Below are 57,671 nucleotides of genomic sequence, written 5' to 3' on the forward strand. Positions count from 1 at the left end.
GCGCCCCGCTGACCCGACCCATCAACCTGAGACGTCATCAACCTGAGACAGGGGAAACCGTCATGAAGGCGCTTGTCTACCAAGGCCCCGGCCGCAAGGCGCTGGAGCAGCGGCCCAAGCCGGAGATCAAGGACCCCGGCGACGCCATCGTCCGCATCACCAAGACGACCATCTGCGGCACCGACCTGCACATCCTGAAGGGTGACGTGCCCACCTGCGCGCCGGGCCGCATCCTGGGCCATGAGGGCGTGGGCGTGATCGATGCGGTTGGCCCGGGCGTCACGACGTTCAGGCCAGGCGACCGCGTGCTGATTTCCTGCATCACCGCCTGCGGCACCTGCGACTACTGCCGTCGCGGCATGTATTCCCACTGCCGCACCGGCGGCTGGATCCTGGGCAACACCATTGATGGCACCCAGGCGGAATACGTGCGCATCCCCCACGCCGCCACCAGCCTCTATCCCATCCCCGACGGGGCGGATGAGGAGGCGCTGGCCATGCTGAGCGACATCCTGCCCACCGGCTTCGAATGCGGAGTGCTGAACGGCAAGGTGGCGCCAGGGGCCACCGTGGCCATCGTGGGCTCGGGCCCCATCGGTCTGGCCGCGTTGCTGACGGCCCAGTTCTATTCCCCGGCCGAGATCATCATGATCGACGTGGACGACAACCGGCTGGAGGTCGCGCGCCGTTTCGGCGCCACCCGCACCCTGAACAGCGCGCAAACCAACGTGCCGGAGGCGGTCAAGGCCTGGACCGGCGGCCTGGGCGCCGACACGGTGATCGAGGCGGTGGGCATCCCGGCCACGTTCGAGCTGTGCCAGGATCTGGTGGCACCCGGCGGCGTCATCGCCAATGTCGGCGTGCACGGACACAAGGCCGATCTGCACCTGGACCGGCTGTGGGCACAGAACATCGCCATCACCACGCGGCTGGTGGATACCGTCAGTACGCCCATGCTGCTGAAAACCGTGCAGTCGCGGAAACTGGACCCGTCGGTGCTGATCACCCACCGGTTCACGTTGGACGGCATCCTGTCCGCCTATGACACCTTCGGCCATGCCGCCGACAGCCATGCCCTGAAGGTGGTCATCAGCCCTTGATCCCACGCCCGCCGCGACGCGATCGGAGATTGAGGTGGATCATTTTGCCAACCGCCGGGATGGTGAATGGTTGGGTCATGAACGGGTCGGCGCTTCCGGCTGCCGACCGGCGATCGTGACAAGGACACTTCCCATCATGTCGCGCGATGCTTCACGGCCCGATAACCGGGCGCAATTGGCGTCCCCCGCCTATCGCCTGCCGGCGCTGGACCAGAGTTTCCTGCTGAGTGACAGCATGCGGGGGGCCCGCCTGATGCTGGAGTATGAGAAGGCCGAGGAGCGGCTGAGGGCTTGGGGCGTGCGCTCCACCCTGGTCGCCTTCGGCAGCGCGCGGGTTCGCGACCCGGATGGGCCACCGGCCACGGCGGGGGAGGTAGCGCGCGCTGCGGAGTTTCCCAACGCCCACCGGTGGTATGGCGAGGCGGTGGCCTTCGGCCGGCTCGCCTCACAACAGGGCGGGGCGCTGGACGGCATTCCCGGCGGCTATCGCGACAACGTCATCGCCACCGGCGGTGGCGGCGGCCTGATGGCGGCGGTCAACCGCGGCGCATGGGAAGCGGGCGCGCCCAGCATCGGCTTCAACATCGCCCTCCCGCATGAGCAGGAACCCAACCCCTACACCACGCCGGAGCTGACCTTCCAGTTCCATTACTTCGCCATGCGCAAGTTGCACTTCGCCATGCGGGCGGCGGGCCTGGTCATCTTCCCCGGCGGCTTTGGCACCTTGGACGAGATGTTCGAGATCCTGACCCTGCGCCAGGCGGGCAAGTCCCCGGCCATTCCCGTCGTGCTGATGGACAGGGCTTACTGGAAACGGGTGGTGAATTTCGACGTGCTGGCCAAGACCGGCATGATCTCGCCGGCTGATTTGGAACTTTTCAGCTTCGCCGACGACGCCGTGGGCGTGTGGCGCGCCCTGCTGGCCAATGGCCTGAAGGTGCCGACGACCCCCGCTGCACGCCCTTCCGAAGCCTGATCCCACGCCTGACCATTCAAAGGCCTGTCCCCATGATCCCCACCGTCACCTTCCACGGCGCCGCCGGCACCGTCACCGGGTCCTGCACCCTGATCCGCCACGACGGCGGGGCGCTGCTGATCGACTGCGGCTTGTTCCAGGGTCCCAAGACGGTCAAGGAGCTGAACTACCGCGACTTCCCCTTCGACCCCGGCGAGCCGGCGGCACTGGTGCTGACCCACGCCCACATCGATCACAGCGGCCTGGTGCCCAAGCTGTGCCGCCAGGGTTTCAAAGGCCGCATCCACTGCACCGGGGGCACGCGGGACCTGCTGACCTTCATGCTGCCCGACAGCGGCTTCATTCAGGAAAGCGAGGTTCAGCACCTGAACCACCGCAACCGCCAGCGCGGCCGGGCGGAGGTGCAGCCCATCTACACCCGCAAGGACGCGGAGGCCTGCCTGGACCAGCTGGAACCGGGCGAATACGGCGCCTGGATCGACGTCATGCCCGGCGTACGGATCCGCTTCTGGGATGCAGGGCACCTGCTGGGCTCGGCCTCGGTTGAGGTCAAGGTGGCGGGCGACGGCGGGGAACAGACACTGCTGTTCTCCGGCGACCTGGGACCGGGCGACAAACCCTTCCACGGCCTGCCCGAGGGCCCGTCGGACGTGGACTGGGTATTCTGTGAATCGACCTACGGCGGCACGCTGCGCCCGCCCATGGATAATGAGGAACGGCGGCGACACTTGGGCGAGGAGGTGGCCGCGGCGCTGAAGGCGGGCGGCGTGCTGCTGATCCCCGTGTTCGCGGTGGAGCGGACGCAGGAGCTGCTGTACGACCTGGCCCGGCTGATGGACGACGGGGCCCTGCCGCGCACGGACATCTTCCTGGACAGCCCGCTGGCGGTGAATGTGACGGAAGTCTTCCGCCAGCACCTGCCGGACATCAACCACGCCGCCGTGGCCGATCCCTTCGATCGGCCCTATTTCCACCCCATCACGGCGGTGGAGAACAGCAAGCGCCTGAACCGTCTGGCCAGCGGTGCCATCATCATGGCGGCCAGCGGCATGTGCGACGCGGGCCGCATCCGCCATCACCTGAAGAACCATTTGTGGCAACGCAACGCCACGGTCCTGTTCGTCGGCTATCAGGCGCCAGGCACGCTGGGCCGCATCCTGACCCAAGGGACCAGCCACGTCCGCATCCACGGCGAAGAAGTGGAGGTGCACGCCCGCATCCGCACCCTGGACAGTTACTCCGGCCACGCCGACCAGGCGGCCTTATTGGCATGGCTGGCGGCGCGCGGGCCCATCCGCAACGGCATCGCCCTGATGCACGGGGAGACCGCGCCGCGACAGGCCCTGGCGGACGCGCTGGCCACCCGGGGCCTGTCAGTCCCGGTCCATCAGCCCGAATTGGATGAGACCATCGTCCTGCGGCCGGGCCATGCGGAGCGGAAGCCGGCCGACCAGCCGCGTCTGGCCACCGTGCCCGAACAGGATTGGCACAACGTCTATGCCGCCACGATCCTCGACCTGGCGGAAACGCTGCGCCATGCCGATGGCGACGCCCAGCGCCTGGCCCTGCTGGACCGCATCGCCACGCTGTTGAAACCCCAGGCCCCCACCCCGGCGCCCCCGGCCAACCCCTGAAGGAGCACCGGCCCCATGCGTTTCCTCAAGTTCCTGCTGGTGTTGATCCTGCTGGCCGGCGCCGGCGGCGGCGGCTATCTGCTGTGGCTGCGCACGCGCGGCAACGTGCTGCCGGCGGGCTTCGTCTCCGCCGACGGCCGCATCGAGGCGCAGGAGGTGGACATCGCCGCCAAGTACGCGGCCCGCGTCCTGACCATAGAATTCGAGGAGGGTCAGCTGGTGCAGGCCGGCACCGTGCTGGCGCGACTGGACGTGCGGGACGTCCAGGCCCAATACCGTGCCGCCACCGCCGCCCTGGCGCAGGCGCAGAAAACCCGCGACCAGGCCGCCAGCCTGGTGGTGCAGCGGCAAAGCGACCTGGAGTTCGCCACCAAGGAGATGAACCGGGCCAACGAGTTGTTTTCCCGAGGCAACGTCTCGCAGCAGCGGGTGGACACCAACCGCAATCAGCTGAAGAGCGCCTCGGCCGCCCTGCGGTCGGCCAAGAGCGGACTGAGCGCCGCCGAGGAGGCGATCCGCGCGGCGGAGGCCGATGCCGACCGGCTGCGCGACCTGGCGGACGACGGCATCCTCAAGGCGCCGGTGACCGGCCGCATCCTGTACAAGCTGGCGCAACCGGGAGAGATGCTGGGCGCCGGCGGCAAGGTCGCCACCCTGCTGGACCTGTCCGATGTCTACATGACCTTCTTCCTGCCCACCGACTATGCCAACCGCGTGGCGCTGGGCGCCGACGTGCGCCTGCTGCTGGATGCCCTGCCGGGCCTGGCCATCCCGGCCAAGGTCAGCTTCGTGGCGCCCAAGGCCCAATTCACGCCCAAGCAGGTGGAAACCCGGGCGGAGCGTGACCGCATGATGTTCCGCCTGAAGGCCCGGGTGCCGCAGGCCCTGGTGACCAGCCATATCGAGCAGGTGAAGACGGGTGTCAGCGGCACGGCCTATGTCCGCCTGGACGCGAAGGCCGCCTGGCCCGCCTGGCTGCAGTCACGCCTGACCACCACGGCGGCGCAATGACACCGCCCCCCGCCGTCCGCGCCACGGGCATCAGCCACCAGTATGGCCGCATCGCGGCGCTGGATGCCGTGACCCTGGCGGTGCCGGCCGGCGGTACCCTGGCCCTGATCGGCCCGGATGGCGTGGGCAAGTCCACCCTGCTGGGCCTGATCGCCGGCGCCAAGCGGCTACAGCGGGGCGGCTTGGAGGTCTTGGGCGGGGACATGGCGCGCGGGGGGGACCGCCGGCGCTTGCAACCCCGCGTCGCCTTCATGCCCCAGGGCCTGGGCCGCAACCTCTATCCCGACCTGTCGGTGCGGGAAAACCTGGAATTCTTCGGCAAGCTGTTCGGGCAGGGCCCGGGGGAGCGCCGCCAGCGCATCAACCGCTTGCTGGCGGCCACCGGCCTCGCCCCCTTTCCCGACCGGCCGGCGGGCAAGCTGTCGGGCGGCATGCGCCAGAAGCTGGGGCTGTGCTGCGCCCTGATCCACGATCCCGACCTGCTGATCCTGGATGAGCCCACCACCGGCGTCGACCCGCTGTCCCGTCGGCAGTTCTGGGATCTGATCGACGGCATACGGGCAGAGCGGCCGGGCATGACCCTGCTGGTCGCCACCTCCTACATGGACGAAGCCCAGCGCTTCGACCGGGCAGTGATGATGGACGGCGGCCGCATCCTGGCCGACGGCACGCCGGTCGAGCTCATGAGCCGCACCGGCACGGCCACCCTGGAAGCGGCCTTCGTCGCCCTGCTGCCGGCGGACCGGCGGGGGCCGGACGAAGCCGCGGCCACCACCGCCCTGCCGCCCGGCCAGCCCATCGCCATCGAGGCGCGGGCGCTGACCTGCCGTTTCGGCGATTTCGTCGCCGTGGACCGGGTCAGCTTCGCCATTCCCAAGGGGGAGATCTTCGGCTTTCTGGGGTCTAACGGCTGCGGGAAGACCACCACGATGAAGATGCTGACCGGCCTGCTGCCGGCCAGCGCCGGGACCCCTCTGCTGTTCGGCCGGCCGGTCGATCCCGGCGACCTGGCCACCCGCCGCCGGGTAGGCTACATGGCCCAGTCCTTCTCGCTCTACGGTGACCTGTCGGTGGCGCAGAATCTGGATCTGCACGCCACCCTGTTCGGCCTCTTGGGAACGCCGGCGCGCGAACGCATCGCCGAGGTGGTGGCGGACTTCGGCCTGGCCCCCTACCTGACGGCCCTGGCGGACAGCCTGCCGCTGGGCGTGCGCCAGCGCCTGTCGCTGGCCGTCTCGGTGCTGCACAAGCCCGAAGTCCTGATCCTGGACGAACCCACCTCGGGCGTCGACCCGGTGGCCCGCGACGCCTTCTGGCGGCAGCTGATCACCCTGTCGCGCGACCAAGGCGTCACCATCTTCGTCTCCACCCACTACATGAACGAGGCCGCGCGCTGCGACCGCGTCGCCTTCATGCAGGCCGGCCGCGTGCTGGCGGTGGGCGCACCGGATGACCTGCGCCGGGCCAAGGATGCCACCAGCCTGGACGACGCCTTCGTCGCCTACATGCGGGAAAGCGCCCCGGATGAGGCGCCGACACCCGCCCCGGCGACTGCATCGCAAGCGCCCAACGCCTTGGCCGACGCCGGCGCCTTTTCGCCGCGGCGGCTGTCGGCCTATGCCCTGCGCGAGGGGCTGGAGCTGCGCCGCGACCCTGTCCGGCTGACCGTCGCCCTGCTCGGTACCCTGATGCTGATGCTGGTCTTCGGCTTCGGCATCAACTTCGATGTTGAGAACCTGCGTTATACCGTGCTGGACCGCGACCACAGCCCCCTGTCGCGCACGGTGGTGGAGGCGTTCTCCAGTTCCCGCTACTTCCAGGGAACGCCACCCGCCGCCGACGCGGCCCAGGCCTTGAAACGCCTTCAGGCCAATGACGTCGCCCTGGTGGTCGATATCCCGCCGGACTTCGGCCGCGACGTGAAAAAGGGCACGCCGGCGGAGATCGCCGTTCGCATCGATGGGGCCATGCCCTTCCGGGCGGAAACCATCCAGGGCTATGTCGCCGGCCTGTTCGTCCGGCTGCGGCAGGATCTGGCGACGGAGGCCGGTGTCGAGGAAGCGCCCGGACTGAACCTCATTCCGCGCTTCCGCTACAATCAGGCCTTCCGTTCCGCCGACGCCATGGTGCCCTGCGTCATCGGCCTGCTGCTGGTCTTCATCCCCTCCATCCTAACGGCCCTGGGCGTGGTGCGGGAGAAGGAGCTGGGGTCCATCACCAACCTTTACGTCACGCCGGTATCGCGCCTGGAGTTCCTGTTGGGCAAGCAGCTGCCCTACATCGCCATCGCCTTCTTCAACTACGCCATCATGGTCATGATGGCGCTGGTCATCTTCCATGTGCCCCTGAAGGGCAGCCTGGCGGGCCTCAGCCTGGGGGCGCTGGCCTACGTCATGGCCACCACCGCGCTGGGCCTGCTGGTATCCTGCTTCGTCAGCACCCAGACCGCCGCCGTGTTCGGCACCGCCATCGTCACCATGCTGCCGGCCATCCAGTTCTCCGGCATGATGCAGCCCGTCTCCACCCTGTCGGGCATGCCCCATCTGCTGGGCGCCATCTTCCCCACGACATACTTCGTGAAGACGGTGGTGGGCGCCTTCACCAAGGGGCTGTCGCTGGCCGAGCTGACGCCCTTCATCCTGTCCTTGCTGGCCTTCTTCCCGGCGCTGGTGCTGGCGGCGGCCGTGCTGCTGCGCAAGCAGGAGACCTGAGCCCATGGCGGCCTTCCGCAATCTGCTGACCCTGGCGCGCAAGGAACTGGCGGGCCTGCTGCGCGACCGCTTCATGCTGTTCTTCGTGCTCTACGCCTTCACCGGCATGATCTACCTGCAGGCCACGGGCATCAGCCACGAGCTGCGCAACGCCTCCATCGCCATTGTGGACGAGGACCAGTCGCCGCTGGCGCTGCGGTTCCGTTCCGCCTTCCGCGCGCCGGACTTCCAGGCCCCGGTCCTCATCGGCAAGGGCGAGGTCGACCGGGCCATGGCCGAAGCGCGCTACACCTTCGTGCTGGACGTGCCGCCGGACTTCCAGGCCGACCTGCTGGCCGGCCGGGGGGCGGAGCTGCAGATCCTGGTGGACGCCACCGCCATGATGCAGGCCGGCATCGGCGCCGCGCAGATCCAGTCGGTGCTGAGCGATGAGGTCACACGCTTCCTGGCGCGCGACAAGACGACCACCGTCCCCGACGCGGTCAGCGCCCAGCTGCGCTTCGCCTTCAACCAGACGCTGGAAACGACGCGCTTCACCGGCCTGATGGCCATCCTGTTCAACGTTACCATGCTGTCGGTCCTGCTGACCGGCGCCGCCGTCATCCGGGAGCGGGAGCACGGCACGTTGGAGCATCTGCTGGTCATGCCCGTGCGCCCGTTGGAGATCATGGGGGCCAAGGTGCTGGCCAACGGCCTGGTGGTGCTGGGCATGACGGCGCTTTCCCTGGCGCTGATCATCCGCTGGGCCCTGGGCATCCACCTGGCCGGGTCCCTGCCCCTGTTCCTGGCCGGCACTGCCGTCTATCTGTTCTTCACCACCGCCCTGGGAATCTTCCTGGCCACGGTGGCGCGGTCCATGCCGCAGCTGGGCCTGCTGTTCATCCTGATCGTCCTGCCCCTGAACCTGCTGTCGGGCGGCAACACGCCGCTGGAAAGCATGCCCGTCTGGCTGCAGCGGATCATGCAGTTCTCCCCCGCCACCCAGTTCGTGGCCTTCGCCCAGGCCATCCTGTACCGGGGGGCGGACATCACCCTGGTCTGGCGCCATTTCGCCGCCGTCGCCGGCATGGGCGCGCTGTTCTTCTGCCTCAGCCTATGGCGCTTCCGCCGTCATCTGGCGGCGGCGCGCTGACCGTCAGGGCACCAAGACCGCCGCCCCGCGCACCCGCCCGGCCCGCAGATCCTGGATCGCGCGGTTGGCCTGGGACAACGGATAGGACGTCACCGCCGGCCGGATGCCCGCCAGCGGCACGACGCGCAGGAAATCCAGCGCATCGGCCCGCGTCAGATTGGCGACAGAGACCAGCTGGCGTTCCCCCCACAGCAGGCTGTAGGGAAAGGCGGGGATGTCGCTCATGTGGATGCCGGCGCAGACCACCCGCCCGCCCTTGCGCACCGCCGCCAGCGCCGCCGGCACCAGCGCACCCACCGGGGCGTAGAGGATGGCCGCGTCCAGGGGCTCGGGCGGCGGTTCCTCCGACGAGCCGGCCCAGACGGCGCCCAGGGCCAGGGCGAACTCTTGCGCGGCCAGGTCGCCGGGCCGCGTGAAGACGAACACCTCGGCGCCCTGCCAGCGGGCCACCTGCAGGATGATATGGCCGGCGGCGCCGAAGCCATACAGGCCCAACTTGCGATGCGGGCCGGCCATCACCAGTGACCGCCAGCCAATGAGGCCGGCGCACAGCAGCGGGGCCACCATGGTGTCGGCCAGGTCGATGCCGTCCAAGGGATAGACGTAGCGTGCCTCCGCAACGGCCAGCGTGGCGAAGCCGCCGTCACGGGTATAGCCGGTGAAGGCGGGCTGGTCGCAGAGGTTCTCATGACCAGCCAGGCAATAAGGGCAGCGCTGGCAACTGTGGCCCAACCAGCCCACGCCCACGCGCTGGCCCAGGCTGAGGTCAACGACCCCCGGACCCAGCCGATCGACGACGCCCACGATCTCATGGCCTGGAACGCGGGGCAGCCCGCCCGGCGGCAGGTCGCCGTCAATCAGGTGCAGGTCGGTGCGGCAGACGCCGCAGGCCCGGACGGCGAGGCGGACTTCGCCTGGCCCCGGTTCCGGATCGGGCAAACCCCGTTCCTTCAGCGCCCCCGTCCCATCCCAAACCATGGCACGCATGACGTTTCCTCCGTCTGGACGGCTCCCCGGCCGGCCCCTAGTGAACGCCGGTTCCCGGATTCCCGCATTGATCGGCCGCAATCCGGGCCGGAATCGCCGCTGTCTTGACGCATCACAAGGAGGCACTGGCCGTCGCATGGTCCCATGGGCCCGCAACCGACACATAGGGGATGGAGGTTCTGATGGTACGCGTCGCTTTGGTCACAGGCGGGGTCACCGGCATAGGGGCCGCCGTCTGTCTGGCCTTGAAGGCCGCCGGCCACACCGTGGTGGCCACCTGCCCGCCCGCGGACGAGGCGATGGCAGCCACCTTCCGGCAGGCGACGGGCCTGCCGACGGTCTTCTGGGACGTCACCGACTATGCCGCCTGCGCCGACGGCGTGGCGCGGGTCACCGCAGCACACGGCCCCATCGACATCCTGGTCAACAACGCCGGCATCACCCGCGACGCCATGCTGCACAAGATGACGCCCGAGCAATGGCGGGCCGTCATCGATGTCGACCTGGGCGGCTGCTTCAACATGTGCCGCGCCGTCATCGAAAGCATGCGCGAGCGCCGCTATGGCCGCATCATCAACGTCAGTTCGGTCAACGCCTTGTCAGGCCAGGCCGGGCAGACCAATTACGCCGCCGCCAAGGCTGGCCTCATTGGTTTCACCAAGGCGCTGGCGCTGGAGGGGGCGTCGCGCAACATCACCGTCAATGCCGTGGCCCCAGGCTACACCAAGACCGCCATGGTCGAGGCGGTGCCCGCCGACATCCTGCAGACCATCGTCAACGGCATTCCGGCCAAGCGCCTGGCCCAGCCGGAGGAGATCGCCCGCGCCGTGGCCTTCCTGGCCGCCGACGACGCCGGCTTCATCACTGGCGAGACCCTGTCCGTGAACGGCGGCAAATACATGCAATAAGGGCGGGCCAATTAGGGGGGAAGCCCGATAGGATGGGGCGGCGCGGGGGCCGCCCCATCACTTTTCAACCACGGGGATCGCGTGGGGCCTGGGGCCCCAACGCTTCCACCGCCACGTGCAGCAGCCGCCCGACGCCTTCGGCGTAATCCCGGCTGGCCTTGACCGCGAAAGCCTGGCCGAAGCGCTGCAGATCCAGCGGTGTATGGCATGCCGACAGGGCCTTGCACGCCTCGCAGTCCTCGTGGAAGCGCCCCTCCCAAAGCCGCACCAGCTCCTGGACGGTGCCCAGCATGCCTTGGGTCCAGCGTCCATAGACACTGTGGACGTCGTCCAGCCAGGCGACGTTGCCGGTCAAAACCTCTTCCATGACGCCTTTCGCCAAGGTCCCGGCCGGGTTCAGGGGTTGCGTACCATCAGGCATGATGACCTCCATTTCTTCAGGTGTGGATGTCGAGCGGATTGGGCCCTGTGAAATGCGGCGGGCTTGACGCGTCCCGGGCGGATGGTGCCGTGCCGCCGTGCCGGGCCAAGGCCGGCAGGTCGGTGGCCAACGACGCCAGGACCATCAGGTCCCGGGCCGCAAGGACGCCGACCAGGCGGCCGTGGTCCAGGACCCACAGCCGGTGGCGCCCGGCCTCGCCCAGCCGGCGGAGCGCGTCGACCACGCCGGCGTCGGCGGCGATGAAGTCCAGCTCCCCGCACGGCACCATGATGTCGCGGACCGGGGTCGCGGCCCATTCGTCGGGCGTCAGGGTGGCCACCTGCGGGATGCCGACGACGCCCATGACGCGGCCATCCCAGACCACCGGAAAGCTGCGGTGGTGATAGCGGTAGACATAGCGGGTGAGGAAATCACCGACGACGGCCTGCGGACTGACGAAAATGGGATCCGGCGTCATGACGTCGGCCACGCGCATCCCGCCCAGGACCGTACGCACCTGCATGTCCCGGTAGCCGCTGGCGGCGGCGTTCCGAAGGAACATGCCGATGACCACCCCCCACAAGCCGCCCATGACATCGCCGGTCGCGGTGTTCCAGAAGCCCAGCGCGATGAGGAACAAGCCGAACAGGTCACCGCAGGCCGCCGAGACATGGGTGGCCCAGGCATAGTCGCCCCGCAGCCGCCACAGTGCCGCGCGCAGCGCCCGGCCGCCGTCCAGCGGGAAGGCAGGCACCAGGTTGAACAGCGCCAGATAGGCGTTGAGCTGGCCCAGATAGGCGAGGGTGGTGGCCGCCGCCGGCCAGCCGCCCAGAACCGGAAGCGGCTGCGACACCGCCCAGCAGGCGAGAGCGATGACTCCACTGGCGGCGGGGCCCGCGATCGCCACCAGGAACTCGTGCGACGGCTTGCCGGGCTCGTCCGCGATTTCGGCCACGCCGCCGAAGACGAACAGGGTGATGCCGTTGATCCGCATGCCGAAAGCGCGCGCCACCACGCTGTGCGCCAGTTCATGCAACAGGACGCAGACGAACAGGCCCAGCGTCCCCGCCACCGCCATCCACAGATAGACTGGCCTCGGCATGCCGGGAAGCAGCGCGGGGAACACCCCCGCCGCCAGCGACCACCCGATCAGGGCCGCCACGAAGAACCAGGACAGGTCCACAAAAATGGGAATGCCGAGCACATGCGGCAATTTGAGGCGAGCTGAGGCCATGACTCCTCCCCTTCCCGGCCCGCCGATGGGGAAGGCCCCTTGCGGGCCGTGACGGCACTATGCGCCCATGCCGGCACAGGCGCCTTGCGATGCATCAAGGCCGCCGCCGCCACGGCTGCCATGATGGGTATGGCCGGCCCCATGCCGCGGACCGGCGATAGGAGGCACCCCATGACCGCCGCCGTCCCCGCCACCATCCTGCCCCATGCCACGCCCCGGCGCGCGCGCCGTCCGGCACCACAGCCAACCGCGGCCGTGCCGCTGCCGCCATCACCACCCGCAGCGGACGCCGATCCGGATTTTCGCGCCCTCGACCGTGCCCTGCGCGCCACGGCGGCGCGGATGACGCAGGGACTTTCGCCGTCGGTGCTGCTGGAAGCATGGACGGACTGGGCCTCGCATTTGTCGGCCAGCCCCGGACGGCGTCTGGGCTGGGCACTGGCGGCGGCGGATGCCGCCGGGCAATTCGCCGTGTGGCTGGCGGAAGCGTCCGCCGCGGGCGATGCCGCGCCCCTGGTCGATCCGCAACCCGGTGACCATCGCTTCGCCGACCCCGTCTGGCGGCAATGGCCCCACGTGGCCGTGGCCCAGGCCTATCTGCTGGGCGAAAGGCTGCTGCTGGATGCCGCCCGACGCGTGCCCGGCGTGGCGCGCCAGCATGAGAACGAATTGGCCTTTCTCTTCAGCCAGTGGGCCGACGTCCTGTCGCCCACCAACGTGCCCTGGCTGAACCCCGTCATCATGGGGCACACGCTGCAGGAGGGCGGCGCGAACTTGGCGCGCGGCTGGCTGAACTGGATGGAGGATGCCAACCGCCTGATGAAGGGCGCACCACCGGCCGGCGCGGAGGAGTTCCAGGTGGGCCGCGACGTAGCGCTGACGCCGGGCGCGGTCATCTACCGCAACCGGTTGATGGAGGTGATCCAATACGCGCCGGCCACACCCACCGTTCATGCGGAGCCGGTGCTGATCATCCCCGCCTGGATCATGAAATACTACATCCTGGACCTGCGGCCGGAGAATTCGCTGGTGCGCTGGCTGGTGGGGCGCGGCCACACCGTCTTCATGGTGTCATGGAAGAACCCTGATGCCGGCGACCGGGATTTGAGCCTGGATGATTACCGCCGCCTGGGGGTCATGGCGGCCCTGGATGCGGTCACCGCCGCCGTCCCAGGCGAGCGGATTCACGCCTGCGGCTATTGCCTGGGCGGCACCATCCTGTCCATCGCCGCCGCCACCATGGCCCGCGACGGGGACGACAGGCTGGCCAGCCTGTCCCTTCTGGCGGCCCAGACCGATTTCGCCGAGGCCGGCGAGCTGATGCTGTTCCTGGATGAACGCCAGGTCAGCCTGCTGGAGGACCTGATGTGGACGCAGGGTTACCTCAGCGGCGGCCAGATGTCCGGCGCCTTCCAGTTGCTGCGCCCCAACGACCTGATCTGGTCGCGCTTCATCCGCGACTACCTGCTGGGCGACCGCGAGCCCATGACCGACCTGATGGCCTGGAACGCCGACACCACGCGCATGCCGGCGCGCATGCACGGCGAATACCTGCGCGGCCTGTTCCTGGAAAACCGCCTGTCCGCCGGCCGCTTCGCCGTGGAAGGGCGGGTGGTCGCGCTGCGCGACATCAAGGTGCCGATCTTCGCCCTGGGCACCGCGCGCGACCATGTCGCCCCCTGGCGTTCGGTCTACAAGATCAACCTGTTCAGCGACACCGCCGTCACCTTCACCCTGGTATCCGGCGGGCACAACGTGGGCATCGTCAACCCGCCGGTGGCGGAGCGGGGCAGCTATCAGATCCTCACCCGGCAGCATGAGCAGCGATACGTCGATCCCGACACCTGGGCGGCCTCGGCACCCAGCCACGGCGGTTCCTGGTGGCCGGCGTGGGAGGCGTGGTTGCGCGACACGGGAAAGGCGGCCCAGGTGGCGCCGCCGCGGCCATCGACAACGCTGTGTCCGGCACCCGGCGAGTACGTGCACCAGGCGTGAGGCAGGGCAACCCTCCGGACGCCGGGTGGCGCCCGGAGGGTTGCCTGGGCCGGAACTCGTCCGCCCCTTACCATCCGCTCCTCACCATCCGTTGGTCAGGACGATCTTGCCGCGCGCACGTCCGGACGCCTGGTGACGGAACGCCGCCACGGCATCGCGGCCCGGCAACGTCCGGTCAATCAGCACCTCGACCCCGGCGGCGACCTTGTCCATGACGCCAGCCAGCCGGACGGCATCCGACCTGTGGAAGACGAACGCCGCCTCCACGCCATGTGCCTTCGCGAAAGCCTCATCCGGCGGGGCGGCGATGGAGGCCAGGAAACCGCCGGCGCGCAGCACCTCGTAGGACCGGGCCTGCGTGTCGCCGCCGATGGTGTCCAGGACCACGTCCACGTCTGAGACGCGTTTGGTGAAATCCTGGTTACGGTAGTCGATCACGAGATCGGCACCTAAGCGTTCCACGATAGCGATGCCGTCGCCGGACGCGGTGGCCACCACCCGCGCGCCGGCCTGGCGGGCGAACTGGATGGCGAAGCTGCCGACCCCGCCTGCGCCGGCATGGATGAGTATCGTCTGCCCAGCCCCCAGCCGGGCGACCTCGAACAACGCCTGCCAGGCCGTGCCTGCGGCTGTCGGGACACCGGCGGCCTGCTCAAAGGTGAGGGCATCGGCCACACGCACCAGTTGGTCGGCCGGAACCACCGCGAACTCCGCCAAGGCGCCGCCGCTGGTCGGCGCCGTCCGGGCCACGACCTGGTCACCGATGCTCCAGCCCGACACGCCGTCGCCCACGGCCTCGATGGTGCCGCTGAGGTCGCTTCCTAACGTATAGGGGAAGGTCAACGGGAAGAAAGCCTCCATATAGCCGCGCTGCAGCTTCACATCGAGCGGGTTCAGGCTGGCGGCTGCAACGCGCACCAGCACGTCGCCCGCCCCAGGCCGGGGCATATCGACGGTGTCGATGACCGGATCCGCCCCGTAGCCATGAATACGAAACGCCTTCATCGTCACTTCTCCCCAGTGCCCAGGGCGCCCACCTGATGCAGCCAGCCGAACCAGTCCTCCAGGTGCCACGTATGGGTGACGCGCCCGTCCCGCACATAATGGAACTCGTGGATCGGGATGGTGAAACGGCTGCCGGTCGGCGCCACGCCGAACCATTCGCCCTGGTGGGTGCCCGTTATCTCGGCGCGGACAGCCGCCCGGCCCGGCGCGCCGATCAGTTCGTGGATGATGATACGCACGTCGGGGAAGGCGGCGCTGAAGGCGCGGACCAGCGGCTTCATGCCCTCGCGGCCCGGGGCTTGGCCGGGGGCGAGGGGAATGTCCTGCCAGTCCGTGGCCAGCGCCTCCTCCAGAAGGTCGGGATTATGGTCGGAAAAGGCGCGGTAGAGCGTTTCGATCGCGACGCGATCCCGCTCGGCGAGCCCATTGGATGTGACGATAGGGTCCTGCGACATGGACTGTCTCCTTGTTGACGCCTTCCAAAGCTAGGCAATCGACCAACATTCTTGAAATCGATAGTCTATATGTGGAAACATCCATGGCATGGATTTGCATGGCATCGACCTCAACCTGCTGGTCGCCTTCGACGCGCTGATGGCGGAGCGAAGCGTCACGCGGGCGGGCAAGCGGATAGGACGCACCCAGCCGGCGATGAGCGCCGCGCTGGCCCGGCTGCGCGCGCTGTTCGGGGATGAACTGTTCGTCCGCAGCCCGTCGGGGTTGCAACCCACCCAGCGCGCCAGCGACCTGGCGGAGCCCCTGGGCCGGGCGCTGGCCGAGATCAGCCGGACACTGGAGTTTACCCAGCGCTTCAACCCCGCCACGTCGTCGCAGGCGTTCACGCTGGCCCTGTCCGATCATCCGGCCCTGGTGCTGCTGCCGCGGCTGACCGAAGCCCTGCGGCAACGGGCGCCCAATGTGACGCTGCGCATCAACGCCTTCACCCATCGGGACGACGCCGTCGCCATCCTGGACGCCGGCGACGCCGACCTGACGATCAGCGTCCCGCCCCGCCAGCCGGTGGGCGGCCGCATCCTCAGCCAGCCGCTGTTTGAGGAGCGCTTCGTCTGCATCATGCGGCGCGGCCATCCGGCCGCCTCGGAGATGCTGGATCTGCCGACGTTCCTCAGCCTGTCCCATCTTCTCGTCTCGCCGGAGGGGGAGCGGTTCGGCCAGGTCGACGCCGCGCTGGCGGCGATGGGTTTGCGCCGCCGCATCGCCTTGTCGCTGCCGCAGATGTACGCCGCCCCTCCCCTGGTGGCCCGCTCCGACCTTATCGCCACCCTGATGGAGGGTGCGGTCGACGCGTCCGCAGCGCGCGATGATCTGCTGATTCTGCCGCCGCCGGTCGCGCTGGGCACCGTGTCGTTCGCCATGTCCTGGCACCGCCGGAACGACGCCCATCCGGTCCAGCGCTGGCTTCGCGACACCCTGTCGAGCCTTTATGCGATCCAGCCCGCGCAGGGCTGATCATCGAGGCAGCGGCGTTTTCCAAATTTGGAAATCGAACTGCCATTTTCTTGCATTTCTTTCCGAGACCGGCGGAGCCAATCTGGCGTCACGACATAGATGACGCCCGCCCTCTGGTCCTCCCGCGCCCGTCAAGGCGCCGCGTCGCCACGAGGCTGGCCAACAAATCACCACCACCAACCGACATGGCGCCCGCGCCCCCGCGGCCCGCATGCGCCGTCGCGTCTTCAGGAGAGGAAGATGAAATACAAGACATTGGGAAATACCGGCCTTCTGGTCTCGCAACTCTGTCTCGGGACCATGACGTTCAGCGACGGGACCGGAGTCTACGAGCATATCGGCAACGTCGGCCAGTCGGGCGCCGATGAACTGGTCAAGGCCAGCATCGATGCCGGCATCAACTTCTTCGACACGGCGGATGTCTATTCGGCCGGCGCCAGCGAGCGGACGCTGGGCCAGTCGTTCAAGAATCTGGGGATTCCCCGGAACGAGGTCGTGCTGGCGACGAAGGTCTACAGCCGGATGGGCCAGGGCCGGAATGACGTCGGCGCGTCGCGCGGCCACATCATGGACGCCGTCGAGGCCAGTCTGCGCCGGCTCCAGACCGATCACATCGACCTGTATCAGATCCACGCCACCGACACCTTGACGCCGGTGGAGGAGACGCTGCGCGCGCTCGATGATTTGGTCCGCCAGGGCAAGGTCCGTTACCTGGGCGTGTCCAACTGGCAGGCGTGGCGGATCGCGACGGCGCTGGGCGCCTCCGCGCGCCTCAACCTGGAGCGGTTCAACACGCTGCAGGCCTATTACTCCATCGCCGGGCGTGACCTGGAGCGGGAACTCAAGCCGCTGCTGGAGGCGGAGAAGATGGGCCTGCTGGTGTGGAGTCCGCTGGCCGGCGGCCTCCTGTCCGGCAAGTTCAGCCGCGAGAACCAGTCGCCGGAGGGGTCGCGCCGCTCTTCCTTCGACTTCCCGATCGTCGACAAGGAACGGGCCTGGACTGTCATCGACACGCTGAAGCCTATCGCGGCGGCGCACGGCTGCAGCTCGGCCCGCATCGCGCTGGCGTGGCTGCTGGCCAAGCCCGTCGTGACCTCGGTCATCGTCGGCGCCAAGCGGCTCAGCCAGTTGGAGGACAATATCGCCGCGACCGGCATTGTGCTCAGCGACGACGAAATCGCGGCGCTCGACGCCGTCAGCGAGTTGCCGCCGGAATACCCCGGCTGGATGCTCGCCACCCAGGGTTCCGACCGGTTAGGGCCTGTCGACCTGTGGGCCGACAAGATATCCCAGACGTCGTGATCAACGCGCGCCAGGCGCCGGATATGGCGCCTGGCGCCCCGAAAGCTCGGGATTGGCCCGCATCACTTCCTCGGTCAGAAAGTCGCCAACGGCCCGAACCCGGGCGGACGCGACAAGGTCAGCATGGGTCACCAGCCAGACCTCGGCGCTGAACATCTGATCGGGCGGAATGACCCGGATGAAGTCCTCCTTCATGGTCAGGAAATCCGGGATGACGGCCAGGCCCAGGCCGGCGCGCACGGCGGCGATCTGGGCGGGCAGGCTACTGGCGACCAGCGCGATCTTGCAGCCAGGGTATTCCCGCGCCAGCCAGGTCGCGGCCGGCATGAACGCGTGGCCGTCATCCCAGGCGATGAAGTGCCGTCCGCCCAGCGGCTCGCCGGCTATGGGAGGGTGCCGCTCAATGTATTCCCTGCTGCCGTAGACTGAGTAGGTCATGTGGCCCACGCGCCTGACCGTCAGGTTGCCGCGCGTCGGCCGCACAACGCGGAGCGCTATGTCCGCCTCGCGTCTTCCAAGCTCAGCCGTGACGGTGCTGGTGATGATTTCCAGGCAGATACCGGGGTAACGGTCCCGGAACGCCGGCAGGGCGGGGATGATGAGGTCCGTCGCCAGATTCTCGGACGTCGCGAGCCGGACGGTTCCCGCCGGCGTCTTGTCGAGGCCCGCGGCACCGCGTTCCAACGCCAGGATGCCGTCTTCGACCCGCTCGGCGTGCCTCAGCAACTCGCGCCCCTCGTCGGTGAGGAAGTAACCGGTCTGATGCCGCTGGAAGAGAGCCATGCCGACGCTCTGCTCAAATTCGGCGATGCGGCGACCGACGGTGGACTGGCTCACCCCGAGATCGGCGGACGTCCGGGTGAGGCTTCCGGTCCGCGCCACGGCCAGAAAATATTTGAGGTCGTTCCAGTCCATGCCCGTCATGCCCGGCCGCGTTATTGGGAGCCGGCCTTCACCCCTGGAGCAAGGATGGAGGCGAAGATCACCCGCTTGAATTGCTCGATGGGTTGGGGGGACCGGTCCACTTTCATGCGCATCATAGCGCCCTCCCAGGCGGAGAGAAGAAAGGTCGCGACGTCGCCGGCATCGAGATCGTCCCGGATCTCGCCCGATTCCTGGCCGGCACGCACAGCCTCGGCGAACGCGTCCGTGAGGGCGCGGCAAACCTCGACCAGATGGGCGCGCAGCACGTCGCTCTGTTCCGGCACCTCAAGGCTCATGTTGCCGACAAGGCAGCCGTATCGCCAGCCCGCCGCTTCCAGCCGTTCGGTGATGGCATCGAAATAGGCACGCAACCGTTCGATGGCCGGCCGGCCTTTATCACGCAGCGTGCCCTCCATGATCGCCTGTGTGCGCTCATGGTAGCGATCGAGGATGGTGGCGGCGAAAGCCTCCTTCGATCGGAAATGGTTGGTGAAACAGCCCTGGGGGACGCCGGCATCACTGGTGATCTCGCGCACGCCGGCACCGGCGTATCCACGCTCGTGCACCGTACGCACCCCGGACTCGATGATTTTTTCGCGAAGGGACGGTCTGGCCATTGCTAATAAATACAGTTGGACGTATTGCTTGGCAAGCACAGTTCCGCCGACGGCCCCTGAACGCTCACGTGGGATCCCCCGCGTGGAAGTGCCCAGCGCGACAATCCAAGAAGGCGAGAGATATGGCGATCATTGACTATACCCGTGCGGCGCTGGACGCGGCGGGCAGCACGCTGGCCGAAGCGGGCCCCGTCTACATGATCAACCTGGTGCGCTATCGGGACCAGGCCACCTATGAGGCCACCTTTGACGCGGCCTCTGACCTGCCGCCCTGCTCAGGCAGGGAAGCCTATTTCCAGCGGTATGCCCCCGCCTTCCAAGCGATCGCGCGGGGCGAGGACTATTCGGTTTTCTGGGTCGGCAATGTCCGAGGAGTGCTGGTGGGCGTCGCTGGCGAAGCCTGGGACGATATCGTCATCGTCCGTTATGCGAACTTCGCCACGCTGCGCCGGATTCTTGAGAACCCGGCCTACGCGGAGCAGGCCGCACCACACCGGCACGCGGCGTTTGCGGATTGGAAATTCATGGTCACCACCCAGCCCGAGCTGCCACGGTGAACAGACTTCCGCCCCCGCCCGCGCCCAACGGAGCACCGGAAGGACGCCCCTGAGGCCCTGTCAGCCTGCCGCCGTTCCGGCATCCGCGGCGATGGTGGTGATCAGATGGCCATGCGGATCGACCTCCGTCACGCAATCCGGCCCCACCGCGAAAGTCGACTCCCGCTCCTCGAACAGGGCGGCGCCGACGATGCGCATGCCCGGCGCCAGGGCGTAGCGGTCGTAGATCGCCGTGTCGACCAGGCCGAAATCCGGGAAATCGACCCGCCGGCGGCCGCGCAGCGGCTCCGCCCCCTCCTCCCGCGTCCGCGTCAGGCTGATCGGCTGAATGGGCAGCGAGGCGGAGAGGCGCCATCCGACCACCTCGACCGGCATGCCCTGGGCCGCCCGGCCGAACCGGGCGCGATAGGCCGCGCCGAAGGCTTCGTGGAGAGCCCCACCGTCACCGGCGGCGATCGCCTCCGCCGGGATGCCGACCGACACCTCGAAGCCCTGGCCGACATAGCGCATGTCGGCATAGAGCCTGGTCTGCATCGGCACGGTGGCGGCACTGGCCGCGTCCAGCAGACGCCGGGCCTGATCCGCCATGTCGGCGATCAGTCCCCGCACATGGGGCCAGTCCAGCCGAGCCACCGGCGACACGTACCCGCGCACGAAGTCGACCGTGGGCGGCGCCACCAGGAAGCCGAAGGCCGAGATGACTCCCGCGCCCGGCGGCACGATCAGCTGTCTGACCTTCAGCAGCTTGGCCAAGCCGTAGGCATGGACCGGGCCGGCGCCGCCGAAGGCGATCATGGTGTAGTCACGCGGATCTTTGCCGTTCTCGGCGAGGTGCATGCGGGTGGCCCCCGCCATGCTTTCGTTGACGACGGCCTGGATGCCGCGCGCGGCCCCGGATGCGTCGATACCCAGCGGCCGGCCCAGCCGGCTTTCCATCGCGTCGCCGGCCGCCGTGTCGCGCAGGCCCATCTCTCCCCCCAGGAAATAGGCGGGATCAAGATACCCCAGCATCAGGTCGGCGTCGGTTACCGTCGGCTCCGTGCCGCCGCGTCCATAGCAGACCGGGCCGGGCACGGAGCCGGCGCTGCGCGGCCCCACCTTGAGCAGGCCCAGGGTGTCCAGCCCCGCGATGGAGCCGCCGCCGGCGCCAATCTCGATCATGTCGACGACCGTGACCTTCAGCGGCAGCCCCGACCCCTGCTTGAAACGGTGCAGGCGGCCCGCCTCGAAGTCATGCTTGATGTGGGGGGCGTAATCCTCCACCAGGCACATCTTGGCCGTGGTCCCGCCCATGTCGAAAGAGATCACCCGCCGCTGTCCCGTCTCGCGGGCGATGTGCGCAGCCGCCATGGCGCCGGCGGCCGGGCCGGACTCGATGAGGCGCACCGGGAAGTTCTTGGCGTCCTCTATGGTGGTGATGCCGCCGCTGGACAGCATGATATACAGCTCGCCCGCGAAGCCCAGAGCGCGCAAATCATCGACCAGCCGATCCAGATAGCCGTGCACGCGGGGCTGGACATAGGCGTTGACGCAGGTGGTGTTGGTCCGTTCGTACTCGCGGATCTCCGGCGCGACCTCGGCGGACAGGGAGACCAGCAAGTCGGGATAGAGCCCCCGCACCACCTGACGTGCCGCCAGCTCGTGCGCCGGATTGCGGTAGGAATGCAGGAAGGCGATGGCCAGGGCCTCGATGCCCTCTTCCTCCACCAGGTGGCGGAGGGCGTCGCGCACCGCCTGCTCGTCCAGCGGCATGAACTCGCCACCATCGGCCTTCAACCGCCCCGGGATGTCCAGGCGCAGGTGACGCGGCACCAGGACGGGCACGGGTTCCAGCGCCAGATCGTCCACGTCGTACCGGATCTCCCGCCCCATCTCCAGGATGTCGCGGAAGCCCGCCGAGGCCAGCAGGCCGATCTTGGCGCCGGTCCGTTCCAGCACGGTGTTGGTGATCAGGGTCGTCCCGTGAACGATGCTGTGGATTTGATCGATGGTCGAGTTGGTCTCCGCCAGCAGGCGGACGATGCCCTCGACGATGGCCCGGCCCGGCTGGTCGGGGGTGGTCAGGCGCTTGCCGGTGGCGCTGAGGTCGCGGGCCTCGTCATGCAGGACAAAGTCGGTGAACGTGCCGCCGATGTCGACGCCGATGCGGATGGTCTTCTGCTTCATCACTTCAGTCCAAGGGCCAGAGCTTGCGTGGGGTAGTCGCGGCGTACGGCGTCGGTGGTCACCACGCCCCGCTTCAGATCGGTTTCGACGGCCGCGACCGGCCGGTCGGCCGGCGGTCCATAGCCACCGCCCCCGGGGAAGGACAGCGTCACGCTTTCGCCCGGCTGGATGAGGGAGCGTGACTTCATGGGCACGGTGCGCCCATCCCGATGGGCGGCCAGCGCGGGCGCCCCGGGGCCGCCCCCCATGATGCCCAGCGCCGGATGGCGCTCACGATCCCCCAGCAGCACCATCTGGATGGGTGCCGCGGCGGCGTTCAGGATTTCGCAGTCCTGGCCCAGGCCGCCGCGCTGGCGGCCCGCCCCGCCGGAGTCCGGCCGAAACGCCTTGCGCAGGAACAGCAGCGGCGACACCGTCTCCATCGCCTCGACGCTGCCCGCACCGGAATTGGTGGGGAAGGCGGTGGTGGACAGACCATCCCGCTCCGCCGAGGCGCCCATGCCGGCGCTGGCGAACAACAGCTGGCCGAAGCGCCCCCCGTCGGCGGTGCGCCCGCTGAAATGTGCGCGCAAGGCCGGCGCCCCGCCGCTGTCGGCCACCACCCGTTCCGGCATCAGCGGCGACAGCGCCTGGAACAGGGCGCAAGACAGCAGGTGCCCCGTCAGGTGGCGCGCCATGACCGGCGCCGGTGCGGTGGGATTCAGGATGGTCCCGGCCGGCGCCGTCACCCGGATGGGGCGGTAGGAGCCCTCATTGCGCCGCGTGAACGGGTCCAGCAGGCACTTCAACGGATAGATGGTGTAGGCGCGGGTATAGTTGAGCGTCGAATTGATCGCGTACGCCACCTGGGGGGAGGAACCGCCGTAGTCGACGGTGATGTCGTCGCCGGCGATGGTCACGGCGCAGGCGATGCGCGTCGGCTGGTCCCCCACGCCATCGGCCTCGATGGCGCCGCGATAGACGCCATCGGGCAAGCCGGCGATGGCGGCGCGCATCGCCCGCTCCGCCAGGCCGGTCACGGCGCGGCCCAGCCGTTTGAAATCAGGCTCGCCCGTGTCCTCCAGGAACTCCACCGCCCGGCGCCGGCACACCTCGTTCGCGTTGACCTGCGCCTCGATGTCGCCGAACACGATGTCCTTGAGGCGGATGTTGGCCAGCAGCAGCTGCACCAGGTCGTCATTCAGCTCCCCCGCGCGATAAAGCCGGACCGGGGGGATCAGCACACCTTCCTCGATCAGCTCGGTCGGACCCTCCTTGAAGGTGCCGCCAATATCGGGCGCATGGGCGGCGGAACCGGAGAAGCCGACCAGCACGCCGTGGTGGAAGATGGGGGCGACCACGACGATGTCCGGCAGATGGCCCGTACCGATCCAGGGATCGTTGGTCATGACCACGTCGCCCTCGCGCCAGGTCGGTGCCGGGAAACGATCCAGCATGGCGCGGGTGGCGCGTCCGACCAGGGCGGCGAAGGCCGGGATCCCCAGGGTGCACTCGCCGATCGTCTCGCCGCCCGCGTCCATGAGCACGGTGACGTAGTCGTTTGATTCACGGATGACGGTGGAGAAGGAGGTGCGCAGCAGCGTCGCCGCGGCCTCATCGGCGATGGCGATCAGCCGGCTCCACCAGATTTCCAGGGTGATGGGGTTGATCTCGCTGTCGATCATGCTGGGTCCTTCACACGGGAAAGGGTGGGCTGGTCGGATGCAGGCTGTGCCGCCGCGCCATCCGCCGCCACCAAGGACAGGGTCGAACGATAGGATCGCCGGCCGGCGGCGAGGATGAACGCCGCCGCGGCGAAGCCGCCGGGGGCCACGATGGCGATGGACCGGCCGATCATCATCGGGTTATGGAAGACGTGATCGTTCAGCACGCCGACCAGCAGGGGCCCGAAGGTCGCCGCCAGCAGGTTGGAACTGGCGATGTAGCAGGCCGACGCGATGGCCCGCATGCGGTTGGGCACCAGTTCGGCCAGGCAGGCCTGGACCAGGCCGAAGTTGAAACCGACCACGAACTGGATGGAGCCGATGGCGACCAGAGCCACGGCCTGGTCGGTGACCGCCATGACAAGGCTGGCGACCGCGCAGAAGGCCGCCGAGCCGGTGCCGACGATCAGCTTGCCGTCCTTCCGGCCCACCCGGGTCAGGGCGTCGGCCAGCATGGCGCCGACGATGGCGCCGAGCGGGCTCAGCACCAGGGTCATGCCCCCCAGCTTCTGGCCCGTGGGCCCCAGCGCCCAGCCGTGGACGCGGACGAAAAAGGTGGGGGCCCAGGATGCCAGGGTCGAGGCCGCCATGCTGGTGGTAGCGAAGCCGCCGACCGTGGTCAGCAGGGCCGCCTTCTTACGGGCGAATTCCGCCAGCACTTGGCGCAGGCTGGCGGTGGCCTCTGACCGCCGGCCGTCGTCCGTCAGGCGTGCCGGTTCCCGCACCGACAGCAGCAGCGGCACCATCAGGAGCCCGGCGGCACCCAGGATGATGAAGACCATCCGCCACGGCTCCGTCTGGCCGGCACCGTCGCGGCCGAAATATTTCAGCAGCGTGCCGCCAAGGCCGAGCGCCAGCCCGCTGCCGAAGAAGACCCCCATGGAATAGATGCTGAGCGCCCGCGTCCGCGCACCCGGCGAGAAGTAATCGGCGATCAGGGACACGGCGGCCGGCGCCAGGGCCGCCTCGCCGATGGCGACGCAAATCCGCGCGCCGAACAGTTGCGGCATATTTTGCGCCAGGCCGCACGCCGCCGTGGCGGCGCACCAGACGACCAGCCCCACCAGCGTCAGGTTACGGCGGTGCCGTGTATCCGCAACACGCGCCAGGGGAAAGCCGAACAGCGTGTAGAAGACGGCGAAGGCCGCGCCCTGCAACAGACCAAGCTGAGTGTCGTTGAGGTCAAAGCTCTTCTGGATCGGGCCGACCAGAAGCTGCAACAGAGCCCGATCCATGTAACTGAAGGTGAAACATAGGCACATCACAACGGCGACATACCAGGAATACGCGGTGTCCCGGCGATGCAGGGCGGCCTGCCTGCCCATTTGCGTCCTCCCGATTTTATTATTGTATGCTTGAGTGAAATACGGGTACCGCGAGGGCGTCAGGCAAGCTCGACCGACAGCAGGCGGGCGAACTGCTGACCGCCATGCATGTCGCGCTCATGCCGCCAGCCTTGGGGGTGCGGCCGGGGGTAGGAGATCTTGATCATGCGCAGCGCGTCCACCGGCACACGCTTCACGCCGCCCGGGTCCGTGCCGAACAGGCGGGCGAACAGGTCGGGCCCCAGCTCGGGCGCGTCCCGATAGCGCGCGAAACTGTCGTCGTCGGTGAAAAAGAAATCCACGGTGATCCAGAAAGGACCGGCGTTCTTCGACCGGACATGCCGGCACACTTCAGCGATCTTAGGCATTCGGCGTCTCCAGATGCTCAACGGTGCCGGTCGATGACACGTCCACCCACTCCGTCCTGACCAGTTCGAACCCGTCCTCGGTCTCGACGACATGGTTGAGCAGGAATTCATAAACACGCCCGCGCGGAATCTCGGCCGGCGTGAAGGGGAAGGCGTAGCTGGGCAGTTCCATGTCGAAGCGTATCGGCATGTGGAAAAAGTAGGGGTTGCAGGACCGCGCCATGCGGTCGGCCAGATCCTGGGTGCGCGCCGTCACCACAAACAGCACGCCCACGTCGCGCGGTGGCGGGGTATCGGCGGGCACGGGCTGGCCGGACGTACCGTTCCAGCCGTACAGGCGTAACGAGACCTCGAAATTGCCCGCCTCATCGCCGAAGGTGGCGGTGATGCGATCCACCAGCGTCTTGTGCATGCGGTCGTGGAATTCATCGAGGTTGGCCAGGACTTCCGGATCCTCAATGCCGATCAGCATGATGGTCTGGTAGTCGCCGCCACGGGCCCCCTCCAGCTTCATGGTGTAGGGCATGGGCCGCCAGATAGAGCCGACGACCCGGGTGATGCGCGGCTCGACCTGGGTGTAGACCGCCTCCTTGGCGTCCAGGATGCCGCCCGGTTCCACCAGCAGGAAGGGATCGCTGTTCTCATACAGCAGGTGGGCCGAGACGCTTTCGGGCGTGCAGCGGTTGCCGAGATCCAAGGGTTCCATGTCGAAGTGGTCGGTCCCGACATGCATCAGCACACCGCCCCGCCGCAGGTTGGTCGTGCACTGCCCACCGCATTCGGCAATCTTGGCGGCGTGCCAGGTCTGGGCCACGCCGGCGCCCCGCATCAGGGGCACGGCCGACAGCACGGCGGTGTCGGTGGTCCTGCCGCCCAGCACCAGGTTGGCGCCGCGCTGGACGGCATCCATGTAGGGCTCGGGCCCCATCAGGGCCACGATGTGGTCGCAGGCGTCGAACAGCTCATCGGTGGCCTGGCCCAGCGGCGCCAGCGGCCGGATCTTCCCCTGCGCCAGCTTGCGCTTCAGCACCGCCGCCGGCTGTTCGCTATACAGGCAGGCGATGCGCAGGCCTATGCCCAGTTCCCGCGCCACCTCGATGGCAATGTCGCGGGTCCAGTCCACGCTGGCGTCCGCGCCGCAGGTGCCGCAGGTGCCCACCAGCACCGGAATGCCGGCCTCATCGGCCATCTGCAGAAGGACCAGGAGATCCTGCTTGATCGACTCCCTGTTCATCTTGGAGACGCCGCGCGCCAAGTAGGAGGGCCCGCTGTCCGTCGAACCGGCGTCAATGGCGATGGCATGGGCGCCCTGGGCCAGGCCATAGGCGATGTGTTCCCGTTTCACTCCCGCGCCGAGCATTCCACTCGGCACGATGACCTTGGTCACCGTCCGTTCCAACTCCGACATTTCCTCGTGTCCCGTCCGTTTATTCTTAGCAATATGCATAACAAACTTGACCGACGCTACGGAGTAAGGGATAAGTCGTCAATCTTGATTATAAAAGTTTAGAAATGGTCGACGACGACTACATATCGGCTGAAGAGGCCGCGGCGCTGCTGGGTGTCACCATCGACACCTTCTACGTCTATGTGACGCGCAAGAATTTGCGGTCCACGGGCATTCCCAATTCGCGCAAGCGCCGCTACTGGCGCGCCGACGTGGAACAGCTGCGCGGCCGCGGCCGCAAGCCGCCGGCCAGCCCGACGGACCTGGACGCCGAAAGCTCCATCACCCTGCTGACTGAGGACAATCTGTTCTACCGGGGGCAGAGCGTCCGGGAACTGGTGAACCGCCCCACCTTCGAAAGCGTGGCCGCCCTGTTGTGGGACGTGGACGCCGACGCGGTGTTCGGCGAGTCGCTGCCGGCGTTTCCCGATACGGTCAAGGCGGTGCGCCGCGCACTGGCGGATGAATCGCCCCTGGATCAGGCCATCGCCCTTTTCCCTTTGATCGAAAAGGTGAATCCGCGCTCGCAGGATTTCTCGCCGGCCGGCATGGCCCGGACGGGCGGCGACGTGCTGCGCGCCTTCACGGCGCTGATCGCCGGGCATGACCGCCCCGACCGCAGGGCCATCCATGTGAGCATCGCCGAGGCCTTCGGCCTCACCGACCGCCAGGCGGCGCTGTTGCGGCGCGTCATGATCCTGGCCGCCGACCATGGGCTGGAGCCCGCGACCTTCGCCGTGCGGGCGATCGCCAGCACCGGCGTCTCGCCCTGGCGGGCGGTGTCCACGGGCCTGACCATCGCCATCGGCCGCAAGACACGCCCGGTCCAGTTCGCCGCCATCGGCCGGCTGGTCAAGGAAATCGTTGAAACGGAACGGCCTTTCGAGCCCATCACCCGCCGTGTCCAGGAAGGCGACGCCATCGCGGGTTTCTTGCCCGCCACCAGCGGCCGCGACGTGCGTGCCACCGTCCTGCTGGATCTGCTGGAAGCCGACTATGCGCGCGATGCCGACTTCCAGCGGTTGATGGCGGCAATCGGCGCGGCGCGGGACATCGGCGGCTATGAGCCGAGCTTCGCCCTGCTGGGCGGATTCGCCGGACTGAAGCTCGGCTTACGCTCGCGCGAGGCCACCTTTTTCCTGGCCCGCGCCGCCGGCTGGATCGCCCACGCCATCGAGCAGAGCCTGGGCGGCGAGCGCGAGCGCCACGAACCGCACTATCGCGGGCCCCTACCCGGCCTGTGAATGGGACCGCCCGTCCGCGACCACGCAGTCGGCGGGCGGATCGCCGCCATCCAGCACGGCCACGACCGACCGTGCGGCGATCATGTTGGTGCGGTCCAGCCCTTCGCGCGACGAGGCGGCGGCATGCGGCGTCGCCACCACGTCGTCGCGCGCCAGCAGGGCGGCGGTGACCTCGCGGTAATCCTGATCGCTTTCGCTGACGAAGACGTCCAGCCCAGCGCCGGCCAGACGCCCGGCCTCCAGCGCGGCAAGCAGGGCGCGATCGTCCACCAGGCCGCCGCGCGCGGCATTGACCAGGATGGCACCCGGCTTCATCGCCGCCAACGCCGCCCCGTCGATCATGAAGCGTGTCGCGGGCGTCAGCGGCGCATGTACGGACACATAGTCACTGCGCCGCAGCAGTTCCGGTAGCGAAACGAACTCCACACCCTCGGGGGCATCCGGGGGAACAGGCCCCGGTGTGCAGACCAGCACCGTAGCGTCGAAGCCGCTCAGGCGCCTGATCACGCTGCGCCCGATGCGGCCGTATCCGATGATGCCGACGGTCTTGCGGTACAGGTCCGTGCTGATCTGGATGGCCCATTTGCCCGCGGCCATGTCCGCCTGGGACCGCCGGAACCGGCGCCCAACAGCCAGCATCAGACCGATGGTATGGTCGGCCACGGCGGCATCGTTGCCACCGGCGGCGATAGTGACTACCCGGCCCAGCTCCCGCGCCGCGGCCAAATCGACCCGCTCATATCCCACCCCCCGGCGGGACACCACCGCCAGATCCGGCAGGGCCGCCAGCAGCGAGCGGGTGACGCGCGCATGCCCGACGATCCAGCCGGCCGCCCCGGCCAGGCAGGCCCGCAATTCGTCTTCCGTCAAATCGGCATCGGCCCGACCCGGCGGCAGGGCCAACACCTCAGCCTCACAGCCTTGGTCGCGCAGATAATCCAGCGATGCCTGATCGAAAAACTTCTGACTGATAAGGACTCGACGGTTTCCTGCCATGACACCCTCCCGCGCCGCCGCGACGCGCCGTTCATTGACCGATAGGTTCGTTGATTGATGGGCGACGAACATGAGGGGGCACCTCTCGATCTGTCAAGATCAAGGCGCCATCACAGACAGACTACTTAACTATATCAATCAAGATTGACAATATTCAGCCTTGGCTTAGCGTAGCTGGACCATTTTCAGGTTCTGTTAAGCGGCTTAAGCCGCGGGCACCCAACCCGCTGGCGATGTTCCCATCATGGCTGACAAACAAAAACCCGCCGCACGAACGGTCGGGCTCAGGGAGGGTGTAAATTGAAAAAAGGAAGCTATCGTCTTCGTTGTGGCATTGGCGCCGCCGCGTTGGTGCTGGGCCCGGTCTGGGCCGCCGCCGCGCAGGAGGCGGGGCCGGACGTCGGCCAGTTGGATGAAATCATCGTCACCGCGCAAAAGCGGGCGCAGTCGGCCGACAGCGTCGGCATGTCCATCACCACGCTGAGCGGTGCCGATCTGCAGCGGCAGGGGGTCGACAGCGTCGGCGACCTGGCGCGCGTCGATCCCAGCTTCGTCGTTTCCCAAACCAACTACAGCTCGCCGGTCTACAGCATCCGCGGCGTCAGCTATAATGATTTCTCCATCGCCGCGACGCCCACCGTCAGCGTCTATACCGACGAAGTGCCCTACGCCTATCCGGCGCTGTCCAAGGGGGCGACGTTCGACCTGGAGCGGGTGGAGGTGCTGAAGGGACCGCAAGGCACGTTATACGGCCAGAACGCGACCGGTGGCGCCGTCAACTACATCGCCGCCAAGCCCACCAACCAGTTCGAGGCCGGGTTGGACGGCACCTTGGGCCGCTTCGCCGCCGCCGGGCTGGACGGCTTTGTCAGCGGCCCGATCAGCGACACCCTGGCCGGCCGCTTCGCCTTCAGCATCCGCGAGGGCGGTGACTGGCAGCAGAGCAATACGCGCGACGACACCTTGGGCCAGCAGAACAGCGTGAAGCTGCGCGCCCTGCTGGACTGGAACCCCACGGACGCGCTGCAGGTCCAAGCCAACTTCAACGGCTTCATCGACCGGTCCGACCTGCCTGCCGCCAACCTGGTCAAGATCGTGCTGCAGCGGCAGTCCTCGGCCGCCCTGGTCCCGAACACGACCAAGGCCAAACCCGGCCCGGATGATCCGGAGGCGGCGGACTGGCTGGCCGGGACCACGCCCCGGGTGGACGAGTCCACCGAGCAGGCCTCGCTGCGCGCCGACTACGCGCTGCCCCACGGCATGACCCTCACCTATCTCGGCTCCTTCCAGCACTTCACCCAGAACGACCTGAACGAGCCGCAGGGCGCCAACTATCATTTCAGCCAGCTGCAGAGCGGCATCGTCAACGCCACGTCGCAGGAACTGCGCTTGAGCGGCAAGGAGTTCGACGACCGCCTGAACTGGTTGGTGGGCGCCGACTACGCCAAGGCCTACACGCGCGAAACCCAGTTGTACGATCTCGCCGGCTCCTCCTCCTCCTTCGCGCTGACCAACGTGCCGCTGCTGATCGGCAAGCCGGCCATTCCGCCCTTCAGCGGCAACCGCAGCGATTCCGATGACGATTCGATCAGCCGCGCGGCGTTCGGCAACGTCGAATACCACCCGCTGGAAGAGTTGGGCATCACCGCCGGCGCCCGGTACACGACCACGGCCATCAGCCATGGCGGGTGCACGCGCGACACCGACGGCAACACCGCCGCCGGCGCAACGGTGATCGAGACCATCCTGAAGCACGGAGTCGGCGTCGTCCCAGCGGTGCGCGGCGGCTGCACGACGCTGGACGCCAGCTCCACGCCGGCCTACATCAACCAGCGGCTGAGCGAGGACAATGTCTCCTGGCGGGTCGGCCTCAACTGGACCCCGGTGGAACGGACCCTGATCTACGGCACGGTCAGCCGCGGCTTCAAGGCCGGCAGCTTCCCGACACTATCCGCTTCCTCCTATCTGCAATTGCGGCCGGTCACCCAGGAGGAGTTGCTGGCCTATGAACTGGGGGTGAAGACCCGCCTGCTGAACAACCGCCTGGAAATCGACGGTGCCTTGTTCCACTACGACTACACCAACAAGCAGCTGGAGGCTCGCAGCCTGGATCCGAATGGCGTGTTCGGGCTGCTGAGCGTCCTGGTCAACGTGCCCAAGTCGAAGGAAGACGGAGCCGAGCTCAGCCTGCGCGCCAAGCCCCTGGACAATCTGACCGTCACCGCCAAGACGACGTATCTGCATTCCTGGGTCGAGAGCGATTATTTCGGCTACAATGCCTTCACCACCACGCCGGTGAATTTCAAAGGCCAAGCCTTCCCCAATACACCCCGATGGTCTTTCCTGGTGGATGCCCAGTATGACTGGAGCGTCAGCAGCGCCTACACCGCCTTCGTCGGCGCCAGCGCCCGCTATCAGACCAAGACACAAGGGCTGTTCGGCACCCAGAGCGCCATCAGCCAGGGCTATCCCTCAACCTACAACGCCGACTACGGCGTCATCGACCTGCGGGCTGGCCTATCGTCCGTCAGCGGCACCTGGCGCTTCGAGGGCTTCGTCCGGAATCTGACCAACACCTTCTACGCCATCCAGACCACCCGCGTGGGCGATTCCGTCGTCCGCTTCCAGGGTCAGCCGACGACCTATGGGGTCACGGTCTCCTACCGGTACTGAAGCCATCGGGGGCGGATCCATGGTCAGCTCGCTCGGCCATCGCCATCATGATGTGGCGTTGGCTACCCTGGCGGCCCGCCCCGTCCTACCCACCACCGTGCTGGTGGATGCATGATTTAGTCCGACCCTGGACGCGGGCCCGCCTGGCGGATCACCGCCAGCGCCGCCGCCGGCCAGGCACGATCAGGCAGCAGGTGGTCGTCTTCCACCCGCATGCCGATCTCCGCCCGCCAGCGGCCGCCGACACGGGACGAATTGTGCCAATTGCCGGTGGCGGCGTTGTCGGCGGTGACGCCCCAGGCGAAGTTCTTGCCCACGGTATTGGCGTTCAGCCAATAGCCGTCGGTCTCCACCACATTGCCCTTCACCCGCAGGTGCTTGCTGCCCTCGTCCAGGTAGATGCCGATGCGGTCGGCGATGTCGAAGACGTGGTTGTCGCGGATGACCGTGCCGGGGTTGGCCGACAGGTTGTAGATGGCACCGCCGTCGAAGAACCATTTCTTCACACCATGGATGCGGTTGCCCGCCACCGTCATGTTCCGCAGCACGGTGGGCTGGTCGAACACGGGGTTGTGCAGATAGCCCTTCTGGGTTTCCCGGTAGTTCCGGTTGCCGCCCACGTCGTTGTAGCCCCAGCCCCAGCCGATGGCGATGCCGTCGTAATTGGCGTCGGAGATGTCGTTGTGCAGAATGTCGGCCCTGTCGATGTAGGTCGCCAGTACCGCCGCGTTGTCCTTGTAATCGCGGGCCACGTCGGTGATGACGTTGTCGGCGATGGTCAGGTTGCGGTTGACCTGGCGCGGATCGGCGGGGTGGTGCGATTCCACCCTAACGCCGCCGGCCATGATGGCCCCGCCGGCGATGACGGCGAAGCGGTTGCTCAGCACCTTCACCCCATCCGTCCCCAGGCCCACGCCGGTCAGGTGGGCGTCGGCGTCGTTACCTATGCCCAGCGCCACCTGCCCCAGCTGGCTGAAGGTGTTGCCTGTGAAGGTGATGTCGCGCGCAGCCGAGACCTGCACGGCGCCGGGGATCTGGTCCCACTTCTGGCGCATGCTCTCGAATTCCGGGCACCCCCAGCCGCAGGTGGCGTAGGCGTCCGCCGGCCGCAAGGGGGAAACCTCCTTGAGGTAGGCGCCGCTCTGCTGATTGGCGTAGCCGGTGTCCCGCGACGGCCCCATCCAGCTGGTATGGGAAAAGCGCAGTCCCTGGAAGGTCAGGTTGCGGATGGGATGGTCATAGCTGCCGCCGATGGCGACCAGCGCCTCCAGCCGGGGCAGGATAATCGTCATGGTGGCGACGTCGGCGTCGGGCCGGGGCTTCACATACAGTTTGCCGGCGGCGGGATCGATGTACCACTGGTTCTGGTTCATGTGCCACTCGCCGCGCTTTCCGAAGAATTCCGGCGCATTCACCAGGAACAGCCGCGCCTGGTCAGGCATGAAGGGCTTGTTCAGCGTGTCATAGCCCCAGCTGTTGTTGTCCCAGGCCGGCTGCTTCAGCGTGACCTGCATGCCGTCGATCCGCTCCACCGGGGAATAGCGATCGGTGAAGATGCCCGTGGCCTCCACCTCCAGCCGCTGCGGCGCCTTGACGGCGGCGATGGAGGCCAGCGCCGGGTTTTTCAGGATGAAGCCGTGGGCGGTGAACTCCACATCATGGTGGGTGATCTCAATGGCTGGCCGATCGGCGGCTGTGCCGTCGATCCACAGCTGGCGGCTATCCAGGCCCTTGGGCACGTCGGCGACGTAAATGTCGTTCTCTGCGTCCGCCAGCGTCCAGCCGGTGACGCGCATGCCGCCCGAAATTAGGGCCTCAGCCCCTGCCGCCGCCTTCCACACCACGTGGTGGTCCCCCTGTCCGCCGTCGGCGGCGGCGAGGACCAGCGGCTTGTCCAGCGCGTACGTGCCGGCCGCCAGTTCCACCGTGACGTCACGGTCGCGATTGGCCGCGCGCACCGCCGCCTGGGCGCGGACCAGGGTGCGGAAGGGCCGTGCCATCGTTCCGGGTGCGGAATCATCGCCGCCAGGCGCCACGTGAAAGGTCACGGACTCTGCCGCCGCGGCCACGCCGGGCAACAGCAGCAGCACACCCGCCAGCAGCAGGCGGGTCCAGGGCGGCGGGGTGATCATAAGCAAACGCTCCCTAATGTTTATATCCCGCCCAATACCGGCCGCCCCAGTACAGACTGCCCCAGTATAAACCGCTATCAAACCACCTGCCGTGCCGCATCCAGGCGCAAGGTCAGGTCGGCGCGGCCCGGCATTTCGGCCAGGATGTGCCGGGTCAGGCGTTCGTAGAACTGGATGAAGCGGCTGACCTGGTCGTCGGTCATGGTGCCGTCGGTGGGCTTGCCCGCCGCGCGCAGCTTGGCGCGCAGGCCCTCCTCCTGTTGGATGCGCCAGCCGCGCACCACGGCGAAGTCGGGGGCGGCCAGCAGAACCAGGGCGTCCAGACGACCGAACAGGCGCTGATAGTCCCCGGCCAGGGCGGCGTTCACATGCTGACGCCACTCTCCGCCGGCATCGCGGTCCCGCTCCAGCTCATTCACCGGCGGGCCCAGGTCGGCGGCATCCTGCGGCACGGCGCCCACGCACCAGCCTTCGAACAGCACCACGTCGACCGGACCCTCGACCCAGGCGCCCTCGGCGGTGCGGCTGTCCACGGCCTTGTCGAAGCGCGGTAGCAGCGTGCGGCCCGGCGTCCCCAGCCCGTCCAGAACCGCCAGGCCCAAGCCTACGTCATGCGTGCCGGGCACGCCGCGCGTGGCCAGCAGGGGATGGACGTCACGGGCCAGATCCTGCCGCTCTTCCTTGGTCAGATACAGATCGTCCAGCGATAGTACGGCGACCCGCAGGCCCGACGCCGCCAGCCGCTCGGCCAGGCCGTCGGCCAGGGTGGACTTGCCGCTGCCCTGGGCACCGCAAATGCCCAGGATGAAGGGGCGGCGCGGCACATCATCCAGGCGCCGGCGCAGCAGGCCCTCCACCAGGTCAAGCGACGCGGTCATGCGGCACCTCGCCCGCGAAGAAGCGGTCCAGGTTGGCGGCGACCCGCATGCCCATGGCGGTGCGCGTCTCCAGCGTGGCGCTGCCCAGGTGGGGCAGCAGCACGGCGTTGGGCAAGGCGATCAGGCCGGGGTTCACCGCCGGCTCCCCCTCGAACACGTCCAGGCCGGCTGCGGCGATGGCGCCGCTGGACAGGGCCGCGATCAGGTCCGCCTCGTTCACCACGGTGCCGCGCGCAGTGTTGACCAGGATGGCGGTGGGCTTCATGCGCGCCAGCAGGGCGGCGTTCACCAGATGGCGCGTGGCCGGCCCGCCGGGGCAATGCAGGGATAAGACATCCGAGGTGGCGGCCAATTCCTCCAGGCTGTCGATATGGGCGGCGTCCAGGGCCGCCTCCACGGCCGCATCGGCCCGGCGGCGGCTGTAATAGGCGATGGACAAGCCAAAGGCCCGGGCGCGGGCCGCCGTCGCCTGGGCGATACGGCCGAAGCCCACCAGGCCCAGCCGCTTGCCCGCCAGCCCCTGGCCCAGCAGGTGGGTCGGACGCCAGCCGGTCCACTGGCCGGCGCGCAGCTCCCGCTCCCCCTCGCCCGCGCGGCGGCTGGCCATCAGCATCAGCAGGATGGCCAGGTCCGCGGTGGCGTCGGTCAGCACGTCTGGCGTGTTGGTGACGACGATGCCGGCGGCCTTGGCCGCCTCCAGGTCGATATGCTCGAAGCCGGCGCCGAAGTTGCCCAGGATGCGCACCCGGGCATTCGGGGCCGCCAGGATGGCGGCGCCAATCCGGTCGGTGACCGTGGGGCAGATGGCATCATACCGGCCCATGGCCTCGGTCAGTTCAGCGGCGCTCAACGGCCGGTCGCCAGGGTCCACGGTGACGTCGTAGCGCTGGCGCAGGTGCGCCTCCACGGCGTCGGGCCAGCGGCGGGTCAGCAGGATCTTCGGGGCCATGGCGCTTCCTGTTCAGGCGGTGGGCGGGATGGGCGGGCATCATAGCCCTAAATCACCGGGGCGCAGCCACGACAGAGGACCCAGCCCCGTCGGGGCGGAAGACGCGGCCGAACAATGGGGCCTGGGAATTAGCGGGGAGCAGGTCGGTCATCATCGGAGGCCTCAGCGCCGCTGGAACATGGGCGGCCGCTTCTCCTTGAAGGCGGCGCGGCCTTCCGCCGCGTCGGCGGTGGCGAAGCAGATGGTCTGCAGATCGCGCTCATACGCCATGGCCTGTTCCAGAGGCATGGAGAAGGCGGCCCGCAGGTTCAGCTTGGCCGTTTCGGCCGCGATGGGCGCCCGGGCGGCGATGGTGGCGGCCAGCGCCTGGGCGCGGGGCAGCAGGGCCGCCGGCTCCACCACCTCGCTGACCAGGCCCCAAGCCAGCGCCCGGGCGGCATCGACCGGATCGCCCGTCATGATCATCAGGGCGGCGTTGGAGGCCCCGATGGAATGGGCCAGGAAAGCCGCCATGCCGCCGCCGCCGATCCAGCCCAGCTTGATCTCCGGCGCCGCGAACTGGGCGTTGGTGGCGGCGATGCGGATGTCGCAGGACAGCGCCGTCTCCAGCCCGCCGCCGAAGGCATAGCCGTTGACGGCGGCGATGGTGGGTTTCAGGCAATGGTGGATGGCGTCGCAATAGTCGGCGCGGTTGCGGAAATCCCAGGGTGTCGCATAACCGTCCAGTTCCCCGATGTCCGACCCGCAGCAGAACGACCGTTCGCCCTCCCCGGTGATGACCACGGCGCGGATGGTGTCGCTGCCGTTGCATTCGGTGACGGCGCCGGTCAGGGCCTTTGCCATCTCCGGCGTGACGGAGTTCAGCTTCTGCGGACGGTTGAGCGTCAGGGTGGCGACGTGGCCATCCACGCTGAACAACACTTCATCGGTCAATTCATCTCTCCATGCCCGGCTGGCGGGACGCGGCGTACAGGCTCTGCAAGTCGTCGATGACGGCGCCGTGCGGCCGCCTGTCGGCCAGGGCGGCGCGGATCAGGGCCGAAGCCGCGATCTGGAAGGGGATGGCGCCGGGATGGCGGGGCCGGACGAAGGCGGCCTCCAGCGTGGCGACGGTGTCGCGGTAGAAGCCGCCCCAATGGTCGTTGACGCGCGCGTCGGCCCAGGCGGAGCGCAGGCTGGGCTGACCGTCATGGTCGGGTATGAAGCCGGCCTGGGCGCCGGCCGACATCAGCCAGCGCAGATGGTCCAGCAAGGCCGGAGTGACCTGGGCTCGGGTGGTGATGCCGATGCCCGTGCCGCCCAGGGTCGATCCCGGCCGGCCACCCGGCGCCTGCCGGGGGGCATCGGCATAGCGCAGCGGACGGCCGCCCGCCTCAGCGCGGGTGTAATTGACATAGCCGTAGATCAGCGGGCACAGCGCCACATCGTCCGCCGCTGCCATGCGGCCCAGGATGCCGATGGGGTTCAGGTCGGCCAGCGCCGCCGGGCTGGCCGCCGCCAGCCGCGCCATCAGGTCCAGCGCCGCCACGCCCGTCGCCCGCCCGACGAAGCACTCGGGATCGGCCTCCGCCGGTGGTTCGCCCAGGGCCACGCAGATGGACTGAAACGACAGGACCGCGTGCGGCCCGGCCAGGGACAGCGCTACGGGTCGCCGCCCGGCCAGGGCCGCCACCTCATCCCAGGTCGCCGGCGGGGGCCCGTCGACCAAGTCGGGGCGATAGGCCATCACCTGGGTGGCGGCATCCAGCGGCAGGGCCCAGTGCCGGCCACCGTAGCGATAACTGGACAGGCAAGGGCCGATGACGTCCCGGCCCCAGGCCGTGATCTCATCGGTGCCGAACAGCGCCTCCAGCGGCACCAGGCATTGGCCGGCCACGGCGTCGCCCACATGGGGATGGTCCAGCACGATCAGATCATAGCGCCGGCACAGTTCCGCGATGGGGTGCTTCTCGAAGTCCTCCAGCGAGTGGCGATCCCAGGACAGGGCCAGCCCGTCGCGCGCCGGGTCCAGCGCGCCGCCCGCCGCCGCCAGGGCGTTGTAACCGCGTGGATGGTCCCAGGTCAGGGCGCGGTAATGGGGCACATCATTCGACATGGGCAGGCTCACGGCACCCCCACGACACCGGCGGCCAGCAGCCGCTCGATATCCACCTGCGACAGGGACAGACCCTCCAGCACCTCGCGCGTGTGTTCGCCTACCAGGGGGGCGCCACGGTCCAGCACCGCCGGCGTCTTCGAGAAGCGGATGGGGAAGCCGGGCGTTTTCACCCGGCCTTCGGTCGGGTGGTCATAGGTGATGAAGGTGCCGTTGTGGGCGATCTGCGGGTCGGCCACCAGGTCGGCATAGCCGTAGACCGGCCCGCACCAGATGTCATGGGCGCGGAACAGCTCCAGCCACTCGGCGGAACTACGGCCCAGCAGCCGGATGCGGACACAGGCGACAATCTCGTCCCGGAACGTCCAACTGTCCGCCTCGTCGTTCAAGCCCTGCAAAAACGGCTCGTCGATCAGCTTGCCCAGCTTGTCCAGCCCGGCCATGGCGACGACGATATAGCTGTCGGCCGTCTTGAACACGCCGTAGGGGGCGCGGATGTAGCAATGGGCGTGTGCCTCGGCCGAGCGGGTCTGCGGCTTGCTGCCCACGGTGAAGACGGACAGTTCCTGCATCTGGAGGGTGGTGATGGCGTCCAGCATGTTGACCTGGACCAGTTGCCCCTCCCCCGTCCGCTCCCGGTGCAGCAGGGCGGCCAGCGCACCCTCGAACGCCGTGTAGGCGGTGATGGCGTCCACCAGGTACTGGCCGGCCGGCTGCGGCGGCTGGTCGGCGCTGCCGGCCGACAGCATGGCGCCGGACAGCGCCTGCAACAGCAGGTCCTGCCCCGGGTAGTTCACATAAGGGCCGTCCTCGCCATAGCCGGACATGGAGACATAGACCAGGCCCGGGTTGATGGCCGACAGCGCCTCATAATCCACGCCTAGGCGCTTTGCCACGCCAGGGCGGTAGTTCTGCAGGAAGACGTCGGCGTCCTTCACCAGGTCCAGCAGGATCTGCCGGCCCTCCGGCGCCTTCAGGTCCACGGCCAGGGAGCGCTTGTTGCGGTTCAGCGACAGGAAGGAGACGTTGATCTTGTTGCCGCGGGCGCCGCCGGCCGAGGCGTGGCGCTGCCATTCGCCGCTGGTCGGTTCCACCTTGATGACATCGGCGCCGAGATCGCCCAGGCGCTGCGCCGCGAAGGGGCCGGCCATGGCGATGGAACAGTCGAGAACGCGGTATCCGCTGAGGATGCCCATGATGGTGTCGTCCTAGGACAAATTGGAATGGAAGGAAGGGAGGCGGCCATGGCGGAGGGGTCAGTGCATGACCCAGCCGCCATCGACGTTCAGGGTCTGGCCGCTGATGAAGCCGGCGGCGTCCGACGCCAGGAAAGACAGGGCGGCCGCGATGTCGCCGGGGTGGCCGCGCCGCTTTACCGACTGGTGGTCCAGCACGAAGCGGGTATAGCCCTCCGGATCCGGGTGGATCTTCTCCGCGTCCGTGGGGAAGGCGCCGGGGGACAGCGCGTTGACGGTGACGCCGTAGGCGCCGAATTCCCGCGCCCAGGCCCGCGTCAGGCCGACCAGGGCGCCCTTGGATGCAACGTAGGGCGACAGGTTGGCCCAGCCGCCGTAGAAGGTGATGCTGGCGATGTTGATGATGCGGCCCCAGCCCCGGGCTCGCATGTGGGGCAGCGCCACCTGCACCGCCACGATGCCGGCATCGACGTTCACGCGCTGGACCGCCTGGTGATCCTCCACGCTGTAGTCCTCGAACGGCTTCGCCGGATAGATCGCGGCGTTGTTGATAACGACGTCCAGCCCGCCCAGCGCCGCCGCCTGGTCCGCCAGCAGGGCACGGAAACCCGCCAGGTCCGACAGGTCGGCCTTGAGGGTGACCAGCCGGCCGGCGCCGATGCCGGCGGCGGCATCCGCCAGGGCCGCGAGCTTGGTGGCGTCATGATCGACGGCCAGCACGGTGGCGCCCTCGCGCAGGAAATGCAGGGTGGCGGGCAGGCCCAGGCCGCCGGCGGCACCGGTGTACAGGATGGTCTTGGCCCCGATGGACATCGGCTGCTTCCTCACGCGCGGATGATGGGGCGGAACTCGCCCGAGGGTGGGGGATAGTCGGCGTCCGGCTGGCGGGCGATGGCCTGGATGCGCGCCACGGACGCGGCCACGGACGCGGCGTCCGGCAGAATGCGGAAGACGCTGTCGTAGTGCCGCTCCTCCCCATGCTCCAGCCAGATCAGTTCATCGCGCCGCTTGGCGAAGGGCTTGCCGAAGACGTGGTTGGTGGAGGGCTCGATGCCCAGGGCGTAGTGGCCCTGCTGCAGATTCTGCCATTCATACATGGCCGGGAACTGGCGCTTGTCCGTCTCCACCTCCAGGCCGAAGCCGATGGCTTCGTTCACCAGGGCGACGGGCACGCGATTGTCCGCATTGGCCGCCATCTCGTGCTGCCAGACCTGTTCATGGAAATCGCGCCGCGGCGCCGGCAGGGTACGGTAGCCCACCCCCTGCTTGCGGTAATCGTCCCCCGCGTGGGAGGCCCAGACCACGTCACGGATGGGCGCCACATAGCGCGACCCTTCCGCCAGCACCGGATGCCCGACGTTGATGTGGTAACAGTACATGTGCGGTGTGCGGTAGAAGCCATGGTTGACCACCCGGTCATGCAGGCGGATTTCGTCCGTACCCACCTTGGCCTCGACGCGGCGGATCAGGTGCAGGTCCTCCCCGAACACGGTGGATTGCTGCACCACGCCCTCCGCCCACAGCCAGCAGTCCTCCCCTTCCCAGCGCTCGCCATAGCCGGTGAGGCGCGCGGGAATGGTGCCGATGCGGCCATGGAGGGAGGATTTGACGCCCCTGCGCGGGCCATAAACGTAATGGTCGGCCGCATCCTCATCCATGAACAGGATGTGGTCCAAGCCGCAGGTGACCAGCAGGCCGGAGAAGGAGCGGAACCAGCCCAGGCCGCCCTCCCCCTCATACTCATGCAGGCCGGGATGGCGGAAGCCGGACGGGGAGTGCCATCCGACGGCGCGGCCGTTATGTTCGCAATCCGCGATGTCCATGGCCCGGTCGACCAGGACGGTGAAGCGCAGCCCCGTGCCCGTGCGGAATTCCAGCAGGCGCACGCCGCGCTCGACACCATCGCCCAGGGTCATCAGCCGCACGCCGGCGAATTGGGAGAGGGAACCCGTGTGGGCCGCGACATCGCGGCGGGACCGGACCTGTCCGTAAAGGCTGACCATCCCGTATCCTCCGTCAGTCTGGTCTTGGGGCTTGCTGGCCTTGGGGGCTTGCTTTTTTGGCGCCTGGATTTCGGGGATTAAGGCCTCCAAACGCGGCCTTGTCAATTCAGAAGCGCCATGTGATATCTCAGATATCAAAATAAAAACTTCAGAAGGTGCGAAATGAGCGACACACACCGGCTGTGCTTCACCGTGGACTTGCGGGACGACGCAGAGCTGATGGCCCGCTACAAGGCCTGGCATGGGCCGGGCGCCGTGCCGAAGCCAGTGGTCGATGCCATCCGGAAAGATGGCATCCGCGACCTGGAAATTTGGCTGTACGGCACGCGCATGGTGCTGATCATGGAGGTCGGCCCCGACTTCGACCCCGTGGCCAAGGCGGCCAGCGACGCAGCCAACCCCGAGGTCCAGGAATGGGAGCGGCTGATGGGCACGTTCCAGCAGCCCCTGCCCGGCACACCGGCCGGCCAGACTTGGGTCGCCATGGAATGCATCCACTCCCTGAAGGAGCAGGCGTGACGAGAGGGAGCGCCGTGAACCCGGCCGCCATCAACGCCGCGGCGCCTCGTCCTGCTGGATGCCGGAGCGTTCCATCACCGCCCGCGCGCCGGCCGGCCAGGCGTCGCCCTTGACCTCGACATTGTCGGCCAGATGGTTGTTGAGATAGTCGGTCAGCGTTCCCCGCGCCCGCCCGTCGCGGAACCAGTTGCCCGAGGCCAGATCGTCCATGGCCGTGCGACGGGGAAGGTTGAAGTCCAGGGTGTTGACGTTCAGCCAGACGTCGACCTTGTCGACGACGTTGTTGCGCACGGTCAGGTACCGCGACCCCTCATCCAGGTAGAGACCGATGCCGCCGGGGACGTCGTAAATGTAATTCTCGGCGATCAGGCCGCCGGGATCGGCCGAAAGATGGTAGATGGCGCCGCCGTCCCCATACCATTGCTTCACGGAATGCACGCGGTTCCCGACGATGACGGCGTCACGCAGGATGGTGGGCGTGTCGTAGACCAAATTGCCCGGCTGGTCGTAATAACCGCGCTCCCGCGTCCGATAGGCAGAGCTTCCGCCCGGGTCGTTGACGCCCCAGCCCCAGCCAACATCGATCCCGTCATAGGGCGTGTCCGACACGTCGTTATGCAGGATCACCGGCGCCGTCGCATAGGTGACCAGGATGGCCGCCTGTTCCCGATAGTCTTGCGACACGGTCCTGATCCGGTTGTTGCGGATCAGGATGTCGCGGACACCCATTTCGGGACGCGGCGGATGGTGGGCATCCGGCGTGACACCGCCCACCATGATGGCGCCGCCCGACAGGTCGGTGAACAGGTTGCGCGACACCTCGACAGCGATGGCGCCCAGCCCGATGCCGCTGTCATTGGCATCGGCATTGTTGCCGATGCCCAGCGCCACCTGCCCCAGGTGCGCGAACTCGCCCCCCTCGAACAGGATGCGGGTCGCGGCGGCCACCTGGATCGCCGCCGGCTGCTGGCGCCAGTGGTTGCGGGCGGCCTCGAACGCCCAGCAGCCCCACGAGCAGTCCCGTATCGGCTCCTGGGGATAGTCGGGAAGCTGGCCGGCCAGGAAGGCGCCGCTCTGCTGGCTGGCATAGCCCTGCGGGCCGGATGGTTCCAGCCAGCTGGTATGCTGGAAGCTCACTCCCTTGAACTGCAGATCCTTGACCGGCACGTCATAGGTGCCGGCGATGGAGACCAGCATCGACAGGCGCGGCAGAACCACCGACGCCGTGCCCAAGTCCTCCCCGGCGCGGGGCTTGTAATAGAGACGGCCGGCGGCCGGATCGGCATACCACTGGCCGGGGTCACGCAGGAAGGCCAGGGCGTTGACCAGGAAAAGCCGGGCGGAGGCCTCGGAAACCGGCCGGGCGATGGTGTCATAGCCGATGATGTTGTTCCGCCAACCCGGCTGCTGCATGACGATGCGGTCGCCCTCGATCCGTTCCACCATCGCGTGCCGGTCGGTGAACCAGCCCGTACCCTCGACCTCGATCCGCTTCTGGTCCGGCACGTCGGCCAAGGCCCGCCAGGCCGGGTCGACGATCTCCATCCCCCAGTCGTGGAAGCGGAAGGCCTGGCGCCCCACCTCCAGCGTCGCCCGACGGGCCAGCCGGTCATTGACCCAGATCTGGCGCGGGTCGACGCCGCGCGGGATGTCGGCCGCCCATATCCCCTTGGCCGGATCGGCCAACCGCCAGCCGGTCACCGTGTCGCCGCCGGAAATCACCGGCTTGGCCCCGTCCGCCGCCTCCCAGCGCACCAGGTGCCCCGCCTGCCCGCCATCGGCCGCGGAGAAGCGCAGCGGCTCCGCCAGGCGATAAACCCCGTCGGCCAGCCGCACGATGACGTCCCGGTCGCGGTTCAGGTCCCGCACGGCGGCCTGGGCACGGGCCAGCGTGGCGAAGGGGTGGGCCGGCGACCCGTCGCCCGTGTCGGACCCGGTGGGCGATACCGACAGGACCACGGGCGGCGGCGTGGGCCGTTGCGGGATCTTGATGGTCGCTAGCAGCTTTTCCCCGTACAGCCGTTCCGGCTGATGGCCGGGGGGCAGGTCGGGGGTGGGCAAATCGGGGGCGGTTGCTGTCTGCGACCACCCCGGCGCCGATGTCAAAAGCAGAGCCAACAGGCTGAGACGCGCCGCATATGATCCCATCGCTCATCCCCTTACAGGCTTTGTTTTCAAGACGCCGGCCGCCTCAGCGTACCGACCGGATCGGCAACACGAAGAACGAGGAGGCGAAGACGAAGAGGATGGCCGCGATGAACAGCACGCTGTAATCGCCACCGGACAAGCCCAGCAACCAAGCCGACATGACGGGACTGATGGCCTGCGGAATATTGATGGCCGTGGTCAGGATGCCCAGATCCTTGCCGGTGGACCCGGTGTCGCGGGGCAGCACCTGCGTCATCAGCGCCATGTCCACCGCCGTGAACGCGCCGTAGCCCAGCCCGACGATGCCGGCATAGAGGTACATCCCCTCCACCGTCGGGATGACCAGCGGGACCACGCAGGCCGCCGCCATGATGACGGAGGAGAAGAAGACGAAGGGCTTGCGCCGCCCCACCCTGTCCGACAGGAAGCCGGAAACCAGGCCGGAGAACAGCAGCATGACGAAGGTGATGGCGGAGATGTTGCCGATGACGACGTTGGCCTGATCCACCGACAGCTGGATGTAGTCCCGCAGGATGTAGAGCTGGTAGGTCACCACCCCCTGGTATCCCATGTAGATCGTGAAGCGGCCCAGGAAGGCCCAGCCGAAATCAGGATACTGGCGCGGATTGATCCAGAAGCTGCGCAGGAAGCCCGGCAGGCTGAAGGGCGCGGGCTTGAGGTGTTCGGACGGCACCTCACGGTTCAGGAAAACGAAGGCGACGCAGCAGGCCGCGACGGCCAGGGCGAAGACCAGGTAGCCTAGCACCAACTGGCTGGCCAGTTGCCCCGCCACGATGATGCCCACCGTGCCACCTGCCGTCATGCCCGCCCCGATGAAGCCCGAGGCGGTCCCCCGATTGGCCGGCGCGAAGCGGTCGGCCACTACGGTGGATAATGGCCCCTGCATGGCGTTGTAGGCGATGGCCGCCATCACCCACAGCACGGTGATGGACCACAGGGACGTGACCAGCGACACGCCGAACAGGCACATCGACCCGATGAGGGAGGCCAGCGCGATCCACGGCGACCGCCGGCCCCAGCGCGACCGCGTGCGGTCGGACAGGGCGCCGGCGATGGGGGTGGTCAGCGTCGAGAAGATGGACGTGATGGACATGACGATGGCGAGGTTCGCCGCCTTCGCCGCCGGATCCAGCGCCGCCACCTGGTTGGGCAGCAGCACCGAGATGACCCCGTTGTAGAGGGCCAGCAGCACGAAAAAATTGATCAGCAGCGACCAGAGCAGGACCCAACGCCGCCGACCCGCGACATGCTGGCTGGTGTCTTCCGCCGGGGCGGAAGGAAGGGGGACGTCCATGGGAATGTCGCTCATCTTTGGTTGATCTCTCCCTGACTGCCATCATGACCGGCCCTCTTGGGTGGGGCCGCTGCCGATCAAGTGCCTATCGATGCATTATCCGCCGCCCAGCCGGTAGACCCGCCGCGCCGTCTCCCGGCAGACGGCGTGCCGCTCCGCCTGGGTCCAGTCCGCGGCGATGTCCTGGAACAGCGTCAGCCACGCCGGGTAGCCGCCGGCCAGGTCCACCACCGGCCAGTCGCCGCCGAACAGGCAGCGCCCGGCACCGAAGCAGGCCAGGACATGGTCGATATAGGGCCGCAAATCCTCCACCCGCCAGCCGTCCCACCGCGCCTGGGTGGTCAGGCCGGAGATCTTGCAGGCCAGGTTGGGGAAGCGCGCCAGCCGGGCCACGGCCTCGGCCCAGCCGTCGGCCCGGATGTCACCGCCGTGAGTGGCGATGTCGGGCTTGCCCAGGTGATCCAGCACGGTGACGGCATCCGGCACCGCCGCGTACAGATGATCCAAGGCATGGGCCAGATCCCGCAGCTGCGGCGCGCGGGCGCAGATGTCCAGGCTGAACCCCGCCTTCGCCGCCCGCACCATGCCGTCCAAATGGTCAGGGTCGGTGACGAAGGCCAGCGGTTCGTTCTGCACCGACCGGCGCACGCCCCGCACCAAGGGCCGTGCGGCCAGGGCGTCGATCGCCGCCTGCGCCCCCGCCCCCCGTTCCAAGGGCGCGAAGGCCACGATGCCGCCCACCGGTACCCGGTCCGCCAGGCCGGCGACCCAGTCGACCTCATCCAGCGCCTGGGCCGGATCGCAGTCCGCCTGCACGAACACCGCCTGCTCGACAGGCAATCCCAACGCCGCCCATTCCGCCGGGGTGTGCGGCCCGGCGATGGAGGGAACGTGGGACAGCCAGTCGTAGCGCAGGCGCGCCGGATCCCAGAAATGCAGATGGGCGTCGATCAGCATGGGCTTATCCCGCGCGCGCAAGGCGGACCTGCGGCGGGGCGGCGCCCAGGTCGGCGCGGTCCAGGATGGCCGGCCGGCGCCAGATGCGCCGCGCCTCCTCGCTCAGCACCAGGCCGTGGCCCGGCGCCTCCCGACCGTAAATGTAGCCGTCCTCCAGGCGGTAGCTCTCCTCCACCAGATGGTCGAAGTTCTGGTAGGAGTATTCCAGCCACTCGACCTCCGGCAGGGCCAAGGCCATGTTGACGCCGACCTCCAGGAAGGAGTTGCCCAAAGTCACCGGCACCACCTTCTCCGCCGCCAGCCAACCGATGCGCATGACGTCGGTGACGTGGCCGTGGACGTTCAGCATGTCGGCCCCGCCCGCCTCGATCAGCGCGCGCTTGCCCGACACGTCCAGATATTCGCCGCTGTTGATCAGGGTGCGGCCGGCCGTCTGGCGCAGCAGGCGCAGGCCGTCGAAATCGTTGCGCTGGATGGGATCCTCCAGCCAGAAGATCTCGTGCCCGGCCTTGCGCATCAGCTCCAGGTTCAGGATGGCCTGCTTGGGTGACCAGGCCTCGTTGGCGTCCACCATCACGGTGGCGTCAGGCCCCACGGCCTGCTTCAGCAGATCCAGGCGGTGGATGTCGCGCCCGATCTCAGGATGGCCCACCTTGATCTTGAAGGCGGTGAAGCCCTCGGACGCGGCATGGGCGAACAGGTCCTGGAACGCCCCATCGTCCAGGTGGAAATCCAGGCCGGACGCATAGGCGCGCACCTTCTGCTTGCGGGCACCCAGCAACCGCCACAGCGGCAGGCCCACAGACTTGGCGAACAGATCCCAGACGGCCTGCTGCAACGCTTCCTCGAACGGCAGGGTATAGCGCCGGGCGATGCCGCCGCGCGGCCGGGTCACCCGATGGGCCAGGGCGCCGGACTGCTGCCCCTCCACCCCGGGCCACACCTCCGACTGGAAGACGCGGATGATCTCCGCCTCCTCCGGCAGGGGGAAGAACAGCGACTGAACGAATCCTAGGCCCGTCGACCCGTCGGAACCGACCAGTTCCAGGGCTGCGACATGAACGTCGTCGGTACGGACTTGGCTATCCCCGATGACCCGATCTCGGGCAAACTGGAATCGTGTGATGCGGAAGTCGACGATCTGCATTTTCACCGCTACACTCTATTCAGATATCGATATCTGAAATATCAGGATACGAATTAGATATGGCAGCGGCACGCAAAAAGCAAGCGGCAAACGCGGCGATCGAGGACACCGGCAGCGCCCCGGAGGGCAAGCGCCTGAGTGAGATCGCCTACAGCGCCATCCTGGAAGGGCTGTTCGCCCGCAAGGTGCCGGCCGGCGCCTTCGTGTCGCAGAATGACCTGGTGCAGTTGCTGGGCATCCCGGTGCAGCCCTTGCGCGACGCGCTGCGCGTACTGGAGGCGGAAGGGGTGCTGACCATCCATCCCCGCTCCGGCATCCAGTTCCTGAAGCCGGACTTCGAATTCGCCCGATCCACCTATCAGTTCCGCTCCATCATAGAGCGCGCGGCCGCCCGCACCTATGCGGAAACCGGCGACGCGGCGGAGATCGCGGCCCTGCTGGCCGACCACCAGGCCCTGATCGCCGCCATAGAAAGGGATGGCCTGACCCCCGCCCTGACCCAGACGCTGGAAGGGCTGGAACAGCGTTTCCACGGCGCCATGATCGCCTGCCTGCGCAACCCGCTGATCGAGACGACGGCCCGCCGGCTGAAGAACTACGTCACCCTGATCCGGCTGGAACGGCTGATCACCCAGCCGCTGGCCCTGCGTACCTTGAATGAGCATATCGAGGTGCTGCGGGCCTGCACCGACCGCGACGGCGACCGGGCGGAAGCGGCGCTGACCGTACACTTCCAGGCGGCCCTGCAACGCATCCTGGGCATGTTCTGAGTCTGCGGTCGCGCGCCGTTGACATATGAAATGACGTATCTAATATATCAGTTGCGACTCAACCGTCTCAACCGAATGGATACGTGATGAAACTGGCCCGTTACGGCGCCCCCGGCCATGAACGCCCCGCCCTGCTGGATGCCCAGGGCGCCCCGCGCGACCTGACCGGCATCGTCGATGACATCGCCGGCGACGTGCTGACCAGCGCCGGCCTGGCGCGGCTGGCGGCCATCGACCCCGCCACGCTGCCCGCCCTGCCGGCGGGCCAGCGCATCGGGCCAGCCGTCGGGCGCGTGGGCAAGATGATCTGCGTGGGCCTGAACTTCCGCGACCATGCGGCGGAATCCAACCTGCCCCTGCCCAGCCAGCCCATCATCTTCATGAAGGCCACCACCGCCATCTGCGGCCCCAACGACGACATCGTCATCCCCTACGGCTCGGTGAAGACGGATTGGGAGGTGGAGCTGGGCGTGGTCATCGGCGACACCGCCCGCCATGTGCCGCTGGAAAAGGCGCTGGACCACGTGGCCGGCTATGTCCTGATCAACGACCTGTCGGAGCGTGAATTCCAGCTGGAGCATGGCGGCCAATGGGTGAAGGGCAAGAGCTGCGACACCTTCGGCCCCATCGGCCCCTTCCTGGCGACCAAGGACGACATCCCCGACCCGCAGGCCCTGGGCATGTGGCTGACGGTCAACGGCCATCGCTACCAGAACGGCACCTCGGCGGAGATGGTGTTCGGCGTGGCCCACCTGGTCAGCTACATCAGCCGCTACATGACCCTGATGCCGGGTGACGTCATCAGCACGGGCACCCCCGCCGGCGTGGGCCTGGGCCAGACCCCGCCCACCTATCTCAAGCCCGGCGACGTGATCGAACTGGGCATCGACGGCCTGGGCACGCAGCGCCAGCGCACCGTGGCCTGGAGCACGGCCCAGAACACGGTGGCCCAGAACACGGTAGAATAGCATGGCGCTGGACCCCTCTTCCCTGGGCGCGCTCGGCTTCGGGGCCGCGCCCATCGGCAACCTCTACCGCGCCATGCCGGAGGAGGACGCCGAGGCCACCATCCGGTCGGCCCTGGGGGCCGGCATCCGCTACCTCGACACCGCCCCGCACTATGGCTTCGGCCTGTCGGAGAAGCGCCTGGGCCGCATCCTGTCCGCCTTGGACCCGGAGGGGAAGCTCATCCTCTCCACCAAGGTGGGCCGGCGGCTGGACCCGGTGCCGGACGCCGACTTGACCCGGGTGCGCCAGGGCTTCGTGACGCCGGAACCGTTCGAGAGCCGCTTCGACTATTCCTACGACGCGGTCATGCGCTCCTATGAGGCCAGCCGGCAACGGCTGGGGCGGGAGCGCATCGACATCCTCTACGTCCACGACATCGGCCGTTACGTCCACGGCGACCGCCATGCGGAGACGTTCCGCCAATTCATGGCGGGCGGCTACCGCGCGCTGCGGGAGCTGCGCGACGGCGGGGCCGTGGGCGCCATCGGCCTGGGCGTGAACGAGTGGGAGGTCTGCGTCGAGGCGCTGGCCCACGGCGATTACGACCTGATGCTGCTGGCCGGCCGCTACACCCTGCTGGACCAGTCGTCGCTGGACGTGTTCCTGCCGCTGTGCGCGCAACGGGGCGTCAGCATCGTCATCGGCGGCCCCTACAACTCCGGCATCCTGGCCACCGGCGTGAAGGGCCCCGGCCCCGTCAACTACCAGTACCAACCGGCCCCGCCCGACATTGTGGCCCGCGTGGCCGCCATCGAGGCGGTGTGCGACGCCCACGGCGTGCCCCTCGCAGCGGCGGCCCTGCAATTCCCCCTGGCCCATGGCCAGGTGGTCTCCGTCATCCCCGGCATGGACAGTCCGCGTCAGGTGGAACGGGCCGTCAGCCTGGTCCGCCACCCCATCCCCACCGCCCTGTGGGCGGACCTGAAACACCAGGGTCTGCTGCGCGCCGATGCGCCGGTGCCTGTTTAATCAGGCCGCTCCAGTCCCCTGACGCTCCCCGCAAAACTGCGGCGGATGCGGTCGCATCCTAGGGCGGCATGCCGCTGACATCACCTGAAGGAAACACCATCATGGGACGCCTTGAAGGCAAGACCGCCATCGTCACCGCCGCCGGCCAGGGCATCGGCCGCTCCAGTGCCGAGCTGTTCGCCCGCGAGGGCGCGCGGGTCATCGCGCTGGATATCAACCCCGAAACGCTGGCCAGCATGACGGGCGTGGAGACCCGCACCCTGAACCTGCTGGACGGCGTGGCCATTCAGGCGCTGGCCGAAGACATCGGCGGCATCGACGTGCTGTTCAACTGTGCTGGCTATGTCCACGCCGGCACGCTGGCCACGACGGCGGAAAAGGACCTGGACTTCTCCTACGACCTGAACGTCAAGGCGGCCTTCCGCATGATCCAAGCCTTCCTGCCCGGCATGATCGCGCGCGGCGGCGGCTCCATCGTCAACATGTCGTCGGTGGCGGGCTCGGTCCTGGGCGTGGCCAACCGCTTCGCCTACGGCGTGACCAAGGCCGCCGTCATCGGCCTGACCAAGTCGGTCGCCGTGGACTTCGTGGGCCGGAACATCCGCTGCAACGCCATCTGCCCCGGCACGGTGCAGTCGCCCTCGCTGGATGAGCGGCTGGCCGCGACGGGCGATGCCGACGCCGCCCGCGCCGCCTTCGTCGCCCGCCAGCCCATGGGCCGCATCGGCCGGCCGGAGGAGATCGCGGAACTGGCCCTCTATCTCGCGTCCGACCTTTCCTCCTACACTACCGGCACGATCAACGTCATCGACGGCGGCTGGTCGAACGCCTAATGGGCATGGGGCCTGAAGGGTATGGGGACTTTGGCATGATCATTTCCTCTCCTCGTGATTTCCGGGAGGCGGCCAGGCGCCGCCTCCCCCGCTTCCTGTTCGACTATGCCGACGGCGGTGCGGGGACGGAGCAGACGATGCGCCGCAACGTCGACGACCTTGCCGACCTGGCGCTGCGCCAGCGCGTGCTGAAGAACGTGGCCGACATCATGCTGGGCACCCGCCTGTTCGGGCAGGACGTCGCCATGCCCGTGGCCCTGGGGCCGGTCGGCATCTCCGGCATGTTCCGCCGGCGGGGGGAGGTGCAGGCGGCCCGCGCCGCCAACCGGGCGGGCCTGCCCTTCTGCCTGTCCACCGTCTCCATCTGCTCATTGGCGGAGGTGGCGGCGGGCACGGACGGGCCGCTGTGGTTCCAGCTCTATGTCATCCGCGACCGCGGCTTCATGCGCGAGCTGCTGGCCAACGCCAAGGCGCTGGGAGCCAAGGCCCTGGTGTTCACGGTGGACATGCCGGTACCCGGCACCCGCTACCGCGACGCCCATTCCGGCATGTCCGGCCCCAACGCGCCGCTGCGCCGCATGCTGCAGGCCGTGGGCAAGCCCGCCTGGGCCTGGGACGTGGGCCTGCACGGCCGTCCCCACAGGCTGGGCAACCTGGAACCGGTGCTGGGCGACAAGAGCGGCCTGAACGACTACATGGGCTGGCTGGGTTCCAACTTCGACCCGTCCATCTGCTGGCAGGACCTGGAGTGGATCCGCCAGGGCTGGGACGGCCCCCTGATCATCAAGGGCATCCTGGACCCCGACGACGCCCGCGCGGCCGCCGACATCGGCGCCGACGGCATCGTCGTCTCCAACCATGGCGGCCGGCAGCTGGACGGCGTTCTGTCCTCGGCCAAGGCCCTGCCCGCCATCGCCGACGCGGTGGGCGACCGCCTGACCGTGCTGGCCGACGGCGGCGTCCGCTCCGGCCTGGACGTGGTGCGCATGCTGGCCCTGGGCGCCAAGGGCGTCCTGCTGGGCCGCGCCTGGCTCTACGCCATGGCCGCCCGCGGCGAGGCCGGGGTCACCCAGCTGCTGGAGATCTACGCCAAGGAAATGAAGGTCGCCATGGCGCTGACGGGCGTGCGTGGCGTGGGGGAGATCGACCGGTCGATCCTGGCGTGAGAGGGAACCTCTTTTCATGACAGAACGCGCCGTTGTGCGCCTCTACCCGCTAATCCGCGATGACCCAAAAAGAACCCCACCCCGTTGCCGGGGTAGGGGGTGGGAGGTTGGTGGAAGAAACGCCGGTCTGGGAGAAACCGGGTGAGATGCCGGGAGCCTAAAACTTCACGCGCACGCCGGCGGCGAAGCGGCGGCCGGTGGTGCGGTACTCTTTGGTGCGGTCGGGCGTGGTGGAGTAGATGAACTCGTTCTCGTCCGTCAGGTTCAAGCCTTCCAGGGTGAGGGCGATGTTCTGCGTCAGGTCGTAGGACAGGCTGGCGTCCAGCTGGCCGTAGGCGTCGAAATATTCCGGATCGCCGTTGCGGCCGCTGGCCACCTGCAGGAACTTGTCGCGCCAGGTATAAGCCAGGCGGGCCTGGACGCCGTATTTCTCATAGAAGGCGACCAGGCTGTAGGAGTATTTGGACAGGCCCTGCAGGCCATAGCTGGCGCCGCTGACCACGTTGGCGTACTGGGCGTCGCTTTCCACGTAGGTGAAGCTGGCCTGCCCGCCCAGGCCGTCGAACGGCCCCGGCAGCCTGTCGAATACCTGGCGGTAGCCGACCTCCAGCCCCTTCACCGTGGCGCCCTTGCCGTTGGTGGGCTGGGTCACCTGGAACACCACCTGATCCACCTTCTGCGGCGTCGTGGCCTGGGCCACGAAGCTGTCGATGTTCTTGTAGAACAGGGCGGCCGACAGCATGGACAGGGGCTGGAAGTACCATTCCAGGCCGAATTCCGCCTGTGAGGCGCGGAAAGGGTTCAGGTCGGGGTTGCCCTTGGTGATCTGCTCGTTGCCCGGGTTGGACAGGATGGTCTGGGCCGGCGACAGGTCGGACAGGGTCGGGCGGGTCATGACGCGGGAGGTGGCGAAGCGGGCCACCAGGTCGTCGGTCAGGTCCAGCTTGACGTTCAGCGATGGCAGGACGTCGGTGTAGTGGCCGCTGAAGCTGATGGGTTGGACATCCGACAGCACGATGAGGTTCTGGCCCTGGCCGTTGGGCTTGGCGCTCAGCACGGTCTGCGCGGCACCGGCGCTGGTGTACGTCGTGTCCTCGATACGCACGCCGGTGTTGACGGACAGGGGCAGGCCGCCGATCTCCGTCTTCAGGTCGAACATGAGGTAGCCCAGGTTCACCTTCTCCTTCACGCGGGAGCTGGCGGCCGGGTCGGCCACGGGCCGGGTAAAGATGCCCTCCGGCCGCGATAGCAGGTAGTTGACCATGGCGTGCGGATCGTAGGTGATCCAGTTCCGCACGATGTTGTCGCTCTGGTACTTGGAGAAGAAGTCCATGGTCGTCGGCGTGAACAGCGACGACGGCAGCAGCACCGCGCCGCCGCAATAGGCGCAGGACACGGAACCCGGCTGGCTGATGGCATCCGCCGTCTTGGTGCGTTCCTGGTGCGACGCGCCGGCGGAGATGGAGATGCCGCCGCCGGGGTCCCAGGTGCCGTCCAGCTTCGCCTCGTTGATCTCATCCTTGTAGTCGGTGCCGCCCCACAGGTTGTAGTGGGCCCCGACGTGGTTCACGTCGGTCGCGACGTTGGGAATGGTGGGCGAGGTGAAGTTATAGTCGTAGATCGGGCTGCCGTTGCGCCGGTCGAACGTCATGGTCATGTCGCGGCGGCGGATGGTGGAGAAGATGCTGTCTTCCTTGCCGTTGCGCGTCGCCTGCGAGGTGGAGGCGTCGAACACCAGCTTGAAGGCGTCCTTGTGCCAGGCGGTGTTCAGGCCCACCAGGTAGGTTTCGGTCAGGCGCGGGGTGTAGGTGACGATCTCGTCCACCGTGCCGCCGACGATCTTCTGATAGACGGCGGAGCCGTTCTTGACCACCTGGTCGATCAGCATGCCGGAGGAGAAGTCGTAGGCCAGGCCCTGCGACTGGTCGATCTGGTCCATCTTGGTATAGAAGCCGTCCAGCGTGAACGTCAGGTTGTCGTTCGGCTGGTACTGGACGGTGCCGTTCAGGCCCGTGCGCTTGCGCGACGTCTCATAAAAGAAGGGCGACAGGTTGGACGGCATGTCCACGCCGGTGAAGCTGCCCACGCCGGGGGCGGTGCGGCCGTACCAGTAGTCGGTAGGGTCGACGTTGCCGCGCTTCACATGGCCGGCACCGATGTCGAATTCATCGTCGCGGCTGTCGCGCTTCTCGTAAGAGGCCACCAGCGCCACGCCGAAGGTCGATTCCGGATTGTGCCAGCTGACGACGCCGGACAGCGAGGGGTTGGTGCTGTCCGCCAGCTCGCCATACAGCGCGCGGGCGCTGCCGGCCACCACCAGGTCCTGCTTCTGCTCCAGCGGGCGTACCGTGCGGATGTTCACCGTGGCGCCGATGGAGGCGCCGTTGATGTTGGCGCTGGGGCTCTTGTAGACGTCGGCGCCGGAAATCAGCTCGGAGGGCAGGACGTCGAAGCTGAACTCACGGCCCACGTTTTCCGTGGCCAGGGTGCGGCCGTTCAGGGTGACGGTGTTGAACTGGGGACCCAGGCCGCGGACCGAGATGAACTGACCGTCGCCACGGTTGCGGTCGATGGCGACACCGGTGATGCGCTGCAGGGATTCGGCCACGTTCTGGTCCGGCATCTTGCCCAGGTCTTCACTGGCGATGCTGTCGACGACGTTGACCGAATTGCGCTTGATCTCGGTGGCCACCTGCAGGGAGCGCTTGATGCCCGTGACCACGATCTCTTCCAGGCCCTGGTCGTCGGTGGCCGGTGTCGCCGCCTGCTGAGCGAAGGCCGTGCCTACCGTGGCATGCAGCAGGGCGCAGCACGCCACACCTTGGGCGAGCCCCATCAACGTACGCTTCATTATGAACGTCCTCTCCCTGATCGATGGGCTTATGACAGCGAGATGCCAGTGCCCGTTGTTTGAAATATCAGTGACACGTTATGAAATTCCATGCAACGGCTTTTCTGCACTCAGCCACATCAAAAATGAGATTGGGGAATGGATGGCGCGGGGCGCGATTTCGCTACAGCGTTAGGCAGCCGGCAACGCGCAAGACCGGCGGCATTCGCGCCGCCGGCCTCGTTCCAAACCTGCAATGACCATGACTCTCGGGCAGGCGGCCCAAACGCGCCGGGCCCGCTTCTCCTCCCAGGCGCGGACCTCGTGCCAGCCGGTCGGAAACAGAATTCCTTGAAGTCGGGCCGCCCGCGCAGGTTCTCCCCATCCACTTCAAGCCTAACGGGCCCGATTCCGGCTGTGAGGGAGCCTATGAAGCCATCGCCACGGCACCCCTGTTAGGTCTCCGGCAGCTGGAAGATCAAATGTATAGCGGCAGCCTCGACCTATCAGATCTACGGGCCCTGCTGCCGTGCATAAATTATCCTGAAACCCTGACCGAATGTTCGGAAATAACTATATATTTCAATAACATGGTGCTTAGCGGGACGGGGGTCTGGCCAATTTCAGCGTGATTTGGCCACTTTATGTGTTGGGGGACACTGTGATTAAGAAAAGCAAAAAATAGAAATGATTTGACAACGCTGTCAACGCAACTATTAATAACAGAGCTGACACCCGGCAAGCACCCGGATGCTGCCTGCGATCCAATCGCCGGGCGGCGTATGGGAAGGATTTTGCGGAAGCATACCGCCGGCGCTCAGTAAGGTTGAGCCTAAGTCTCAGTAAAAAATAAATATATCTCGGGAGGATAGAGACATGAGCGCGCAAGCAATCTGCCGACCCTGTCATGGACATACTCACTATAGTTAGAACTGGTTGACCTTTCCCGGTAACGGAGAGGGAGGGGTTCAGCCGACTGTCAGATCGGCATGCCCTTATTCCAGTATCAGGTAGATCCGTCGCGACCGGACAGCAGCGCTGTGCCGTTCCCTGGCGCGCACCCTAAACCATGGGTTGCGGGCGGGAACCGTGGCCAGCGGCCGGGCCCGCGCATCCACGAATACCCCCCAAGGGAGGGACCTCGCATGTACGGAGAGTTGAAGATGTTACGGCGGCTGTTGATGGGTGCCGCCTCCTGCGCCGCCTTGGCTGCCACCCTGGCCGCGCCCACCGCCTTCGCCCAAAGCACGCAGCCGGCAGCACCCGATCCGCAGGCCGCCCCCCAGGCCACGTCCCAGGCCTCCCCGGCCGAGCAGGGCGGTGTTGAGGAAATCATCGTCACCGGGTTCCGCAAGTCGCTGGCCGACGCGCTGGAAAACAAGCGCCAGTCGAACCTGATCATCGAATCCGTCACGGCCGAAGACATGGGCAAGATGCCCGACCAGGACATCGCGGAATCGCTGCAACGCCTGTCGGGCGTGCAGATCGACCGCGACAACGGCCAGGGCACCCGCGTGCGCATCCGCGGCCTGAGCCAGAACGTCACGGTGCTGAACGACGAACCCTTCCTGTCCGGCCTGGAAGCCTACGCCAGCGGTGAAGGGTCCGGCGGCGGCGGCAACACCGCCACCAACTCGCTGGAAGCCATCCCGTCCGACCTGATCGCCGGCGTGGACGTCTACAAGTCGCCGCAAGCCAGCCTGGTCGAAGGCGGCATGGGCGGCATCATCAACCTGAAGACCCGCTCGGCCCTGGACACCCCGCAGGGCTGGACCGTGGGCGGCAACTTCCGCATGACCACGGGCGAGCACGCCCGCATGGAAGACTGGACCCCCATCGGCGCCATCGTCGGCACCTACAACTTCAACAACAAGATCGGCATCACGGCGGCGTTCTCATACTCCGAGACCGACACCCACTCCGACATGATGCAGGGCCAGAACCGCAGCGGCTGGGCCATCGAGCCGGCGGCCGGCACCTCCAGCAACCCGATGGCGACCATCCCGCAGAAGTACATCTCGCCCGAGCTGCTGTACTTCACCGACCGCGACACCGACCGCACCCGCATCAGCGGCCAGCTGGGCATCGACTACGCCGTCACCGACAGCCTGACCCTGAACGCCGACTGGCTGCATTCCACCTACGACATCCTGACCCAGGAAGCGTCGAACAAGCTGTGGTTCAATTCCAACGGCCTGGGCTTGGGCATCGACCCCAGCCAGCCCTACAGCATCGACAGCAACGGCGTCATCAAGTCGGCCACCATCCGCGCCCTGGGTGCTGAAGGCGACAGCGACGTGCAGAACGTCCACCTCACGGCGGACAACTTCCACTTCGGCGGCAAGTGGGACAACGGCGGGCCGTTCCGCGCCAAGTTCAAGGTCGCCTACGCCACCTCGGAATACAATTCCGACAGCGCGCAGCAGGACGTCGAGTATTCGCAGTACAACGCCGCCCAGCCCTGCGCCACCAGCCCCAACGGCTATTGCAACGCCCCGCTGAACCCCTCGGCCCCCGGCGGCAGCAGCCCGGTCAGCCACGGCCCGGCCTATTCCTTCAACTACGTCAACAACGGCACCCTGCCGTCGGTATCGTACAACGCGCCCTACGCCGATCTGATCAGCAACCCCAACAACGCCGTCTTCAAGTCGGCCTGGGCGTGGAACATCCACTCCAAGGACGATTTGTGGTCCGGCCATGCCGACGGCGAGTACGACGCCGATTTCATCAAGGCGATCAAGACCACCTTCACCGCCGGCGTGCGCTACACCGACGACAAGATCAACTACAGCCTGTCGCACTATGAGCTGGACAAGTCCTCGGCCGGCCAGACCGGGTACTGCAGCAACG

At 67.7% G+C, this 57,671-nt stretch carries 46 protein-coding genes (1 of these 46 running past the window's edge); 20 read left to right on the forward strand and 26 right to left on the reverse strand.

Going from position 1 to position 57,671, the window contains the following annotated elements; all coding sequences use genetic code 11:
- Positions 1-62 precede the first annotated feature (62 nt).
- The 6 genes from FBZ87_RS18390 (at position 63) to FBZ87_RS18415 (ending at position 8,564) form a co-directional block, all read left to right on the forward strand.
- A complete protein-coding gene (locus FBZ87_RS18390) occupies positions 63-1,100 on the forward strand; it encodes a zinc-dependent alcohol dehydrogenase family protein (RefSeq protein ID WP_145612014.1) in 1,038 nt (345 codons plus the stop codon).
- Positions 1,101-1,236: 136 nt separating this feature from the next.
- Positions 1,237-2,076 carry an LOG family protein gene (locus tag FBZ87_RS18395; RefSeq protein ID WP_145612016.1) on the forward strand — a complete coding sequence of 280 codons (840 nt, stop codon included), beginning with the start codon at positions 1,237-1,239 and terminating at the stop codon, positions 2,074-2,076.
- Positions 2,077-2,108: 32 nt separating this feature from the next.
- Complete coding sequence (locus FBZ87_RS18400) at positions 2,109-3,710, forward strand: MBL fold metallo-hydrolase (protein ID WP_246134477.1); 1,602 nt, start codon at positions 2,109-2,111, stop codon at positions 3,708-3,710.
- Positions 3,711-3,725: 15 nt separating this feature from the next.
- Positions 3,726-4,721, forward strand: coding sequence for an HlyD family secretion protein (locus FBZ87_RS18405; protein WP_145612017.1), 996 nt, complete (start codon positions 3,726-3,728; stop codon positions 4,719-4,721).
- Entirely contained in the window at positions 4,718-7,432 is a 2,715-nt protein-coding gene (gene rbbA / locus FBZ87_RS18410) for a ribosome-associated ATPase/putative transporter RbbA (protein ID WP_145612018.1), read from the forward strand. The genes FBZ87_RS18405 and rbbA overlap by 4 nt, the downstream gene beginning before the upstream one ends.
- Positions 7,433-7,436: 4 nt before the next feature.
- The gene (locus tag FBZ87_RS18415) at positions 7,437-8,564 is read left to right on the forward strand and encodes an ABC transporter permease (protein ID WP_145612019.1); all 1,128 of its coding nucleotides are present in this window, start codon (positions 7,437-7,439) and stop codon (positions 8,562-8,564) included.
- A gap of 3 nt (positions 8,565-8,567) precedes the next feature.
- Here the strand turns inward: FBZ87_RS18415 and FBZ87_RS18420 are convergent, their stop codons facing one another.
- Positions 8,568-9,551, reverse strand: a complete 984-nt coding sequence (locus FBZ87_RS18420) for a zinc-dependent alcohol dehydrogenase family protein (protein ID WP_145612021.1) — start codon at positions 9,549-9,551, stop codon at positions 8,568-8,570.
- Between the two features lie 182 nt (positions 9,552-9,733).
- Between FBZ87_RS18420 and phbB the strand changes: the two genes are divergently transcribed.
- Positions 9,734-10,459, forward strand: a complete 726-nt coding sequence (gene phbB / locus FBZ87_RS18425; protein ID WP_145612023.1) for an acetoacetyl-CoA reductase — start codon at positions 9,734-9,736, stop codon at positions 10,457-10,459.
- 64 nt (positions 10,460-10,523) lie between these two features.
- Here phbB and FBZ87_RS18430 read toward each other — a convergent pair whose 3' ends face one another.
- Together FBZ87_RS18430 and FBZ87_RS18435 are read right to left on the reverse strand one after the other, a co-directional pair.
- Positions 10,524-10,880, reverse strand: a complete 357-nt coding sequence (locus FBZ87_RS18430; RefSeq protein ID WP_145612025.1) for a hypothetical protein — start codon at positions 10,878-10,880, stop codon at positions 10,524-10,526.
- A gap of 16 nt (positions 10,881-10,896) precedes the next feature.
- Positions 10,897-12,114 (reverse strand): site-2 protease family protein, encoded by a 1,218-nt coding sequence (locus FBZ87_RS18435; protein WP_145612027.1) that lies wholly within the window; start codon positions 12,112-12,114, stop codon positions 10,897-10,899.
- Positions 12,115-12,285: 171 nt separating this feature from the next.
- On the opposite strand from FBZ87_RS18435, the gene FBZ87_RS18440 reads away from it, so the two are divergent.
- The gene (locus FBZ87_RS18440) at positions 12,286-14,109 is read left to right on the forward strand and encodes a PHA/PHB synthase family protein (protein WP_186454836.1); all 1,824 of its coding nucleotides are present in this window, start codon (positions 12,286-12,288) and stop codon (positions 14,107-14,109) included.
- Between the two features lie 81 nt (positions 14,110-14,190).
- Here FBZ87_RS18440 and FBZ87_RS18445 read toward each other — a convergent pair whose 3' ends face one another.
- On the reverse strand, positions 14,191-15,114 hold the full coding sequence (locus tag FBZ87_RS18445; RefSeq protein WP_145612031.1) for an NADP-dependent oxidoreductase: 924 nt from the start codon (positions 15,112-15,114) through the stop codon (positions 14,191-14,193).
- Between the two features lie 2 nt (positions 15,115-15,116).
- A complete protein-coding gene (locus tag FBZ87_RS18450) occupies positions 15,117-15,569 on the reverse strand; it encodes an ester cyclase (RefSeq protein ID WP_145612032.1) in 453 nt (150 codons plus the stop codon).
- A gap of 88 nt (positions 15,570-15,657) precedes the next feature.
- On the opposite strand from FBZ87_RS18450, the gene FBZ87_RS18455 reads away from it, so the two are divergent.
- Positions 15,658-16,584: a LysR family transcriptional regulator gene (locus tag FBZ87_RS18455; RefSeq protein WP_145612034.1), complete on the forward strand. Its 927-nt coding sequence runs from the start codon at positions 15,658-15,660 to the stop codon at positions 16,582-16,584.
- A 240-nt stretch (positions 16,585-16,824) separates the two neighbouring features.
- Positions 16,825-17,886: an aldo/keto reductase gene (locus FBZ87_RS18460; RefSeq protein ID WP_145612037.1), complete on the forward strand. Its 1,062-nt coding sequence runs from the start codon at positions 16,825-16,827 to the stop codon at positions 17,884-17,886.
- Here FBZ87_RS18460 and FBZ87_RS18465 read toward each other — a convergent pair whose 3' ends face one another.
- Complete coding sequence (locus tag FBZ87_RS18465; RefSeq protein WP_145612039.1) at positions 17,887-18,801, reverse strand: LysR family transcriptional regulator; 915 nt, start codon at positions 18,799-18,801, stop codon at positions 17,887-17,889. It abuts the gene before it with no gap.
- 20 nt (positions 18,802-18,821) lie between these two features.
- Positions 18,822-19,466 carry a TetR/AcrR family transcriptional regulator gene (locus FBZ87_RS18470; RefSeq protein WP_211106993.1) on the reverse strand — a complete coding sequence of 215 codons (645 nt, stop codon included), beginning with the start codon at positions 19,464-19,466 and terminating at the stop codon, positions 18,822-18,824.
- 83 nt (positions 19,467-19,549) lie between these two features.
- Here FBZ87_RS18470 and FBZ87_RS18475 point away from each other — a divergent pair, with 83 nt between their 5' ends.
- On the forward strand, positions 19,550-19,984 hold the full coding sequence (locus FBZ87_RS18475) for a DUF1330 domain-containing protein (RefSeq protein WP_145612041.1): 435 nt from the start codon (positions 19,550-19,552) through the stop codon (positions 19,982-19,984).
- Positions 19,985-20,044: 60 nt separating this feature from the next.
- Here the strand turns inward: FBZ87_RS18475 and FBZ87_RS18480 are convergent, their stop codons facing one another.
- Genes FBZ87_RS18480 through FBZ87_RS18500 form a run of 5 tightly spaced genes read right to left on the reverse strand, consistent with a single transcriptional unit; the run spans position 20,045 to position 26,954 of the window.
- Positions 20,045-22,150 (reverse strand): hydantoinase/oxoprolinase family protein, encoded by a 2,106-nt coding sequence (locus FBZ87_RS18480; protein ID WP_145612043.1) that lies wholly within the window; start codon positions 22,148-22,150, stop codon positions 20,045-20,047.
- A complete protein-coding gene (locus tag FBZ87_RS18485; RefSeq protein WP_145612045.1) occupies positions 22,150-23,814 on the reverse strand; it encodes a hydantoinase B/oxoprolinase family protein in 1,665 nt (554 codons plus the stop codon). The genes FBZ87_RS18480 and FBZ87_RS18485 overlap by 1 nt, the downstream gene beginning before the upstream one ends.
- Positions 23,811-25,178: a spinster family MFS transporter gene (locus FBZ87_RS18490; protein WP_145612047.1), complete on the reverse strand. Its 1,368-nt coding sequence runs from the start codon at positions 25,176-25,178 to the stop codon at positions 23,811-23,813. Before FBZ87_RS18490 ends, FBZ87_RS18485 begins: the two co-directional genes overlap by 4 nt.
- A 59-nt stretch (positions 25,179-25,237) precedes the next feature.
- Positions 25,238-25,546: a DUF4387 domain-containing protein gene (locus tag FBZ87_RS18495; protein ID WP_145612049.1), complete on the reverse strand. Its 309-nt coding sequence runs from the start codon at positions 25,544-25,546 to the stop codon at positions 25,238-25,240.
- The gene (locus FBZ87_RS18500; protein ID WP_246134478.1) at positions 25,539-26,954 is read right to left on the reverse strand and encodes an acyclic terpene utilization AtuA family protein; all 1,416 of its coding nucleotides are present in this window, start codon (positions 26,952-26,954) and stop codon (positions 25,539-25,541) included. The genes FBZ87_RS18495 and FBZ87_RS18500 overlap by 8 nt, the downstream gene beginning before the upstream one ends.
- Before the next feature lie 104 nt (positions 26,955-27,058).
- Between FBZ87_RS18500 and FBZ87_RS18505 the strand changes: the two genes are divergently transcribed.
- A complete protein-coding gene (locus FBZ87_RS18505) occupies positions 27,059-28,237 on the forward strand; it encodes a citrate synthase (RefSeq protein ID WP_145612053.1) in 1,179 nt (392 codons plus the stop codon).
- On the opposite strand, the gene FBZ87_RS18510 is transcribed toward FBZ87_RS18505, so the two are convergent.
- A complete protein-coding gene (locus FBZ87_RS18510; RefSeq protein ID WP_145612055.1) occupies positions 28,223-29,233 on the reverse strand; it encodes a phosphoglycerate dehydrogenase in 1,011 nt (336 codons plus the stop codon). The two genes, FBZ87_RS18505 and FBZ87_RS18510, sit on opposite strands and share 15 nt — an antisense overlap.
- 300 nt (positions 29,234-29,533) lie before the next feature.
- Between FBZ87_RS18510 and FBZ87_RS18515 the strand changes: the two genes are divergently transcribed.
- Positions 29,534-31,906 (forward strand): TonB-dependent receptor, encoded by a 2,373-nt coding sequence (locus FBZ87_RS18515; protein WP_145612056.1) that lies wholly within the window; start codon positions 29,534-29,536, stop codon positions 31,904-31,906.
- Positions 31,907-32,022: 116 nt separating this feature from the next.
- Here FBZ87_RS18515 and FBZ87_RS18520 read toward each other — a convergent pair whose 3' ends face one another.
- From FBZ87_RS18520 to FBZ87_RS18555, 8 genes are all read right to left on the reverse strand, one after another.
- On the reverse strand, positions 32,023-34,038 hold the full coding sequence (locus tag FBZ87_RS18520) for a right-handed parallel beta-helix repeat-containing protein (RefSeq protein WP_145612057.1): 2,016 nt from the start codon (positions 34,036-34,038) through the stop codon (positions 32,023-32,025).
- A gap of 77 nt (positions 34,039-34,115) precedes the next feature.
- Positions 34,116-34,916, reverse strand: a complete 801-nt coding sequence (locus FBZ87_RS18525) for a kinase (protein WP_145612058.1) — start codon at positions 34,914-34,916, stop codon at positions 34,116-34,118.
- Entirely contained in the window at positions 34,900-35,865 is a 966-nt protein-coding gene (locus FBZ87_RS18530) for a 2-hydroxyacid dehydrogenase (RefSeq protein ID WP_145612059.1), read from the reverse strand. Before FBZ87_RS18530 ends, FBZ87_RS18525 begins: the two co-directional genes overlap by 17 nt.
- A gap of 162 nt (positions 35,866-36,027) precedes the next feature.
- Positions 36,028-36,798: an enoyl-CoA hydratase/isomerase family protein gene (locus FBZ87_RS18535; protein ID WP_145612060.1), complete on the reverse strand. Its 771-nt coding sequence runs from the start codon at positions 36,796-36,798 to the stop codon at positions 36,028-36,030.
- 1 nt (position 36,799) lies between these two features.
- Positions 36,800-37,960, reverse strand: a complete 1,161-nt coding sequence (locus tag FBZ87_RS30105) for an extracellular solute-binding protein (RefSeq protein WP_145612061.1) — start codon at positions 37,958-37,960, stop codon at positions 36,800-36,802.
- Between the two features lie 8 nt (positions 37,961-37,968).
- Entirely contained in the window at positions 37,969-39,156 is a 1,188-nt protein-coding gene (locus tag FBZ87_RS18545) for a CaiB/BaiF CoA transferase family protein (RefSeq protein ID WP_145612062.1), read from the reverse strand.
- A 60-nt stretch (positions 39,157-39,216) separates the two neighbouring features.
- Positions 39,217-39,969, reverse strand: a complete 753-nt coding sequence (locus FBZ87_RS18550) for an SDR family NAD(P)-dependent oxidoreductase (RefSeq protein ID WP_145612063.1) — start codon at positions 39,967-39,969, stop codon at positions 39,217-39,219.
- Positions 39,970-39,980: 11 nt separating this feature from the next.
- The gene (locus tag FBZ87_RS18555; protein WP_145612064.1) at positions 39,981-41,159 is read right to left on the reverse strand and encodes an aldose 1-epimerase family protein; all 1,179 of its coding nucleotides are present in this window, start codon (positions 41,157-41,159) and stop codon (positions 39,981-39,983) included.
- 162 nt (positions 41,160-41,321) lie between these two features.
- On the opposite strand from FBZ87_RS18555, the gene FBZ87_RS18560 reads away from it, so the two are divergent.
- Positions 41,322-41,678 (forward strand): L-rhamnose mutarotase, encoded by a 357-nt coding sequence (locus tag FBZ87_RS18560; RefSeq protein WP_145612065.1) that lies wholly within the window; start codon positions 41,322-41,324, stop codon positions 41,676-41,678.
- Between the two features lie 30 nt (positions 41,679-41,708).
- Here the strand turns inward: FBZ87_RS18560 and FBZ87_RS18565 are convergent, their stop codons facing one another.
- The 4 genes from FBZ87_RS18565 to FBZ87_RS18580 all read right to left on the reverse strand — a co-directional run bounded on the left by FBZ87_RS18565 (position 41,709) and on the right by FBZ87_RS18580 (position 47,245).
- Positions 41,709-43,826 carry a right-handed parallel beta-helix repeat-containing protein gene (locus tag FBZ87_RS18565; RefSeq protein ID WP_145612066.1) on the reverse strand — a complete coding sequence of 706 codons (2,118 nt, stop codon included), beginning with the start codon at positions 43,824-43,826 and terminating at the stop codon, positions 41,709-41,711.
- A gap of 43 nt (positions 43,827-43,869) precedes the next feature.
- Positions 43,870-45,156: an MFS transporter gene (locus tag FBZ87_RS18570; protein WP_145612067.1), complete on the reverse strand. Its 1,287-nt coding sequence runs from the start codon at positions 45,154-45,156 to the stop codon at positions 43,870-43,872.
- Between the two features lie 81 nt (positions 45,157-45,237).
- Positions 45,238-46,098 carry an amidohydrolase family protein gene (locus FBZ87_RS18575; RefSeq protein ID WP_211106994.1) on the reverse strand — a complete coding sequence of 287 codons (861 nt, stop codon included), beginning with the start codon at positions 46,096-46,098 and terminating at the stop codon, positions 45,238-45,240.
- 4 nt (positions 46,099-46,102) lie between these two features.
- Positions 46,103-47,245, reverse strand: a complete 1,143-nt coding sequence (locus FBZ87_RS18580; protein WP_145612167.1) for a mandelate racemase/muconate lactonizing enzyme family protein — start codon at positions 47,243-47,245, stop codon at positions 46,103-46,105.
- A 59-nt stretch (positions 47,246-47,304) separates the two neighbouring features.
- On the opposite strand from FBZ87_RS18580, the gene FBZ87_RS18585 reads away from it, so the two are divergent.
- The 5 genes from FBZ87_RS18585 (at position 47,305) to lldD (ending at position 51,991) form a co-directional block, all read left to right on the forward strand.
- Complete coding sequence (locus tag FBZ87_RS18585; protein ID WP_145612068.1) at positions 47,305-48,015, forward strand: GntR family transcriptional regulator; 711 nt, start codon at positions 47,305-47,307, stop codon at positions 48,013-48,015.
- Positions 48,016-48,101: 86 nt separating this feature from the next.
- Positions 48,102-48,983, forward strand: coding sequence for a fumarylacetoacetate hydrolase family protein (locus tag FBZ87_RS18590; protein ID WP_145612069.1), 882 nt, complete (start codon positions 48,102-48,104; stop codon positions 48,981-48,983).
- A gap of 1 nt (position 48,984) precedes the next feature.
- A complete protein-coding gene (locus FBZ87_RS18595) occupies positions 48,985-49,992 on the forward strand; it encodes an aldo/keto reductase (protein WP_145612070.1) in 1,008 nt (335 codons plus the stop codon).
- 101 nt (positions 49,993-50,093) lie between these two features.
- On the forward strand, positions 50,094-50,825 hold the full coding sequence (locus FBZ87_RS18600; protein ID WP_211106996.1) for an SDR family oxidoreductase: 732 nt from the start codon (positions 50,094-50,096) through the stop codon (positions 50,823-50,825).
- A gap of 35 nt (positions 50,826-50,860) precedes the next feature.
- Positions 50,861-51,991 carry an FMN-dependent L-lactate dehydrogenase LldD gene (gene lldD / locus FBZ87_RS18605; RefSeq protein ID WP_145612071.1) on the forward strand — a complete coding sequence of 377 codons (1,131 nt, stop codon included), beginning with the start codon at positions 50,861-50,863 and terminating at the stop codon, positions 51,989-51,991.
- Positions 51,992-52,148: 157 nt separating this feature from the next.
- On the opposite strand, the gene FBZ87_RS18610 is transcribed toward lldD, so the two are convergent.
- On the reverse strand, positions 52,149-54,842 hold the full coding sequence (locus tag FBZ87_RS18610) for a TonB-dependent receptor (protein ID WP_246134479.1): 2,694 nt from the start codon (positions 54,840-54,842) through the stop codon (positions 52,149-52,151).
- A 1,124-nt stretch (positions 54,843-55,966) separates the two neighbouring features.
- Between FBZ87_RS18610 and FBZ87_RS18615 the strand changes: the two genes are divergently transcribed.
- Positions 55,967-57,671 carry the 5' portion of a TonB-dependent receptor gene (locus tag FBZ87_RS18615; protein WP_145612073.1) on the forward strand. The gene runs 1,424 nt beyond the window's last position, so 1,705 of the gene's 3,129 nt are visible here — the first part of the coding sequence; it begins with the start codon at positions 55,967-55,969; its stop codon lies off the right edge, out of view.

The sequence above is a fragment of the Nitrospirillum amazonense genome (assembly GCF_007828035.1).
GTDB classification, from domain to species: Bacteria; Pseudomonadota; Alphaproteobacteria; order Azospirillales; family Azospirillaceae; genus Nitrospirillum; species Nitrospirillum amazonense.

Excerpts from the sequence above, each read along its gene's own strand:
- rbbA (WP_145612018.1), top strand. The coding sequence starts at position 4,718 with ATGACACCGCCCCCCGCCGTCCGCGCCACGGGCATCAGCCACCAGTAT.
- FBZ87_RS18475 (WP_145612041.1), top strand. The coding sequence starts at position 19,550 with ATGGCGATCATTGACTATACCCGTGCGGCGCTGGACGCGGCGGGCAGC.
- FBZ87_RS18575 (WP_211106994.1), bottom strand. The coding sequence starts at position 46,098 with ATGCTGATCGACGCCCATCTGCATTTCTGGGATCCGGCGCGCCTGCGC.
- FBZ87_RS18585 (WP_145612068.1), top strand. The coding sequence starts at position 47,305 with ATGGCAGCGGCACGCAAAAAGCAAGCGGCAAACGCGGCGATCGAGGAC.
- FBZ87_RS18495 (WP_145612049.1), bottom strand. The coding sequence starts at position 25,546 with ATGCCTAAGATCGCTGAAGTGTGCCGGCATGTCCGGTCGAAGAACGCC.
- FBZ87_RS18445 (WP_145612031.1), bottom strand. The coding sequence starts at position 15,114 with ATGAAGGCGTTTCGTATTCATGGCTACGGGGCGGATCCGGTCATCGAC.
- FBZ87_RS18460 (WP_145612037.1), top strand. The coding sequence starts at position 16,825 with ATGAAATACAAGACATTGGGAAATACCGGCCTTCTGGTCTCGCAACTC.
- FBZ87_RS18525 (WP_145612058.1), bottom strand. The coding sequence starts at position 34,916 with ATGACCGCGTCGCTTGACCTGGTGGAGGGCCTGCTGCGCCGGCGCCTG.
- FBZ87_RS18415 (WP_145612019.1), top strand. The coding sequence starts at position 7,437 with ATGGCGGCCTTCCGCAATCTGCTGACCCTGGCGCGCAAGGAACTGGCG.
- FBZ87_RS18465 (WP_145612039.1), bottom strand. The coding sequence starts at position 18,801 with ATGGACTGGAACGACCTCAAATATTTTCTGGCCGTGGCGCGGACCGGA.
- FBZ87_RS18435 (WP_145612027.1), bottom strand. The coding sequence starts at position 12,114 with ATGGCCTCAGCTCGCCTCAAATTGCCGCATGTGCTCGGCATTCCCATT.
- FBZ87_RS18530 (WP_145612059.1), bottom strand. The coding sequence starts at position 35,865 with ATGGCCCCGAAGATCCTGCTGACCCGCCGCTGGCCCGACGCCGTGGAG.
- FBZ87_RS18595 (WP_145612070.1), top strand. The coding sequence starts at position 48,985 with ATGGCGCTGGACCCCTCTTCCCTGGGCGCGCTCGGCTTCGGGGCCGCG.
- lldD (WP_145612071.1), top strand. The coding sequence starts at position 50,861 with ATGATCATTTCCTCTCCTCGTGATTTCCGGGAGGCGGCCAGGCGCCGC.
- FBZ87_RS18420 (WP_145612021.1), bottom strand. The coding sequence starts at position 9,551 with ATGCGTGCCATGGTTTGGGATGGGACGGGGGCGCTGAAGGAACGGGGT.
- FBZ87_RS18550 (WP_145612063.1), bottom strand. The coding sequence starts at position 39,969 with ATGTCCATCGGGGCCAAGACCATCCTGTACACCGGTGCCGCCGGCGGC.
- FBZ87_RS18430 (WP_145612025.1), bottom strand. The coding sequence starts at position 10,880 with ATGCCTGATGGTACGCAACCCCTGAACCCGGCCGGGACCTTGGCGAAA.
- FBZ87_RS18505 (WP_145612053.1), top strand. The coding sequence starts at position 27,059 with ATGGTCGACGACGACTACATATCGGCTGAAGAGGCCGCGGCGCTGCTG.
- FBZ87_RS18450 (WP_145612032.1), bottom strand. The coding sequence starts at position 15,569 with ATGTCGCAGGACCCTATCGTCACATCCAATGGGCTCGCCGAGCGGGAT.
- FBZ87_RS18520 (WP_145612057.1), bottom strand. The coding sequence starts at position 34,038 with ATGATCACCCCGCCGCCCTGGACCCGCCTGCTGCTGGCGGGTGTGCTG.
- FBZ87_RS18390 (WP_145612014.1), top strand. The coding sequence starts at position 63 with ATGAAGGCGCTTGTCTACCAAGGCCCCGGCCGCAAGGCGCTGGAGCAG.
- FBZ87_RS18455 (WP_145612034.1), top strand. The coding sequence starts at position 15,658 with ATGGATTTGCATGGCATCGACCTCAACCTGCTGGTCGCCTTCGACGCG.
- FBZ87_RS18400 (WP_246134477.1), top strand. The coding sequence starts at position 2,109 with ATGATCCCCACCGTCACCTTCCACGGCGCCGCCGGCACCGTCACCGGG.
- FBZ87_RS18440 (WP_186454836.1), top strand. The coding sequence starts at position 12,286 with ATGACCGCCGCCGTCCCCGCCACCATCCTGCCCCATGCCACGCCCCGG.
- FBZ87_RS18580 (WP_145612167.1), bottom strand. The coding sequence starts at position 47,245 with ATGCAGATCGTCGACTTCCGCATCACACGATTCCAGTTTGCCCGAGAT.
- FBZ87_RS18405 (WP_145612017.1), top strand. The coding sequence starts at position 3,726 with ATGCGTTTCCTCAAGTTCCTGCTGGTGTTGATCCTGCTGGCCGGCGCC.
- FBZ87_RS18600 (WP_211106996.1), top strand. The coding sequence starts at position 50,094 with ATGGGACGCCTTGAAGGCAAGACCGCCATCGTCACCGCCGCCGGCCAG.
- FBZ87_RS18395 (WP_145612016.1), top strand. The coding sequence starts at position 1,237 with ATGTCGCGCGATGCTTCACGGCCCGATAACCGGGCGCAATTGGCGTCC.
- FBZ87_RS18610 (WP_246134479.1), bottom strand. The coding sequence starts at position 54,842 with ATGAAGCGTACGTTGATGGGGCTCGCCCAAGGTGTGGCGTGCTGCGCC.
- FBZ87_RS18500 (WP_246134478.1), bottom strand. The coding sequence starts at position 26,954 with ATGTCGGAGTTGGAACGGACGGTGACCAAGGTCATCGTGCCGAGTGGA.
- FBZ87_RS18490 (WP_145612047.1), bottom strand. The coding sequence starts at position 25,178 with ATGGGCAGGCAGGCCGCCCTGCATCGCCGGGACACCGCGTATTCCTGG.
- FBZ87_RS18555 (WP_145612064.1), bottom strand. The coding sequence starts at position 41,159 with ATGGTCAGCCTTTACGGACAGGTCCGGTCCCGCCGCGATGTCGCGGCC.
- FBZ87_RS18510 (WP_145612055.1), bottom strand. The coding sequence starts at position 29,233 with ATGGCAGGAAACCGTCGAGTCCTTATCAGTCAGAAGTTTTTCGATCAG.
- FBZ87_RS30105 (WP_145612061.1), bottom strand. The coding sequence starts at position 37,960 with ATGTCGAATGATGTGCCCCATTACCGCGCCCTGACCTGGGACCATCCA.
- FBZ87_RS18545 (WP_145612062.1), bottom strand. The coding sequence starts at position 39,156 with ATGGGCATCCTCAGCGGATACCGCGTTCTCGACTGTTCCATCGCCATG.
- FBZ87_RS18570 (WP_145612067.1), bottom strand. The coding sequence starts at position 45,156 with ATGAGCGACATTCCCATGGACGTCCCCCTTCCTTCCGCCCCGGCGGAA.
- FBZ87_RS18590 (WP_145612069.1), top strand. The coding sequence starts at position 48,102 with ATGAAACTGGCCCGTTACGGCGCCCCCGGCCATGAACGCCCCGCCCTG.
- FBZ87_RS18480 (WP_145612043.1), bottom strand. The coding sequence starts at position 22,150 with ATGAAGCAGAAGACCATCCGCATCGGCGTCGACATCGGCGGCACGTTC.
- FBZ87_RS18560 (WP_145612065.1), top strand. The coding sequence starts at position 41,322 with ATGAGCGACACACACCGGCTGTGCTTCACCGTGGACTTGCGGGACGAC.
- FBZ87_RS18485 (WP_145612045.1), bottom strand. The coding sequence starts at position 23,814 with ATGATCGACAGCGAGATCAACCCCATCACCCTGGAAATCTGGTGGAGC.
- phbB (WP_145612023.1), top strand. The coding sequence starts at position 9,734 with ATGGTACGCGTCGCTTTGGTCACAGGCGGGGTCACCGGCATAGGGGCC.
- FBZ87_RS18565 (WP_145612066.1), bottom strand. The coding sequence starts at position 43,826 with ATGGGATCATATGCGGCGCGTCTCAGCCTGTTGGCTCTGCTTTTGACA.